This window comes from Microbacterium sp. (assembly GCF_047972865.1).
Lineage (GTDB): Bacteria > Actinomycetota > Actinomycetes > Actinomycetales > Microbacteriaceae > Microbacterium.
The window spans coordinates 1-56,672 of record NZ_JBKEAY010000215.1 but is presented as its reverse complement, the minus strand read 5'-3'; the positions used below and the strand labels follow the sequence as shown (position 1 = coordinate 56,672).

Sequence of the window (56,672 nt, the reverse complement as noted above, 5' to 3'; positions counted from 1 at the left end):
ACGTCATCGACCCGGTCGCCGAGGATCAGGCTGCCCGCACCGCCGAGATCACCGGCGGCCGAGGGTACGACGTCGTGATCGATGCGTCCGGATCCCCGCGGGCCGTGGGCGGGCTGCTCGAGATCGCCGCCCAGGGTGCGACCGTCGTCTACGGCGCGATGTACCCGGCCGACTACGAGATGCCGCTGAACCTGTCGGACTACCTGTATCTGAAAGAGCTCACGATCACCGGGGTGTTCGTCTCGCCCTACGCGTTCCCGCGGGCCCTGCAGCTGCTGCCCCACCTCGACCTCGACGAGTTCACGCAGTCGGTCTTCGCCCTGGGTGATGCAGCGGAGGCGTTCGACGTGCACGTCAGCGGGGCGCATCCGAAGGTGATCATCCGCTGCAACGACCTGCCAGATCGGGCGGTGCACCATGGATGAGGACGTACGCCCCGACCAGCCGCTCGCCCTGGAGGCGATCGGCATCGTCAAGCGATTCGAGGGGGTCCACGCGCTGGAGGATGCTCGCCTCGATGTGCGCGCGGGGGAGATCCACGCCTTGCTCGGGGAGAACGGCGCCGGCAAGTCCACGCTGATCAAGGTGCTCACCGGCATTCATCAGCCCGACTCGGGCACCATCCGGGTGCGCGACGAGGACGTCGAGTTCGAGAACGTGCGCGTGGCCAACCGGGCCGGTGTTGTCGCGCTCTATCAGGAGCTGTCGATCATCCCTACCATCAGCGTCGCCGAGAACATCCTGTTGGGGGAGCAGACCCCGAGTCGGAACGGCATCGTGCAGTGGGGGGCGTTGCACCGTCGCGCACAGGAGCAGCTCGACGTGCTGAACAAGCAGATCCCGCTGAACAGGCTCGGCGCCGACCTGTCGCCGGTCCAGCAGACCATGGTCGCATTCGCGCGGGCGCTGGCCACCGATGCCCGGGTGCTCATCCTCGACGAGCCGACGGCATCGCTGACGGACACCGAGATCGTCGACCTGTTCGCGGTGCTGCGCTCGCTGCGGGACCGGGGCGTGGCGATCGTCTACGTCTCGCACCGGCTCGAAGAAGTGTTCGAGTTGTGCGACCGGCTCACGATCATGCGCAACGGCAAGACCATCGTGACCAAGGACGTCGCCGACTCCCACGTCGACGAGGTGATCTCCACGATGGTGGGTCGGGCCGCGGCCGAACTGTTCCCCGAGCGGGGAACGGCGACCGCCGAGGTCGCGATGAGCGTCGACGGGCTGTGGGGTCGAAAGGTGAGCGACGTGTCGCTCCAGGTTCGCGCGGGGGAGGTCCTCGGGATCGGGGGCCTCGCCGGCGCTGGACGCAGCGAACTTCTGCGCATCCTGTCGGGCGCGCAGAAGCACGTGCACGGCACGATTGCCGTCGGCGACCAGACGCTGCCGCACTCCCCGGGAGTCGAGGTCACCCTGGAGGCGGGGGTGGCGCTGGTGCCCGAGGAGCGCCGCAGCCAGGGCGTCATGCTGACTGCCTCCATCCAGGACAACATCGCCATCGCCAACCTGGGCGCGGTCAGTTCCGGGGGCGTGGTCGCCGCCGGAAAGGTCACCGCGCTCGCCGAACGCGGCATGGAAGAGCTGCGGATCAAGGCCCGCAGTCCCCGCCAGGACGTCGGGGAGCTCTCCGGCGGCAACCAGCAGAAGGTCGTCCTGGCGAAGATGCTCGCGCGACAGCCGCGGGTGCTGCTGATGGACGAACCGACGCGCGGCATCGATGTCGGCACAAAAGCCGAAATCTACCGCCTGATCCGGCGGCTGGCTGCCCAGGGGACGGCGATCATCGCCGTCAGTTCGGAGCTGCCCGAGCTCATCGGTATGAGCGACCGGATCATCATCATGCACGAAGGCTGCGTCGCCGGGGAGGTCGCAGCCGCGACCGCGGACGAAGAAGTTCTCCTCGCCTACTGCTACGGAAAGTCGGAGTCGACCCATGACTGACACCCCCACCCGCACCGACCGCGTGCGCTCGTACGGAACGATGCTGCTGCACGGCGGCACCGTGGTCGCCCTGATCGCGCTGATCCTGTTCTTCTTCCTGATGCGGCCCGAGGTGTTCCTCACCTTCGTGAACATCCGCAACATCCTGTACCAGGTCTCCATCCTGGCGATCATCGCGGCGGCGCAGACCTGCGTGATGGTCGTCGGCGACTTCGACCTCTCGGTGGGGGCGAACTCCAGCCTCGCCGGTGCCGTCACCGCCAGTCTCATGCTCGGCGCGGTGCCGATTCCGGTGGCGATCCTCGCAGGCCTGGTGGTCGGCACCCTCATCGGGCTGTTCAACGGCTACCTCGTGGCGTATCTGAAGGTGTCCGCGTTCGTCGCGACCCTCGCGTCGATGACCTCGGTCATCGGGCTCGCCTATCTCGTCACTGAGGGGACCACCCTGTTCAACCTGCCGCCGGCGTTCAACGATCTCGGTCAGGGCCGATTGCTGGGCATTCCGCTGCCGGTGTACTTCGCGATCGTCATCGCGGTGATCACCTGGTTCGTGCTGCGCTACACCACGATCGGTCGGCGCTGGTACGCCGTCGGCGGCAACCACGAGGTGTCGCGGCTGTCGGGCGTGAACGTGCGCCGCGTCCGGATGATCGCGTTCGTTGCGGCGGGTCTGGTCTCGGCGATCGGCGGCATCCTGCTGGCGGCACGCCTGGGCAGCGCGAGCGCGGTGCAGGACGGAAACAACATGATGTTCGCCGTCGCGGCCGTCTTCCTCGGCATGACCGTGGTGCGCTCGGGGGCCGCGAACCTCGGCGGCACCATGATCGGTGTCGCCATCATCGGTGTGCTCTCCAACGGTCTGAACATCCTCGGCGTCAACGCCTACGTCCAGCAGGTGCTCACCGGCCTCATCATCGTGGCCGCGGTGACACTGTCCTCGTTGCGCAGCAAAGAACGGTAGTGACCCGCGCGCCGGGACCGTCCGGCGCGTTCCTCAAGAGAAACCACGCATCACCAACAAAGGAGTAGACATGCGTACGTCGTTCAAACCCCTCACGGCGGTTGCCGCCGCAGCGGCGCTGGCTCTGGCCGGATGCTCGTCGGGAGGCGACACCGGTGGCGGAGGATCCGCCGACGCCGGCGGAGATGATCCGTTCCGGGTGGTCGCGTTCACCTCCGGCAACCAGACCCCGGTGGGGGCGTGGTGGGTGAAGGCCGTCGAGGCCAAGGCCGACGAGCTCGGCTGGGACCTCACCATGATCCAGGGAGACTTCGACTTCCAGAAGATGAACCCCGCCGTGGAGAGCGCGATCGGGCAGGGGGTGGATGCCGTGCTCGACGGCTACACCGACTACGCCTCGATCGGGTCCATCATCACCGCCGCCCGCGACGCCGAGGTTCCGATCTTCGCGATCGACGCCGGCACCGAAGCCACCGACGGGTTCGTGCTGAACATCACCTCGAACCAGGAGGGCATCGTCGATCAGACCGTCGGTGCGATCGAGGCGCAGCTGGGGGGTCTGGAAGGCAAGACCGTCATGGTCGTCGGGCATGACCCGCACCCCGGCATCCGCATGCGCTCGGGTATCGCCGAAGAGAAGCTCGCCGCCGCCGGTGCGACGATCGCCGGCGGCGACATCCAGCAGGTCACCTCGCCGGCCAGCGGACGGACCGAGGCGCTCGCGCTGGTGGCCGACTACCTGAGCGCTCACCCCGGTGAGCTGGACGCCGTCTGGGTCGGATGGGACGACGCCGCCCTCGGCGCGACCCAGGCCATTCAGGAGGCCGGCTCCGACGCCGTCGTCACCGGCGTGGACGCCGTCAGTGAGTCGATCGCGGCGATCCAGGCCGACGGACCCATGATCGCCACGATCGAGCAGCCTTGGCCGTCGATCCTGGACGACGTTCTCGAGGCCATGGTCGCCTACCGCGACAGCGGCGCGCTGCCGTCGAGCAACTTCGAAACGGTCGACACCACTCTCGTCGACTCGTCGAACGCGGCTGACATCACGCCGTCGGACAAGCTCGGCTGATCATCCGCCGGTGGGAGGGGCGCACGCTCCTCCCACCCGCTCCGAGCGACATCGCAGAAGGAAAGAGGAAGAAATGCGTTTGCAGGGAAAGGTCGCCCTCATCACGGGCGGTGCCAGCGGTATCGGACTGGCGACGGTGGAGAAGTTCGTGGCCGAGGGGGCGCGGGTGTCCATCGCCGACCGCGACGTCGCCCGGGCGGAGGCGGTCTCGGCCGAGATCAACCAGCGCGTGCCCGGGGCAACGGCGGCGGTCGGCGTCGATGTGTCGGTGTTCACCGAGGTGGAAGCGGCCGTGAAGTCCGCGGTGGATGCCTTCGGCAAACTCGATGTCATCTTCAACAACGCAGGCATTGCCGGGGGCAAGCCGCTCATGGACCACGACCCCGCTGTCGACTACGACCCGATGATCCGCATCGATCAGGACGGCGTCTACTACGGCATCCTCGCGGCCGGGCGGCAGTTCAAGGCGCAGGGGACGCCGGGGGTCATCATCAGCACGTCGTCGGTCTACGGCGAACAGGCCGCCGAGCTGTCGTTCACCTACAGTGCCGCCAAGGCCGCCGTCATCTCGTTCACCCGGTCGGCGGCGTACGAGTTCGCTGAGTACGGTATCCGCGCGGTCGCCATCACGCCGGGTCGGGTGGCGACACCGATCATCAACCAGTTCAGCGAGGACCTGCGCGCGGTCTTCGCCTCCGAACAGCTGCGCAACGCCATGACCCAGCCGCACGAGATCGCCGACGTCGTCGCGTTCCTCGCATCCGACGAGGCCAACGTCATCAACGGCACGGTCGTGCACGTCGACGACGGGTACTCGGCGTTCAAGCAGCGTCTCGACCTGCCGGTGTTCTGAGCCGATGGGCACGGCACTCGATCTCGACCTGGCCTGTCACGTCAACGTGCTGGTGCCGGATGCCGCGCCGGAACGGCTCGACCCCGCGCTGGCGGTGTTGGCGCGACTCGGCTTCCGGCGAGCCGTGCTCCCGCCGATCGATCCTTCCGGCACCGATCTGGCCGCGATCGCCGCGGTGTTCCGGAGCCACGGCCTGGCGCCTATCACGATCGCCGGTCAAGCCCCGGGGGCGGACATCTCTTCGGACGATCCCGGCGAGGCGGCGGCCGGCGCGGTGGCGCTGAGGGCCACGCTGGCGGCCACCGTGGCCCTCGGCGGCGACCAGATGAACGGGGTGCCGTACGGGTTGTTCGGGTCGCCGGGCGCGGCCACGTCGACCCGTCGGATCGAACGCGCCGCGAAGACGATGGGCGAGATCGCCGACGAGGCGCACGAGTGTGGTGTGATGATGACGTTCGAGGTGCTGAACCGCTACGAGACGTCGGTGGTGAACACGGCCGAGCAGGCCATGGCGCTCGCCGAGCTCAGCGGCTCACCGCGGCTGAAGATCCATCTCGACACGTTTCACATGGCGGTCGAGGAGGCGGACCTGTCGGCGGCGATCCGCACGGCGTTGCCGCGGCTGGGCTTTCTCGAGCTCGGTCAGTCCGGACGCGGGATGCTGGCGACCGGCGCCGTCGACGTGCCGACGCTGATCGCCCAGGCGCTCGCCGACGGCTACGAGGGGCGGTGGGGCGTCGAGGCGTTCAGCCGCAGCATCCTGACCCCCGAGGCCGCTGACATGCTCGCCATCTGGCGCCGCCCCTACACCGGCGGGGAGGCGTTGGCCGCCGATGCGGTGGATGTCGTGCGGTTCGCTCTCACGCGGGCACGGTAGCGTCCAGTGCTCGCCTTCGGGGGAGGGAGGGGCTAGGTTCAGTACCTATGGGCGAAGGTGTCGGGCGGTCGCGGCGCGAGGCCGTGATGCTCGTGGTCGCCGTGTGCCTGGCGGCGATGAACATGCGCCCCACGGTCACCGCGCTCGGGCCGGTGCTGGACCAGATCGGCGCCGACACCGGCCTGTCGATCTCGGCGCTCGGGGTGCTCGCCGCCGTGCCGCTGGTGACCTGGGCGGTGCTGTCGCCGCTCACCCACACGCTGGGGCGGCGGTTCGGCGTCGACCGGCTGATGCTGTGGTCGCTGTTGCTGCTCGCGCTGGGCACCGGTGTGCGCTCGATCTCGGGGCCGCAGGCGACGCTGTGGCTTGGGACGGTGTTGATCGGCGCGGCGCTCGCGGTCGTCAACGTGCTCATGCCCGCCGTCGTCAAGCGCGACTTCCCGGGGCGGGTGGCGGCGATGACCGCGGTGTACTCGGCCCTGCTGGGCGGGTTCGGCGCGATCGCCTCGGGGGTCGTCGTGCCGATCTCGCTGGCGGTGGGCGGATCGTCCGCCGGGGACTGGCGCGCCGCCTTGCTGATCAGCGGTGGTGTGCTGCTGCTGCCGGGCATCGTGGTGTGGGTGTGGCCGGCGCTGCGCTCACCGAAGCCGTCGCGCCCCGGCCGGGTGAAGCACCCCCGGACCGGCATCTGGGGCGACCGCACCGCGTGGGCGGTGGCGGGATACATGGGATTGCAGGCGGCCACCTTCTACATGATCGTCACCTGGCTCGCCGCGATCGCCGTCGCGGCCGGGCATTCGCCGGTCGCGGCGGGGGTCGACGTGATGCTGTACCAGGCCGGCTCGGTCATCGGCGCCATCACCCTCCCGCTCGCGCTGCGTGGCCGCCGGGACGAACGATTCGTGGCGATGGGCCTGCCGGCGGTGGCCATCGCGGCCCTCGTCGGCATGCTCCTCGTCCCGACGGGCGTCGCCTGGTGGGCGGTGCTGCTGGGCCTGGGCTCGGGGGCGATGCTGGCCATGTCGCTCACGCTCATCTCCCAGCGTGCCCGCACCGCGGAGGACGCCTCCGCCCTGTCGGGCATGTCGCAGGGCGTCGGTTACGCGATCGCGGCCGGCGGTCCGATCGTCTTCGGCTGGTTGCACACCGTGACGGCGGGATGGACGGCATCCATCCTGCTGACGGTCGTGCTGCTGTGTGTCACCGGCGTCGTCGGGCTGATCGCCGGGCGCCCCGTCTTCGTCCTCGATCACCGGGTGCCCGTGCGCGAGGCGGGACCGGACCCGGTGCGGAGAAATCCCTTGCGGTGACCGGCCGGATCGTGCTGGCATGGCACCGGGGGCATGCGATTTCCGCCTTACCTCTTGTCTTTACCTATGCCCATAGGTATCGTGGACCACGAACGCAGTGCTGCGTTCCCCAGTCGGAAGGACCTAGACGTGTCAACCAATGCTGCCGCTCTCGCGCTGATCGATGACTACTCCCTGGAGATGACGGGGAAGGACGTGCCCGGCTTGTTGGAGGCCGCGCACGCGATCCCGCCGGGGACGAAGATCAATGTGACGTTCCTCGGCAACGAGGACCTCGAGATGCGGGTGTCCGCCTCGAAGGCGGTGAAGGATGCCGGGTTCGTTCCGGTGCCGCACATCTCCGCGCGCCGCCTCGGCTCGCAGGCGCAGCTGGAGGAGTTCCTGGCTGCGCTGCAGGAGGTCGGCGCGACCGACAGCGTGTTCGCCGTGGGCGGCGACCCGGCTGAGCCGGAGGGCCCCTACCCCGACTCGTTCAGCGTCATCGAGTCGGGTCTGCTGCAGAAGTACGGGGTGAAAGAGGTGTCGATCGCGGGGTACCCCGAGGGACACCCCGACATCTCGAACGACGTGCTGTGGGATCACCTGGAGCGCAAGTCGGCGTCGCTGAAGGATCAGGGGCTGGATGCGGTGATTCTGACGCAGTTCGCGTTCGACACCGACCCGGTCATGGCATGGATCGACGGGGTGCGTGCCCGCGGCATCCAGACGCAGATCCGCATCGGCACGCCCGGTCCGGCGGGGATCAAGCGGCTGATCTCGTTCGCGCGCCGGTTCGGCGTGGGCGCCAACGCGATGATCGTGAAGAAGTACGGGTTCAGTCTGACGAACCTCATGGGCACGGCCGGCCCCGACCGGTTCGTGACCGATCTGTCCGGGTTGTTGTCAGCGGACGAGGCCAGCGGCGACGTGAAGCTGCACATGTACACGTTCGGTGGGCTGCTCGCCACCGCCGAGTGGGCCGGCAAGTTCGTCGCCACGCGCTCCTGAGAGGAATTCGATGTCTGTTCGCAATGAAGCGCTGGTCGATCACGCCTGTCTGATCGTGCACGGTCCGGATCAGCAGGGGGTGGTCGCGGCGATCACCGATCTGGTGTCCCGTCATCAGGGGAACATCGTGTCGCTGGACCAGTATTCGTCGAACCCCGAGGGCGGCGACTTCTTCCAGCGGGTCGTCTTCCACCGGGACGATCTGACCGCGGTGATGCCCGAGATCGAGTCCGATCTGGAGAAGACGCTCGCGCCGTACGGGATGCAGTGGCAGCTCAGCGACCAGTCCGCACCCAAGCGGATGGCGATCCTCGCGTCAACGAGCGACCACTGTCTGCTGGAGCTGTTGTGGCGGCACCGGCGCGGTGAGTTGCCGGTCACGATTCCGATGGTGATCAGCAACCACACCAACGTCGCCGAGGACGTCCGCACGTTCGGGGTGCCGTTCTTCCACGTCCACTCGCAGGGACCGGATAAGACCGCCGCCGAAGCGAAGATCCTGGAACTGCTCGCCGGGAACGTGGACTTCGTCGTGCTGGCTCGCTACATGCAGATCATCAGTGAGGACTTCCTCGACAAGGTCGGGGTCCCGGTGATCAACATCCACCACTCGTTCCTGCCGGCGTTCATCGGTGCGGCGCCGTACCGCAAGGCCGCCGAACGCGGCGTGAAACTGATCGGTGCGACCAGTCACTATGTCACGAAGGATCTCGACGAGGGGCCGATCATCAAACAGGACGTCGCCCGTGTCGACCACTCGATGACCGCCGCCGACCTGCAAGCCCGAGGCGCGTACGTCGAACGTGCCGTCCTCAGCCGCGCCGTGCAATGGCACGCCGAAGACCGCGTCATCCGGCACGGCAACCACACCATCGTCTTCTAACAACCACCCACCGAAAGGAACAGAGAGGTTCACCTCATGGCAGACAACCTTCAGCAGCTGCTCGATGCGACCAACCCCGTCGAGCTTCTGCGCAACTCGCAGATCGGCTCGTACATCTATCCGGTCGTGCCGGCGGACTTCCACAACTGGATCAAGGAGCAGAAGGCGTGGCGTGACACGGCCGTGCTCTACGACCAGTCGCACCACATGGATAACGTGTTCCTGAAGGGCTCTGACGCGATCAAGCTCATCAGCGACACCGCGATCAACTCGGTGGCGAACTTCCCGGTCGACAAGGCCAAGCAGTACGTGCCCACCACCTCGTCGGGCCACGTCATCGGCGACGGCATCCTCTTCCGCGAGGCGGAGGATGAGTACGTCTACGTGGGCCGCGCGCCCGCGTCGAACTGGCTGATGTTCCACGGCGAGACCGGCGGGTACTCCAACCTGGAGCTCACCGTCGACCGCCGCTCGAACTCGCGTCCCTACGGTGACGCCGTGTCGCGCAAGTACTACCGTTTCCAGATCCAGGGCCCGAACGCGTGGGCCGTCATCGAGAAGCTCAACGGCGGTCCGCTGGAGAAGCTCGGCTTCTTCAACATGTCGACGATGAAGATCGCCGGCCGTGACGTGCGCACGCTCCGTCACGGTATGGCCGGTGCTCCCGGTCTGGAGATCTGGGGCCCCTACGCCGACCACCACGCCATCCGCGACGCCATCGTCGAGGCGGGCGCCGAGTTCGGCCTGCTGCCGGTCGGTTCGCGGGCGTACCCCTCGAACACGCTGGAGTCGGGCTGGATCCCGTCGCCGCTGCCGGCCATCTACACCGGCGGTGACCTGGAGCGTCGCTACCGCGAGTGGCTCCCGGCCGACAGCTACGAGGCGACCGGCACCCTGGCGGGATCGTACGTGTCCGACAACATCGAGGACTACTACATGACCCCGTGGGAGCTCGGCTACGGCACGTTCGTGAAGTTCGACCACGACTTCATCGGTCGCGACGCCCTCGAGAAGATGGACCCGGGCGCGCAGCGCAAGAAGGTCACCCTCGCCTGGGATGCCGAGGACCTCGGCAAGGTGTGGACGTCGCTGCTGAACGTCGACGGCCCGAACTACAAGTTCTTCGACCTGCCGCTGGCCAACTACGGTTCGGCCAACTACGACGCCGTGGTGGACGCCGCCGGCGCCGTCGTGGGCTACTCGATGTTCACCGGTTACAGCTCGAACGAGCGCCGCGGTCTGTCGTTGGCTGTCGTCGACCCGAGCGTGCCGGAGGGCACCGAACTGAAGGTCGTCTGGGGCGAGCCGAACGGCGGCACCAAGAAGGCCTCCGTCGAGCCGCACGAGCAGACCGAGGTCCGCGTCGTGGTCAGCCCGGTTCCGTACTCCACCGTCGCCCGTCAGACCTACCAGGGCGGCTGGCGCACCGGGTACAAGAACGACTGATCGGCCTGAACCATCGTCGGGGCTCCGGGCGTGGCTCGGGGCCCCGACGCGTCGGTTCCGGCATGATCGAACGGTCACCGGAAGGAAGTGACCATGAGTCTTCGCAATGCGCTGCTGGCGATTCTGCGGGTGGGCCCGATGTCGGGCTACGAACTGCAGAAGCAGTTCGCCCAGTCGGTGGGGCATGTGTGGCACGCCCCCGACTCGCAGATCTATCCCGAACTGCGCAAGATGGAGATCGAGGGGCTGGTCGAGGCCGAGGAGCAGACCCGCGGCGAGCGCGGCCGCCGGAGGCTCTACCACGTCACCGAAGCCGGGCACCGCGCGTTCCTGGAGTGGATGGGCGCCCCGTTGGAGTATCAGCGCACGCGAGACCCCGCCCACCTTCGCGCTGCCTACCTCGAGTCGGCGTCGGCGGAGGACGCCCGCGCCTTCCTGCACCGGCACATCGAGCAGTGGCGGGGTGAGTTGGCGCAGTGGCAGGGGGAGCTCGATCACATCGAGGCCCACTCCAATCCCATGCTCGAACGTCGGTTGGAGGTGACGCCGGAGCCGGAGCGGGAGCGAGTGAGTGCATACAAGCGCTTCGCCTACGAGGGGCTGGTGGACCGCGCGAGGGGGGAGATCGAGTGGGCCGAGCGGGGTTTGAAGCTCGTTGACCGTGTCCATGAGGTGGGCGAGTGAGCCCCAGCGGCCGAGGGCCGGTCGGCCACGTCCTGTCGATGCTGAAGGTCGGCGTCATCGGGTTCGGCGGTGGGAGCGCTCTCATCCCGGTGATGGAGAAGGAACTCGTCCGGCGGGACGGATTGAGCGCCGACGAGTTCCTGCAGGACACCGTCATTGCGAACATCACCCCGGGTGCGTTGCCGGTCAAGCTCGCGGCGCTGTCGGGGGCTCGTCTGCGCGGATCGGTGCTCGCGGTGGTCGGTGCGCTCGCAGTCGCTGTGCCCGGGACGCTCGGCACCGTCGCGCTGATCGCGTTGTTCGGTCAGCTGGGTCCGGGTGCGATCCGCATGATCGAGTTCGCCTCGCTCGGTATCACCGCGTTCATCATCTATCTGCTCGGCCACTACGTGATGAAGGTGGTCGCCCCCGGCGGGCATCCGAGGGCCGTGCCGATCGTGATCGCGGTGGTCGCGTTCGTGCTGTGCGGCGCGGGTGAGACGATCGATCTCGGGCATGCACTGTTCGATCGTGAGGCGACGTGGCACCTGCCGGAGCTGTCGGCCCTGGGGCTGGTGCTGATCGCCCTGATCGCGATCAGCGTGTTCACGCTTTGGCAGTATCTGCGGCGGCACACGGCCGACGAGCACGCGGGCGATGCCGGCCGAGACGGCCAGACTCGTCGGGCGCTGCACGGGGCGGGGCTGTTCGCCGCGGTCACGGCGGTGGGTCTGGTGGTGGCGGTCGCGGTTCCGCCGGTGGGTGCGACGCTGGGGTTTCTCGCTCTGACGCTCGCGTCGACGGTGACGTCTTTCGGTGGCGGCGAAGCGTACGTCGGGGTCGCCGACGGGTTTTTCGTGGCGTCCGGGCTCGTGGACCAGGGCGTCTTCTACGGGCAGATCGTGCCGGTCGCGAACGCGCTGCCGGGGCCGATCCTGGTGAAGATCGCCGCGGCGGTGGCGTTCGTCGCCGGGGGGACGGCCGGATGGCTGCTGGCCGGGGCGGCGTTCCTCGTCGCGGTCGGCTCGTGCAGCGCGATCGCCGTGGGCGTGCTCGCCGGGTACGATCGTGCCCGCAACTCGCTGCTGATCCGCAACATCTCCACCTACATCCTCCCCGTGATCTGTGGGCTGCTGGCGTCGACGGCGGTCGCGATGCTGCACTCGAACGTGCGGATCGCGGGGGAGGCGGGCGTCCCCGGGTGGCTGACGGTGCTCGCCTCGATCGGGCTCGCCGTGTCAGTCGTCTTCATCCACCGTCTGATCCGGATGCCCGACATCCTGCTCATCGTGCTGTTCGGCGCGCTGAGCTTCGCTGTGCTCGCCGCTTTGTGAGCGGCGGCCGACCGGACCGGTCGGGGTGTCAGGTGGTGTCGCCATCGCACGGCCAACAACACATGCGTGGCCCCGCAACCGTCACGCGCCTCTTAGAGGTTCCCGGCGCGGTGGAACACGGATCCGGCTCAGGCCGGCACCGCGAGTTGGGACAGCCGGATCCAGGTCTCTACGACCGTGTCGGGGTTGAGTGACATGGACTCGACGCCTTGACCGACCAGCCAGTCGGCGAGCTCGGGATGGTCCGACGGGCCTTGGCCGCAGATTCCGACGTACTTGCCATGACGCTTGCAGGCGTCGATGGCCATCGACAGCATCCGTTGCACCGCCGGGTCTCGCTCGTCGAAGGTCGCCGCGACGAGCGATGAGTCGCGATCCAGACCCAGTGTCAGCTGGGTCATGTCGTTCGAGCCGATCGAGAAGCCGTCGAAGTGCTCCAGGAACTCGTCGGCGAGCAGAGCGTTGCTGGGCAGCTCACACATCATGATGACGCGGAGCCCGTTCTCTCCCCTCCGGAGCCCGTTCTCCGCGAGCAGCTCGATGACGGACTCCGCTTCCGCAACCGTGCGAACGAACGGCACCATGACGGCGACATTGGTCAGACCCATCCGATCTCGGACCCACCTGATCGCCTCGCACTCCATGTCGAAGCAGGCGCGGAAGTCCTCGGAAATGTACCTGGACGCCCCTCGGTACCCGAGCATGGGGTTCTCCTCGTGGGGTTCGTACCTGTCGCCCCCGACGAGGTTCGCGTACTCGTTCGACTTGAAGTCGGACAGGCGCACGATCACGGGTTCGGGAGCGAACGCGGCCGCGATCATCGACACCCCCTCGGCGACCCGCTGGACGAAGTAGTCCCGAGGGGAATCGTAGGCGGCTATCTTTCGTGCGATTTCGCCATGGAGATCCTCGGGGAGGCTCTCGAACTCGAGAAGCGCGCGCGGGTGGATGCCGATCTGCCGGTTGATGATGAACTCGAGTCGCGCGAGACCGACGCCGCGATGCGGAAGCTTGCTGAACGAGAACGCCTGATCCGGTGTGCCGACGTTCATCATGATCTTGACCGGCGCCTCCGGCATCCGGTCAAGCGCCGTCTCTTCCTCCGTGAACGACAACGCCCCCGAGTACACGAAGCCCTCGTCGCCCTCCGCGCACGACACCGTGACCTCGCCACCGTCCGAAAGGACATCCGTCGCGTTCCCCGTTCCGACGACCGCCGGGATTCCGAGCTCGCGCGCGATGATCGCGGCGTGACAGGTGCGCCCACCACGGTTGGTCACGATCGCCGCCGCCCGCTTCATGATCGGCTCCCAGTCGGGGTCCGTCATATCGGCGACCAGCACGTCGCCAACGCGGAACTGGTCCATCTGATCGATGCTGCGCAGCACACGGACGGGCCCGGCGCCGATGCGCTGCCCGATCGCGCGACCGGTCGTGACGACGGGGCCGCGCTCGGACAGCACGAAGCGGCGCATGACGTTGCCGTCGGCGCGAGACACCACCGTCTCTGGCCGGGCCTGCACGATGTAGAGCTTGCCGTCGACGCCATCCTTGGCCCACTCGATGTCCATGGGCCGGCCGTAGTGGTTCTCGATGACCAGCGCATGGCGACCAAGCTCTTCGATCTCCGCGTTTGTGATCGAGAACGTGGCACGGTCCGCCTCATCCACGTTCGTGAAGACCGTGCTCCCGCCGACGTGCACGCCGCTGTCGTAGCGCATCGCGACGGCCTTCTCGCCGACCGAGCGCTTGAGGATAGCGGGGCGTCCCTCCCGCAGCGCCGGCTTGTAGACGTAGAACTCGTCGGGGTTCACCGCCCCCTGGACGACGGCCTCGCCCAGTCCGTAGGAACTGGTGATGAAGATCGCGTCGTCGAAGCCCGACTCGGTATCGACGGTGAACAGAACACCGGATGCGCCGACGTCCGATCGCACCATGCGTTGCACACCCGCCGAGAGCGAGACGTCGTGATGGTCGAAGCCGTTGTGGACGCGGTAGGCGATGGCGCGGTCGTTGTACAGGCTCGCGAAGACGCTGCGGACGGCAGCCATGATGTTCTCGATGCCACCGATATTGAGGAACGTCTCCTGTTGACCCGCGAAGGAGGCATCCGGCAGATCCTCGGCGGTCGCGCTCGATCGCACGGCCCACGTGACCGATTCGGGATCCGGGTCCTCGGCCACGATCCGAGCGAACGCCGCGCGGATGTCGGCTTCCAAGCCCGCCGGAAACGGCTGCTCCTCGATCCAGCGCCGCACATCGTCGCCGACCCGCGTGAGCTGGGTGACATCATTCACGTCGAGCGCCTCGACCGATTGCTTGATTCGGTCGTAGAGGCCGTCGGCGGCGAGGAACTCCTGAAACGCCTCCGCCGTGGTTGCGAACCCGCGGGGGACACGGACGCCCAGGTCAGAGAGGTGCGACACCATCTCGCCCAGCGAGGCGTTCTTTCCGCCGACGCGTCCGACGTCACTCATGCCGATCTCGTCGAACCACAGGATGTTGGTCACGGGTACCTCTTTCGTTGGGGAGGGCGTCGTCATGCGCGCAATTTCATCGACTGCATGATCACGGCGGACATCTCCTCGACGCTTTTCGTCGATGAGTTCAGGAACGGAACACGGTTGCGCCGGTAGAGATCCTCTGAGCGGCGCAGCTCCCGCGCGCATTGATCGAGGCTCGCGTACCGCGAGTTCGGTCTGCGCTCGAATCGCACCTGGCTGAGGCGCAGCGGTGTCGTCGTGAGCCCGAAGCAGCGGTTGGCGTATCGGGATACGGTGGCGGGCAGCCCGTCGGTCGGGAAGTCGTCGTCGGTGAGCGGGTAGTTCGCGACCAGCAGTCCGTATTGCAGAGCGAGGTACATCGTGGTGGGCGTCTTGCCGCATCGTGACGGCGCGATGATGATCACGTCGGCGATGTCGAGGGCGCGCCGACTCTGACCGTCGTCGTGTTCGATCGCGTACTCCACCGCTCGCATGCGGGCGAAGTACCGCTCGACATCACCCACCGCGTGGAACTGCCCGAGCTGTTCCGACGCCGTCGTGCCCAGAGCGGTTTCCAGTTCGGTCAGATGCCCGCGAAGGAGGTCGATGATCACGGCGCGAGACTGCCCCAGAACAGTGCGCACCGCCGCGGACTTCACGGTCGTGAAGACGATCGGTACGGTGCCTGCCGCCGCAGCCGCATCGACGTCGCGCACAACGTTCTGCGCGCCGGCCTCGGTGTCCACGAACGGAATCACGTGTCGCTGAAACTCGATGCCGGGAAAGTTCGCGAGCAGCGCGTTCCCGAGAGTCTCGGCCGTCACTCCCGTGCTGTCGGACACGAAATAGGCGGACCGACGAGTCGTGACCGGGGGCGCACCCGGCGGGTGCCCCTGCGAAGGTTCGTTCATCCACGGCTCTCATCGGCGGTCGAAGGTGTGTCTTTGTGCCAGGATTCCTGGAAGACTCGCCGAATGGGCGCCAAAATGAGCGGAAGAAAGGCAGGTTCTTTCCGTATTGCAAAATAACGGGGTCCGGTCCCCGTTCTGAGCGTTGGGTACGGTGCGGCTCAGCCCTCCGGTTCGGGGAGCGGGTCGATCACGATCCAGCCGTCGTCGAGGCCGGGGGCGTTGACGAACTGACCGTCGGTGATCGTGAGCAGCTTGTAGGACAGGTTCGGTGAGTGCGTGTCGCCGTCCCCGAACACGATCGGCACACCCGTGAAGTCGGATTCGACCGGATCCATCTCCCGCAGCGCGGTCAACACCTCGCTCGGTGAGGTCAGGTCGGCGTCGGGGCGTCGCGCCAGCGCATCGAAGTACAGCTTGGCGCTCACCCAGCCGATCTGGCTCCAGAAGTTCGCGTCCACACCGTCTTTGTCCAGCTGGTCGACCATCTCTCGGACCTCCGCGCTCGGGTCGTCCAGCGGCGTCATCTGAGACCCGACGAACACCCCGGCGCTGTCCGGCCCCAGCGCACCGGGCTCGCCCGTCGACCCGAGGGTGCCGGGCAGAGTCGTGTCATAGGCCGACCCGCCGTCGATGAACGTGGCATCCAGCCCCACCGACTCGGCAGAGGCGACCATCGCCGCGAAGTTCGGTGCCACGGTCGAGGTGACGATGACATCGCAACCGGCGCTCTTGGCATTGGTCATCGCCGGCGTCGGATCCTGTGTGGTGTCGTTGGTGTAGGTCGCCAACGCGAATTGCATGCGGTACTGCGCCTCGAATGCTTCGCGCAGCTGCTCGAAGTAGGGGACGCTGGTGGGATCGTTCTGGCCGATGATGCACACCGCCTCCGCCTGCAGCTGTTCCACCGCGTAGGTCCACATGATCCACGCGCCCACGAAGGGGCCGCCGGTGATCGGCATCCAGTTCGGCTGCTGGTAGCAGTCGGTCTGCGCGCCACCGCCCATGACGGCGATGTCGTTGGCCTCGTAGATCGCCCGGTTCGCCTGGCAGTCGACGATGCTGGTGTTGCCCACCATCCCGACAACGCCATCCTGCTGGATGAACTTCCGGGCCAGCTGCGCAGCTTCGGCCGCGTCGCCCTTGTCGTCGCCGGAGACGAACTCCACGCGATAGCCGTTCAGTCCGCCGTTGTCGTTGAGCAGGTTGATGTACGACTGCGTTCCTTTCACGGTGTCGCCGAACGGGAACCCGCCCGAGACGGTCGTGATCTGCGCGAAGGTGACGGCCTGGCCGCCGCCCTCGCTGCCGTCTCTGTCGCTGGAGGCAGCGCAGCCGGACAGGACGAGGACGCCCACAGCGACCGTGAACGCGGATGCGGTGAGGGTCCGGTGTCGGTTCCTCATCGCGCTACGACCGCTCGGGGACGGGCAGGCCCCACTGCCGGTGCCAGCCCTCGAACGCGGCGATGTCGCACAGTTCGATCCGGTACCCGGTGACGCGGCTGGACAGGTACGCCCACCACCCGCCGAACGGGCTCGACCCTTCCACATCGAGGGTGAGCCCGGCATCGAGGAGTCGCTGCTTGTCGGCGGCGAAATCGGCCGTCCAATACGCGAGGTGGTCCACGTGCGGGCCGTTCGACGTGTCACGCGACGTGCCGGGGCTCCCCTCGATCAGCTCGATGTAGGGCTCCGAGGCGGAGAACGTCAGCCGTAGCGTGGTGTCGTCGTTGGGCCGTTCCTGCACCGGCAGCCAGCGGATGCCCTGGGTCGCCGTCATCTCCGCCATGGCGGCATCGAGGTCTTCCACGATGATGCCGACGTGGGCGTACGAGCCGACGAGGCTGCCGGCCGGAGTCATGGTCGTGTCCGTCATCTCTTCATCCCCTCATCTGGGCAGGCGCGGTCACGCCGCGAGAACGGCGAGCGGGTTGATGGGGGAACCGGTGGCGCCGGCGATCCGCAATGGCGCCGCGATGAAAAGGAACTCGCGCGCGCCGCTGGCGGCCAGCTCGCGCAGATCCATCATCTCGAAGATGAAGATCCCGGCCTTGGGCAGCAGCTCGACGTGAACCTCCAGCGGGGTGGCGCCCGGCGCGTTCTCGTACGGCATGGTGTCGGCACCGGTCGCCACGATGCGGGCATCCACCAACCGCCGGGCGGTGTCGCCGTCGGGCCCGGGGATCGGCATCCGGTTGTATTCGTCGTTGTCGTGCGCGATCGTGTCCCACCCGGTGCGGATCAGCACGGTGTCGCCGGGCCGGATCTGCAGGTCCAGGGCGCTGAGGGCCCGATCCAGTTCGGTCGGGGTGATCACGTAGTCCTGCGGGACCCGCTCCACCTCCAGCACGGTGGGAAAGTCGAGCAGGATGCCGCGCGACACGATCGGCGAGAAGTTCTCGCGGGTGCGCAGCCGCACACCGCGGGTCACCTCCTGCACGCCGGGCTCGTCGATGCGGGTGCCGTCGAACAGACGACCGTTGTGCGCGATGTGTGCGAGGGAGTCCATGTGCGTGCCGGAGTGGGTCGACATGAAGATCGTGTCGCTGGCGCCGGTCACCCCCGGGTAGGCACCGGGCATCTCCTCGGCGGCGGGATCGTGCGTGGCATACAGGCGCTGCTCGAAGTCGGGAACCGGCGGGTTCTTCGTCGGCTGACCGTCGATCAGTTGTCCCAGCTGGATGACACGCCCGGTGGTGGCGAAGTCGAGGATCGTTGTCATGGCAGCACCTTCACTTCCTAGTCGGCAGCCGTCCCGCCCACGAGGGCGAGCGGATTGATGGGGGAGCCGGTGGCGCCGGCGATGCGCAGCGGCGCGGCGACGAAGAGGAACTCGCGGATGCCGGTGGCGGCCAGAGCGCGGAGGTCCATCATCTCGAAGATGAACACGCCGGCCTTCGGGATGAGTGTGACGTGTCCGATCTGCCGCGGGGTCCCCGGCGCGCGCTCGTACGTCATGGTGTCGGCGCCGGTGGCGACCACCCCCGCCTCGACCAGCAGGCGTGCGGTGGCGCCGTCGGGCCCGGGGATCGGCATCCGGTTGTACTCGGTGTTGTCGGCGGTCTTGGTGTCCCACCCGCTGCGGAACAGCACCGTGTCGCCGGGGCGGATCTCCAGCCCGTCCGCGGCGAGGGCGCGCCGCACCTCGTCGGGGGTCATGACATACTCCTGCGGCACGATCGGCACCCCCAGCAGGCCGGGGAAGTCGAGCAGGATGCCGCGTGAGACGATCGGCGAGAAGTTCTCCCGGGTGCGCAGCCGCACACCGCGGGTCACCTCCTGCACGCCCGGCTCGTCGACGCGGGTGCCGTCGAACAGGCGGCCGTTCAGCGCGACGTGGCTCAGCGAATCCATGTGGGTGCCCGAGTGCGTGGACAGGAAGATCGTCTCGGTGGCGCTGGTGACCCCGGCGACCTGGCCCGGGATGATCTCCCGAGCCGGATCGTGGGTCTCGTAGAGCCGCTGCTCGAAGTCCGGCAGCGGCGGGTTCTTCGTCGGCTGACCGTCGATCAGTTGCCCCAGCTCGATCACGGTGACCTCGTCGAGGCCCGGCACGGCGAGCATCAGGAGGATCCTCGACCGGGCTCGGCTGCGGGGGTGACGGTCTCCGGTGTGCTGGACGCGCCCGACAGGTACGCGCGGCGCACGTCGTCCATGCGGTCGCGCAGTTGCGCGCAGCTGCCCTCCAGCACGATCTGCCCGACGCTGAGCACGGCGGCGGAGGTGCCGATCGACAGGGCGAGGGCGGCGAACTGCTCCACCAGGAGCACGGCGATGCCGCTGGCGGCGGCCTGCTCCACGAACGGCAGCAGCCGCCGCACGATGACGGGGGCCAGCCCCTGCGACATCTCGTCGATCATCAGCACGGACGGCTGCGAGAGCAGTGCGCGGGCGAGCACCAGCATCTGCTGTTCGCCGCCCGACAGCATCTGCGCGGCGATCGCGCGGCGCTGCACCAGCTCGGGGAAAAGGTCGTAGGCGCGCTGAATCGGGTTTCCCCGCGCGGCGACGGCGAGGTTCTCGTCGACGGTCAGTTCGCCGAAGATCGTGCGGCCCTGCTCCACGTAGGCCAGACCGTCGCGGGACCGTTTGTCCCGCCGCATCCCGCCGATGTTGCGCCCGTCCAACTCGATCGCACCCGACTTCGCGGGGATGACCCCCGCGATCGCGTCGAGCAGCGTGGTCTTGCCGGCGCCGTTCGCGCCCAGCAGCACGGTGACCTCGCCCGGCGGGACGGCGAGGGTCACGCCGCGCACGATGGGCAGTTCGCCGCGGTACACCGTGACGTCGTCCAGTCGCAGCCCGTCGCTCATCGCCGGCCCCCCTTCTTCGGTGCGGCGGTGGGAAAGGTCGCGGTGGCGGCCGAATCCTGCAGCGCGGTGCGCACCGTGTCGGTGGTGACGTCGACCTCTTCGACATCTTCGCCCAGGTACGCCTTCGCGACGGCGGGGTCGTCGAGCACCTCCGCCGTCGGCCCGGCGGCGAGCACCTTGCCGAAGTCGAGCACGGTCACCTCGGTGCACACCTCCCGGACCAGGTCCATGTCGTGCTCGATGAGCAGGACACCGCAGCCGAATCGTTCCGGGATCTCCCGCAGTCGCGCGGCGAGGTCGGCGGACTCATCGGCATCCAGGCCCGCGGCCGGCTCATCCAGGAGCGCGACCGACGGGGCGCTGATCAGGGCGCCGCCGATCATCAGCAGCCGGCGGGCGCGGACGTCGAGGTGGCGCAGGCTGGTGTCGGGGGTGCGCAGCCCGATGTAGTCGATGATGTCGGCGAGGCGGGCGGGATCGACGCGGCCGTCGGCGGCCAGACGCAGGTAGTCGCGCGCGGTGAGATCGTCCATCGTGCGTTCGGTCTGGAAGGTGCGGCGGACGATGCGGGCGCGCCGGTGCACCGGCATCCCGGCCACGTCCATGCCGTCGATCGTGACGGTTCCTGTCGAGGGCGCGGTGTATCCGGTGATCGCGTCGATCATCGTCGACTTGCCGGCACCGTTGGGGCCCACCAGGCCCACGATCGTGCGGTGCGGCACCCGCAGCGACACATCGCGCAGCGCGACGACGGCGCCGTACTTCACGGTCACGTCGCGGGCGACGAGGCCGTCGCCGGGAAGCACCGGCGCCGGTGTCGCGATCGGTCGCGGCGCGTCGATCAGCTCCACCGCGGCGTCGGGGCCTCGGTGGGAGCGGCGTCGCCGGATCTTGCCGATGAGGTTGCGGATATCGCCACTGAACCCGCGTTTGGTCCCGGTGCTGAGGATCTGCACCGCCCCGAGGCCGAAGATGATGGAGCCGATGTCGGGCGGCAGCCCCCACTCGCGGAACAGGGCGGCGATCAGAGTGTTGAAGATGCCGAGGGCGAGCGCCCCCTCCCAGTACCCGGCACCGAACAGCACCGCGAGCACGAAGAACAGCAGCGCCTGGATGGGGGAGAAGGTCCCCTCGTCGGGGCTGCCGTACACGGTCACCAGGATGCCGCCGGCCCACCCGGCCAGGAACGCGCTCACCCCGAACGCCGCCAGCTTCGCCCGCACGATGCTGACCCCCAGGGAGGCGGCGGCGCGTTCGCTGCGGGCCAGCGCCAGCCACGACAGCCCCCAGCGGCTGCGGCGGAGCACGATGACTCCGGCGGCGAGCGCGACGAAGCTCCCCCACGCCACGATGAACAGCGCGTAGTCACTGGCGATCCATCCCTCACGTGCCACGTACAGCGTGTTCTGACTTCCGGGGACCTGTTGGCCCCGCGCGACGGTGTAGATCACGATCACGAACCCGAGGGTCACCACCGCGAGATTCACCCCCCGCAGGCGCATCGCCGGCAGCGCCACCAGCAGACCGATCGGCACGGCGACCACGGCACCGAGCACGATCGCCCACGGCGTCGGCACGATGCCGAGGTCGGCGGCGACGTAGGCGACGGTCCAGGAGCCGATCACCGCGAGCGAGAGCTGTGCGAGCGACAGCATCCCGGCGGTGCCGTAGACGACGCCGACGCTGAGCCCGACGATCGCCTGGGCGGCGCCGATCGTGGCGATGTACTGCCAGTAGCCGGTCGCGGCCGAGACCACGGCGAACAGGATGAGCAGAACGATGCCCATCGTGATCAGCTGCGGCGTGCTACCGCGCTTCAGACCAGACATCTTTTCTTCTCCAGTAGACCATGATCACCATGATGATCAGGAAGGGGACGGCGTCGGTGTAGTTGCCGAACGGCGTCGGGATGATGAGCGACTGCACGACCCCGATGAGCAGCCCGCCGATCGCGACGAGCAGCAGGTGGCGCAGCAGCCCCAGCAGCGCGGCGGCGAGAGCCCCGAGGATCATGTAGGCCAGCGTCGGGAACGAGGTCGTGCTGGTGGGCAGCACGAACAGCAGCGCGAGGGTGGCGATACCCGACGCGAACGACCAGACCGCGACGGTCAGCCGCCCCACCGGAATGCCCAGCAGCTGCGCGGTGGTCGGCCGCTGCGACATCGCCCGCAACTGCGACCCGGCGCGCGTGCGGGTCAGGAACAGCCCGATTCCCAGCGCGAGGGCGATCGCCAGAACCGTCTCGACGACGCTCGCGACGGGGAGGCCGATGCCGCCGACACGGATCGTGGCGCCGCTGAACATGTCGGGGAAGCGGTAGGTCTTCCCATCGAGGATACGGTTGCCGATCGCCATGATCGTCACCAGCAGTCCGATGGTGACGGTGGAGCGGGTCTCGATGCTGGCGTCGATGAAGAACCGCGCCATGATCCAGCCGATGAGGGCACCGATCAGCATGCCGGCCGCGATGCCGCCGAGGATGGCGGGCACCGTCGACCAGCCGAATTGGTTTTGCAGCAGCAGGGCGGCGCAGGCGCCGAGCCCGCCGATGCCGGCTTGGGCGAAGCTCAGCACGCCGACGATCTGGTACATCACGACGAGGCACACGCCCAGGAGGGCGAAGACTCCTCCCGAGACCAGCCCCGCCAGGATCTGATCGATCATCGATGGTCACCTCCGTGGTGCGCCGGTGCCGCCCGGGTGGGCTCTGCAGGTCGCGGGAACTCACCCGAGCGGCGCACGATCAGCCTTCCGGCGCCGGCAGCGGCTCGATGACCGTCCAGCCGCCGTCCTGGCCGGGGGCGTCGGAGAACCCGCCGTCCTGCACCACCAGCACGCGGCCGCCGAGGTTCGGTGCGTGCGTCTCGCCGTCGCCGAAGCCCAGGGGCGTGGCGGCGAAGCCCGTGTCGATGAACTCCATTCCGCGCAACTGGTCGAGCACGCCCTCCGCGGTGGTGACGTCGGCGTCGGGGTTCTGGGCGAGCCCCTCGAAGAACACCTTGGCGCTCAGCCAGCCGATCTGACTCCAGAAGTTCGCGTCCACCCCGTCGGCCTCGAACTGGTCGAGCATGGCCTGGATGTTCTCGTTCGGGTCGTCGATCGGTGCCAGCTCGGCGGCCACATAGACACCCTTGCTGTTCGGTCCGAGCGCCCCGGGCTCACCGTTGGCGCCGAGGGTCTCCGGAAGACCGGCGTCGTAGCACGAGCCGCCGCAGATGAAAGTGGCGTCGAGGCCGACCGACTTGGCGGTGTTCACGAACGCGGCGAAGTTCGGCGCCACCGTGGTCATGATGACCACATCACAGCCCTCGGACTTCGCGTTGGTCACCGCGGGGGTGGGGTCCTGGGATGCGTCATTGGTGTGCGTCAACACGATGTTCATCCCGTACTCGGCCCTGAAGTCCGCCGCGAGCTGCTCGAAGTAGGGCACCGAGGTGGGGTCGTTCTGGCCGACGAAGCACGCTTTGTCGGGCTGGAACTGTTCGTAGACATAGGTCCACACCGTCCAGACGCCGACGAACGGCCCCGAGTTCACCGGTGCCCAGTTCGGTTGCTGGAAGCAGTCGGTGACGGCGCCGCCGCCGATGACGGCGACGTTGTTGCCCTCGTACATGGCACGGTTGGCCTGGCAGTCGACGAGGCTGGTGTTGCCGACCATGCCGACGACGCCGTCCTGCTGCACCATCTTGCGGGCCAGCTGCGCAGCCTCCGCCGCGTCGCCCTTGTCGTCGCCGGAGACGAACTCGACCGGGTGGCCGTTCACGCCGCCGTTGTCGTTGAGCCAGTTGACGTACGACTGGGTGCCCGGCACGGTGTCGCCGAACGGGTAGCCGCCCGAGATCGTGGTGATCTGACCGACTTTGATGGGACTGGCGTCGCCGCCCCCTCCTCCGCTACCGCCGCCGTCGCCGGCGCAGCCGGTGGCGACCAGCGCGGCGACGGCGAGCGTGGCGAGTGCCGCGCCGATCCGTGTGCGCGAGTTCTGGAACACGGGAACTCCTTCGTTCGGGTTGTCTGATATTTCGTATATCAGTATGTGATGTCAGATTTCTGTCTAGCGGACGCCCTGGGCGGTGTCAACCGAAAGCCGAGTCACGAGCGTGCAACGATGCCGGGTCACGCCGGATCCGGTGCCGGCTCGGCCATCAGTTGCGCCAGCAGTGGCGCGCCGACCGTCACGGCGTGGATGCCCGCGCCGCAGGTCTGGATGACGACGTCGAGCAGCTCTCGCGGACTGACCCCCGCGGCCTTCGCGGCGCGAATGTCGCGGCGCAGGGCGGCCTCGTCGCGGTGGGTCACGAACGCGTCGGTGGCGAAGGTGATCAGGGCGACCAGCTTCGGATCGAGCACCCCGGAGTGCCGGGGGATCTCGGACAGATCGATGACGGTGCGGTAGAAGCCGGCCGCGGCCCGCAGGACGTCTTCGACTTCGTCGTCCCACGCGCCGTAGACGCTCCGGAACTGCTCCGACAGGGTGGCCACCTCGGCATCCGTCGTCCCGTCCTGCGCCGCGAGGCCCGCGACGGTGCCCGGCGCGTCGGCTTCGAGCTCGCGGACGGCGAGGTGGAGTCCGGCCACCCCCAGCGTGGAGACGAGCTCCATGACGGCGAGCACCTCCTGTGGTGTCGCCCCGGCGGCGATCGCGTTGCGTCCGTGACCGAGGATGCCCGGCGGATGGGGATGCGTGAGCTGCGCGCACAGGGCGACGTAGATCAGTTCACGGCTTTTGCGGTCGAGTCCGCCGTCGGCGACCGCTGTGGCGTGCTCGCCGGCGTACGCCGACACCTCGGTGTACCGCGCCAAGAACTCGGGGTCCAGTTCCAGGATGAGCTGCCAGTCGTCGGCCCAGTAGCCGCGCCGCGCGATGAAGGCCTCGCGGATCTCGGTCTGCCGCGCGGTCAGGGAGACCTTTCCCACGTTCGCCTTCCAGTCGTCGGTGGGTTCGTTGGTGACCATGTGCAGGTGTCCTTCCGATCAGGTGTGGCGGAGCCTCCGCAGGTGGGTGGCCGTCTGGGTGCCGCTTACGGCAGTCACGGCGCCGTGATCTCGCTGCGCAGCGGCTCGGACCGCAACGCCCGTTCCGCCTCTTCGGCGGCGAGCCGCTCCAGTCGCTCCAGCGACTGCCGGGAGTAGAACGCGACGTGCGGCGTCATCAGCAGGTTGGGTGCGTCCCACAGCCGGGAGTCCGGCGGCAGCGGCTCGGGGTCGACGACATCGAGGGCGGCGCCGCCGAGGCGCCCGTCCACGAGCGCGTCGGCGAGCGCCTCGGTGTCGACCAGGGAACCGCGGGCGGTGTTGACGAGCACCGCGTCCGGTTTCATCCGGGCCAGCGTCTCGGCCCGGATGAGATGGTGGGTCTCGGCTGTGGCGGGGGCGTGCAGACTGAGGATGTCCACCGCCGCGAGCACGTCGTCCAACGGCAGCAGCTCTGCCGGTGTGACAGCCGGATCGGCGTAGGGGTCGTACGCGATCAGGCGCACACCGGATGCCGCGAGGCGGTGCGCGATGGCGCGCCCGATCCGCCCCGTGCCCACCAGTCCCACGGTGGTGGCGGCGAACTCGTCGAACACGCCCGCGGCATCGGGGCCGACGGCCCCTCGGGAAGCGCGCAGCAGCCGGTCGTACTGCACGATCCGCCGGCCGGCCGCGTAGATCAGCGCGACGGCGTGGTCGGCGACGGTGTCGACGCCGTAGTCGGGCACCGTGGCGACCCGGATGCCGCGCGCGTGCGCGGCGGTCACATCGATGTTGTCGTAACCGATGCCGTAGCGGATGACGCACCCGCCGGGATTGATCGCGTCCAGCACCGCCGCCGTCACCGGCGCGTACTGCACGAGCACGACGTCGGCTCCGCGCACGGCCGCGACCGTCTCCGCCTCTGCGCGCACCTGATGCGAGCGCAACGCGGCGCCGTTGCGCACCGCGATCGCCGCGGCGTGCGGTGTGCCGCCGAAGCTCTGGTCGGTGACCACGATGACCGGGGTCGTGGCGGGCGCGCTCACGTCGTCGTCCCGGACCAGGCCGCGGGCACATGCACGTCGTCCGTCGTCAGCGTCTCCGCGTGCGGGGTGCCGAGCAGGCAGAGCGTTTCGGTGACCTCGTCGCGGAAGATCTCCAACGCCCGGGCGACGCCGCGCTCGCCGCCGGCGCCGAGCCCCCAGGCCCAGGGGCGGCCGACGCCGACCGCGGCGGCGCCCATGGCCCGCAGTTTCACGACGTCGGTGCCGCTGCGCACGCCCCCGTCGACGAGGACTGGCATCGCGTCTCCGACGGCATCGAGGATGCGGGGGAGCGTCCGCGCGGAACTGGCGAGCGAGTCCAGTTGGCGCCCGCCGTGGTTGCTGACGACGACCGCATCGGCGCCGACGGCGCTAGCCTGGGCGGCATCCGCGGTCGACATGACGCCCTTGAGGATGAGCGGTCCGTCCCACTCGCGACGCAACCACGACACGTCCTCCCAGGACGCGCGCGGATTGACCAGCTGGGTGTTGACGAACTCCTGGTGGGACATCGCGCTCGACCCGGTGGCGATACCCTCCAGGTTGCGGAAGCCGATGGCGGGGCCGCGGAGCAGATCGAGGAACCAGCGGGGGCGGCGGGCCACCTGCAGCGCGTTGCGCGGCGTCACCTTCGGCGGAATCGACATGCCGTTGCGGTGATCGCGGGGGCGCTTGCCGTTGACGGGCACGTCGAGGGTGACCACGAGGGCGGCGCAGCCGGCGGCGCGGGCGCGATCGACCAGGGTGCGCACCACCTCGCGGGAACGCCACAGGTAGAGCTGGAACCACAGCGGACCGCTCGCCTGGGCGGCGATCTCCTCGATCGACCAGCTGGAGGCGGTGCTGATCGTGTAGGTCACCCCGGCCTGTCCGGCCGCGCGGACGGCGGCCAGTTCGCCCTCGCCGCCGGCGATGCGCATGAGCCCGCACGGCGACATCACCAGCGGCATCGGCAGACGCTGCCCGAACAGCTCCACCGAGGTGTCCACATCGCTGATGTCCACGAGCGACCGCGGCCGCAGGGTCACCTGCGCGAGGTCGGCGACGTTGGCCCGCAGCGTGATCTCGGCGCCGGCACCGCCGTCGATGAAGTCGAACGCCAACTGGGGCAGCCGGCGGCGGGCGAGCCGGCGGATGTCGCCGATCGTCGGCGCCGTCTCCCATCGATCGGTGCGGATGCCTCCCTCGCGCAGCATCCGGTACATCTCCCGCGGGGCATCCAGCGGGCTGCGCCGCTCCTTCGTCACCGTCACGTCGACCCTTTCGGCTTGTCGTCCTCCGTTGCTGCGGGCACCCTCAGTCGATGATGAGACCGCCGTTGACGTTGTAGGTCGCCCCGGTGATGTAACCGCTGTCTGGCCCGAGCAGGAACTCGATCACCGCGGCCACGTCGTCGACGGTGCCGACGCGGTCGACGACGAGGTCGGCGACCATGTCGGCCTTGCGCTCCTCGCTGAGCGCGCCGCCCATGATGTCTGTGTCGATCGGGCCGGGCGAGACGGCGTTGACGGTCACCCCGTTCTTGCCCACTTCGCGGGCCAGGGCGCGGGTCATACCCAGGAGCGCGGCCTTGGCCGCCGAGTAGGGCACCTTGCTGTAGACCCCGCCACCGCGCTGCGCCGAGGCTGACGAGACCGACACGACCCGGCCGATGCCGCGGTCGACCATGCCCTGCATGAAGCGGCGGGTCACGAAGAACTGCCCGCGGATGTTGACGTCGAAGACGCGGTCCCACTCCTGCGTGGTCAGTTCCAGGAAGGGAACCGGTGAGCTGACGCCGGCGACGTTCGCGATCCCCACGACGGGCGCGAGTTCGGCTTCGACCCGCGCGGCGGCGTCGTCGACGCTGTGCTCGTCCGCGATATCGGCGGCGACGCCGAGCGCGGGCACGCCGAACCGCTCGCCGACTTCGCGCGCGGTGCGTTGCGCGGCGGCCTCGTCGATGTCGAGCGCGGCGACGGACCACCCGGAGCGGGCCAGGCGCAAGGCGACCGCACGGCCGATGCCGCGCTCGCTGCCCGCTCCGGTCACGACGACGGTGCGCTCGGTGGGGAATGACGTGGTTGCCATGGGTCTTCCTTGTCCTGAAGGCGTTGGCGCGAGACCGATCCCACGATTCTCTGAGATATCGGAACTCACTCTTGTATGTTGGACAGAGTAGCCGGAGAGGGGCGGCGGATGTCAAGCCGTCGCCGCCGTTGACAAGGAGGAGACGGGTATGTCCAGGACAGCGGTGGTCACGGCGGGCGCGGGCGGCATCGGGCTCGAGATCGCGCGCCGATTGCAGCACGACGGTTTCGATGTGGTCGCCATGGACGTCGACCTCGACGCGGGGGCGCGCAGCGTGGCCGAGGGGAGGCGATTCCTGCCGTGCGACTTCGCCGACGAGCAGGCGGTGCGCGGCGCGTTCGCCGCCGTGGGCGCCGTGCACACACTCGTCAACAATGTCGGCATCCGCGGTGCGACCGGCGCCGTGTGGGACATCCCGATCGGCGACTTCCGCCAGACCCTCGACGTCAACACCGTGTCGCACGTGCTGGCCGCGCAACAGGTGATCCCGGGCATGCGGGAGCGGGGCGAGGGGTGCATCGTCCAGATCGCCTCCGGTGCGGCGCGTACCGGGGCCGTCGGGCGCGCCCCGTACGGACTGTCCAAGTGGGCGCTGCTCGGTCTGACCAAGTCCCTCGCCAACGAACTCGCGCCGTGGGGAATCCGCGCCAACGCCGTGCTGCCCGGGATCATCAAGGGCGAGCGGTTCGAGGGCAGCATCGCCTTGCACGCCCAGGAGGAGGGCATCACCCGCGAGGAGGCGCTGGAGCGGATCATGTCCCGCACCCGCCTGAAGCGGTTCATCGAACCCGCCGAGATCGCCGCGGCCGTCGCCTATCTGGTCAGTGACGACGCGGTCGGTGTCACCGGCGCTTTTCTGGACGTGACCGGCGGATTCGAATGACCGGATTCGCAACGACATATCGGAATCTTCGATGGTTTCGGGGGTCCGATCCGTATAGTGGTCCCTCATGAGAGAAGTCCCCGCACTGGCGCGAGGCCTGCGCATTCTGGACCTTGTCGCGGCCACTCCGGGCCTGAAGATCGCGGAGGTCTCCATGCAGTTGGGTATCCCGCGCAGTGCGACCTACGAGCTGATCAGCACCCTTCGTGCACACCGGGTGATCGAGCAGGCGGCGGACGGCGGTATCGTTCTCGGCGCCAAGCTCTTCATGCTCGGATCCCGGTTCGCCGACAGCGTCGACTCTGATCGCCTCACCAGCGACGCGGCCGCGGCGCTGCGCGACACCGTCGACGAGACCGTGCAGGTGGCCGTCCTGGACGGACGCAACGTGCTGTACACGGCCAAGGCCGAGTCCTCCCGTCAGCTGCGCCTGGTCTCGACCGTGGGACGGATGCTGCCCGCGCATGTCACCGGGATCGGCAAGGCGATGCTCGCCGAGTTGCCCGAGGGCAAGTTCGAGGCGCTCTTCGACGGCGTCGAGTTGGAGACGTTCACCCCGACCTCGATCGGAACGGTGCCGGCGCTGCGCCGCGAGCTGGCCGCGACGCGCAAGCGCGGCTACGCCATCGACAATTCCGAGTCGACGCCCGACGTCTCCTGCGTCGCCGCACCGATCCGGGGGAGCGCGGGCGACGTCGTCGCCGCCATGAGCATCAGCGTGCCGCTGTCGCGGATGAGCGACGGGTTGCGCGAGGAGTACGCCGAACTGGTCGTGGCCGCCGCGGCGGATCTGTCCGGCCAGCTCGGCTACTTCCCCCACGACTGAACGGCCGCGCCGGTTACGCGCCCGAGCGCTGCAGATTCGCGATGGCGCGGGCGCGGGGGTGGTCGACGAGGCTGGCCCCTTCCACGGGGATGACGACGCCGCTGACGTACGAGGAGTCGTCGCTGAGGAGGAACGCGACGACGCTGGCGACCTCTTCCGGGCTGCCCGCGCGGCCCATCGGGACGGTCGCGACCTGCGCGGCCCGGGCGCGGGCGGCGTCTTCGATGACCGACTCGTTGATGTCGGTGAGGCGGGTCACGACCAGTCCGGGGGCGACGCAGTTCACGCGCACGCCGAGCGGCCCGCCGTTGACGGCCCCGGACTTGGTGAGGCCGACGACCCCGTGCTTGGCGCCGACGTAGGGGCTCACCCACTCGCCGCCGACGATGCCCGCCGTCGAGGCGGTCGTCACGATCGCGCCACCGTGCCCGGCGTCGCGGAAATCGCGCAGCGCCTGCCGCATGCCGAGGTACACGCCGCGCAGGTCGATCGCCAGCACACGGTCGTAGTCCTCCATCGTGGTGTCGGCGAGGCCGACGCCCCAGTCGCCGCCGATGCCCGCGTTCAGATGGACGCCGTCGATGCGACCGAATCGGTCCAATGCGGCGCGGTGGTAGGCGGCGACATCCGTTTCCTGTGAGACATCCGCGGCCACCCCGATGGCCTCCGTAGGCAGGGCGTCGGCCGTGGCCTGCGCCTCGTCCCCGTCGATGTCGACGAGCACGAGGCGCGCCCCCTCCTCGGACAGGCGCTGCGCCGTGGCGGCGCCGATCCCCCGCGCTCCTCCCGTGACGATGACGACCTTGTCCCGTAGTCCGCGCATGATGCCCTCTCAAATCCGATATATCAAACTTATGACTGCTATTTCGGATAGTAATCGGCGCATTGCGGGCTCGCAACAGTCCGATATCACGGATAATAATCTGTGATATCGGAATGGCGTGCTACGCTGACCGAGTGCGCAGGGGTGCGCATCGCCGAACGAGGAGGTTTCCCATGGCAGGTTTCGGAGATCGGTCCGACGTGTCCGCGACGAGCTTCGTCAACCGTCCGCCCGACCAGGTGGCCTATGTCGTACCCGACATGGAGAAGACGCTGGCCGAGTACTCTCGGCTCTTCGGCATCTCGGACTGGGTGGGCTGGGACTACACCGGTGACTACCTGCCGAACCGGTTCTACAAGGGGCAGCCGGCCGAGTACCGTTCCCTCGCGGCCGTCCCCGCCTACGGACCCCGGTTGGAGGTCATCCAGCCCATCGACGGACCCAGCGTGTTCACCACCTTCCTCGAGGAGCGGGGTGCCGGACTGCACCACCTGGGATGGTTCGTGCCGTCGATGACCGAGGTGCGGGAGTGGTTCGCCGCGCGCGGGATCGAAGAAGTCATGAGCGGGAGTGGTCAGGGCGTCGACGGGGATGGTGAGTTCACGTATTTCGACACGGTCGGGCTCTGGGGCAGCTACGCCGAGTTCATCGAGGTGCCGGCCCGGCGCTTCGACCCCCATCTCACCTGGCACTTCGACGTCTGAGGTCGTCGCCGGTTGACACCTTCCGGACGTGGCGACAGGATGGAATCCGAAATACAAGATCTATTCTGAAATATCAGAGTACCGAGTGTGAGGACGCACCGATGGCAGAACTCACCGCGCGACAGCGGGAGATCAAGGCGGAGTTCCAACGGCGCCGCGGATACTGGGCGCCGGACTGGGAGCTCATCCTGGGACTCGACCCGGAGTTCCTCGCCGCCTACACGGATCTGTCGGCGTACGCCGTCGAACACGGCGGTCTGGATCTGCGCACCCGCGAGCTGATCTATGTCGCCACGTGTGCCTCGGTCACCCACCAGCATCCGATCGGCATCCGCGTGCACGGACGCAACGCACTGCGTGCCGGCGCGACCCCGCAGGAGCTACTTGCGGTCATGGAACTGGTGAGCACACTGGGCGTGGCCACCGTGCACCTGGCGGTCGAGGAGCTCGAACGGGCCACGCCGGGAACAGTCGACGAGCTGCAGCGCGCCTCCGGGACGACCGGAGAGAGGGTCCGCCAGTTGGTCGAACGGTTCGAAGAGGTGTACGCGGCCCCCGGTGACGACGTCGAGTCCGTCATCCGCGCCGTTCCGGAGTTCTACTCCGCCGTGATCGAGATGGCCGCGATTCCGCGCAGCCGGACCAGCCCGCTCAGCGCGAGGGACGTGGCGCTGATCAGCTTCGCGGTCAACGCGCTGGTCACCCACTTGGACGAGCGGGCGCTGCGGCGCGACATCGCGAACGCGAAGGCCGCCGGGGTGACCGCCTACGAGTTGCTGGACGTGTGCATGCAGATTGCGGGCATCGGCGTCCACGCGATCACGGTGGGGGTCCCCATTCTCGCCGAACTGATCGCCGAGCAGGAGGGCGCACAGGCGTGAGCGACGGCATCGAGCGAGCCCTGCGGGGCATGGGCCTGCCCGTCGCCGACCTGCACGACCTTCCCACGTCGGAGCGTCGATTCCCCGACGGCGGGCAGTACCGCATCGAGATCCCCAGCACCGAGGGGCCGGAGGGACTGGACACGGTCCTCGCGGAGGCCCGGGACCTCGACGTGCCCCTCCACCGGGTGTCCCAGGGGTCAGGTGTCCTCATGCTCACCGACGCGGAACTGGCCGCGATGGCGCGCGCCGCGCAGGCGGCGCAGATCGAGCTCTCCCTCTTCGCGCGCCCGACCGCGGGGTGGGGGGTGTCGGCGGCCAGCATGAGCGAGGTGGGCGCCAGCGTGGCGGCGGCCGTCCGCGGGGCCGATCAGCTGCGCGACTGCCTCTCCGACGTCGCCCGCGCCGCGGCGGCCGGGGTGCGCGGCGTGCTGCTCAGCGACATCGGCGGGCTGCGTGTGTTCGACCGCATGCGCGCCGACGGCGCTGTGCCCGCCGACATGACCGCGAAGGTCTCCGTCATGCTCCCGGCGGCCAACCCCGCCACGGCGCAGGCGCTGGAAGAGATGGGCGCGGGCAGCCTCAACCTCCCCACCGATCTCGATCTCTCTCAGATCGCCGCCATCCGTGCGGCCGTGAGCATTCCCCTGGACATCTACGTCGAGGTGCCGTCCAATCTCGGCGGCTTCGTGCGGCTCACCCAGATCCCCGAGTTGATCCGCATCGCGGCACCGGTCTACATCAAGTTCGGTTTGCGCAACGGACCCGACATCTACCCCACCGGGCGGCACCTGGAGTCCGCGGCGCTCGCGATGAGTCGTGAGCGCGTCCGCCGCGCCCGGCTCGGACTCGAGGTGATCCAGCGCAGCGGTACCGACCTTCGGGCCTCGCCAGTGGCGGCGGCCGACCTCCGCATTCCGGTTCCGCCGTCGGCAGAACCGTCCCTGTCCTTCAACCCGCAGAGAGGAAACTCATGAAATTCGGACTCTTCTTCCTGACCGAGGTCCCGCGTCCGTGGGACGACAAGTCGGACCACAAGATCATCCAGGAGCAGCTCGAGCAGATCGAGCTCGCCGACAAGCTCGGCTTCCACTCGGCCTGGAGCGCCGAGCACCACTTCCTCGACGAGTACTCGCACGCGAGCTCGCCCGATCTGATCTTCTCGGCGGCGTCGCAGCGCACGACGAACATCCGGTTCGGCCACGGCATCGTGCAGCTGCCCACCAACAGTCCCTACCGCGTGGCGGAGCGGCTCAACTCGCTCGACAACATCTCCGGCGGCCGCGTCGAGTTCGGCACCGGAGAGGGCGGTCCGATCGAGCTGGCCGCGTTCGACACGAACGTCGAGACCAAGCGCGAGGTGTGGCGGGAGGACCTGGAGGCGATCCTGCGGATGCTGAAGGAGGACCCCTTCCGCGGCTACGACGGCGAGCACGTCCATCTGCTGCCGCGCAACGTGCTGCCCAAGCCCTACCAGCGTCCCCATCCGCCGCTGTGGGTCGCCTGCCCGCGCCCCGAAACGCTCTACCTCGCCGGCCGCAACGGTCTCGGAGCGCTCAGCTTCACCCTGACGATGGAGCCCGAACGTGCCTGGGAGAAGTGGGTCAAGCCCTACTACGACATCATCGAGTCCGACGAGTGCGTTCCGATGGGCGACACTGTCAACGCGAACATCATCGCCGTGGCACCGACCATGGTCGCCCGCGACGAGCAGACGGCGATCGACCGCGGCCTCGATGGCGCGCAGTTCATGGGCTTCGGTATCACCAACTCCTACGGCCTCGACGGCTGGGACTATGACTTCCAGCGTGACCTGTACAACCAGTTCCTGCGGGAGCGGGACGAGCGCGGGTTCAGCCGCGAGCTGGCCGCCCGGGCGATGACCGCGCTGTCGGCCCGCCCCGCCGACGGCGACAAGAAGTCGCTGCGCGGTGCGGTCGGCTCCGTCGAGCAGGTGCGCGAGTACATGGAGCGCTACGAGGAAGGCGGCATCGACCTGCTGCTGCTGCAGAGCCAGCTCGGCCGCAACTCGCACGAGGACATCTGCGAGTCGATGGAGCTGTTCGCCAAAGAGATCATGCCGGCGTTCCAGGACCGGCACGAGAAGCGCGAGAAGGAGAAGGCCAAGCGCCTGGGCCCCGCGATCGACCGCGCGCTGGAGCGCAAGGCGAAGCTCCCCGTGGCGGGTTTGCCGGAGGGGGTGCCGGCCTGATGCAGGTCACCGGACTGCGCGTGCTCCGCGACCTGCTCGCGGAGCACGCCGCCCAGACGCCCGATGCGCCGGCGCTGGTGTTCGAGCGGGAATCCGGTGAGGTCACCGAGTTCACCTATGCGCAGCTCGAGGCGCAGACCGACCGGCTGGCGGCCGGGTTCGAGTCCCTGGGGGTGACGAAGGGCCAGAAGGTCGCGCTGCGGTTGACCAACCGGTGGGAGTTCGTCCTGTCCTGGTTCGCGCTGGCCAAGCTCGGGGCGGTTGCCGTGCCGATCATCGCGACCATCACGCAGAGCGAGACCGACTTCACCCTGGAGCGCGCCGACATCGAGGTGGTCGTCACCGACCCCACCTGGGTGCCGCTGTATCAGCAGGGGGCATCGCCGCTGCTGCGGCACATCGTCGCGGTGGACAACCCCGACATTCCCCGCCAGGCAGGGACGGTGCCGTTCGAGCAGTTGCTCGAAGCTGGCTCGGACTACACCCGGCACGACATCGCGCCGCGAGACGTGCAGCAGATGATGTTCACGTCCGGGTCCACCAGTGCGCCCAAGTGCGTCATGCTCACGCAGGCCAACGCCATGAACGTCGGCGACCGGCTGGCGCGCAGTCTCGGGCTGCGCCCGGGGGACCGCAACCTCTCGCCGCTGCCGTTCTTCCACGCCAACTGTCAGGGCAACGCGGTGCTGTCCAGCATCACCGCGGGGGCGACCGCCGTGATCCTGGAACGCTTCAGTGTGCGCCACTACTGGGAACAGGTGCGGCGTCATGGTGCCACGATCGGCACCCTCGCCCTCCCCGGGGCGATGCTCGCCCTGGAGCCGACCGAGCTCGACGCGCAGAACGACATGCGGATGGCGTTCGCCGGCACACCGTTGCCGCCGGACCGTACCGCTGAATTCGAGAAGCGATTCGGGATCACGCTGATTCTCGGGTACGGCCTCACCGAGGCGTCGACGGACGTCGTGATCACCCCGCTGTTCGCGCCCCGACGTTCCCCCTCGGTGGGGCTGCCGACGCCGGGTCGCATCGTCCGGATCCTCGACGACGACGGAGTCGAGGTGCCGCAGGGCGAACGCGGCGAGGTCGTGCTGCAGGCCGAGCCCGGTGACACCGTCATGCTCGGCTACTACAAGGACGATGTCGCCACGGCCGAAGCGCTCCACGACGGGTACCTGTTCACCGGCGACCTGGGCCACTTCGACGACCACGGCTACCTGTACTTCGACGGGCGCAAGAAGGACATCATCAAGCGCGCCGGAGAGAACGTGGCCGCCCTCGAGGTCGAGAACGCACTGGTCACGCACGAGCAGGTGCTGGAAGCCGCCGTCTTCGGGGTCCCCGACGAGGTGCTCGGTGAGCGCGTGATGGCCGTGGTCATCCTGCGCGAGGAGGACTCGGTCGACGAGGAAGCACTGCTGGCGCACCTCACACCGATCCTGGCGCCGTTCAAAGTGCCCAGTGAGATCGAGATCCGCACCGAGCTGCCGCGCACCGGAATCGGCAAGATCGTGAAGCCGCAGCTGCGCGCCGAAGCGCTCGAACGACTGGGGATCCGGCTGTGAGCGCCGCGTGGGAGCAGGCGGGGCTCAGGTTCGAGGAGGTCGGCGTCGTCGGCATCCTCACCATCGACCGCCAGGAACGCCTGAACGCGATCGATCCCGGCATCTCGCTGGCCATCCGCGAGGCGGCGCAGCACATCGAGGCGTCGGAGCGCCTGCGGGTCGGCGTGTTCACCGGCGCCGGCGAACGTGCGTTCTGTGTGGGGGCCGATCTCAAGGCGGGCGGCTCGCAGGTCGATGAGATCGGCGGATGGGGCGGCTTCGTCCGCTTCGAACGCAAGAAGCCCTTCATCGCGGCGGTCAACGGGATGGCCGTCGGCGGCGGGCTCGAGATCGCGCTGGCGTGCGACTTCATCTACGCGGCCGACCACGCGCGCTTCGGCTTTCCCGAAGTGGCGATCGGCGTGGCCGCCGGCGCCGGCGGCATGATCCGCTTCCCTCGCATCGTCGGTCTGTCGAGGGCCAAGGAGCACCTGCTCACCGGGCAGCTGTTCGATGCCGCGACGGCGAGCGAGATGGGCCTGATCAACAAGGTCGTCCCGGCGGACCGGTTGCGCGAGAGCGTGCTGTCGGTCGCCGAGAAGATCGGCGCGAACGCCCCGCTGTCGGTGGAGCTCTCGCGCTGGGTCGCGGATACCTCGTGGGGTAAGGACGATGCGCAGTCGTGGGAGATCTCCGACCGCGCCTCCGACATCCTGCTCACCTCGGCGGATGCCGACGAGGGGCGTGCGGCGTTCCTCGAGAAGCGTCCGCCGCGCTGGATGGGGCGATGACGCCCCGCTGCATCGGAAAGGAAACACACATGGCACAACCAAGAGGCAAGCGAGCGATGATGCTCGCGGCCGCCGTCGCCTCCCTGGCGTTGGTGGTTGCGGGGTGCGCGAGCGGCGACGGAGCCGGCTCCGGGGACTCTGGCGGATCGGGCGGATCCGGTGGGTCCGGCGACGGCGGCGGGCAGGAGGTGTTCCAGATCTACGGCATGGACGTGCCGGAGGTCGCGGAACTGGTCGACCAGTTGCCGCAGGACGTCGTAGACAAGGGCACGTTGGTGTTCACAACCGATGCGGCCGGACCGCCGCGGACGATGATCGATGAGAACGGCGACATCGTCGGGGTGATCCCCGATCTCATCCACGCGGTGGGGGCCACGCTGGGCCTGGACACCGAGATCGAGAAGAACACCTTCGACGCTGAGGTGCCGGGCGTCGAGTCGGGACGGTTCGACTTCACGACCGGCACCGGTGACTTCCCCACCCGCCGCGAGATCCTCGACATGATCGACTACTACAAGGCCGGGTACCTGTACCTGGTGCAGGCGGGCAACCCGCACGGGGTCAGCAACGACCCGCTCGATCAGTGCGGTCTGCGCATCGGCGTGCTGAAGGGCACGACGCAGGAGAGTCTCGTCCCCGAACTGTCCGACCGCTGTGTCGCCGAGGGCAAGGAACCCATCGACCTGCAGACGTTCAGCAACGTGCTGCTGCCGGTGCCGCTGGATGCTGGCCGTGTCGACGTGGTGTGGGAGAACGAGTCCACCGGATTCATGGTGAGCAACGACGATCCCGACAAGTTCGAGGTGGCCGGCGACCCCATCTTCGCGGCATACCTGGCCTTCGGGGTGAGTAAGGACCGCCCCGAGCTGCGTGATGCGATGCAGGAGACGCTGCAGTACCTCATGGACGAGGGGATCTATCAGGCCATCCTCGACGAGTGGGGCGTGGGTGAGCTGGCGATGGACTACATCTCGCTCAACTCGGACGTGAGAGCGGACGGATGAGTCCGGCGGAGGGCGCACCTGTCGCGCTGATCACCGGTGCCGGCAGCGGGATCGGCCGCGCGTGCGCCCTCCGCTTCGCCCGAGATGGGCACACGGTCGTGCTCGCCGCCCGGTCTGCGGACCGGATCGACGCCGTCGCGGCGGAGATCCGCGGGGCCGGCGGGCGCGCCGAGACGTTCCCGGTCGATGTCGCCGACGTGTCGCGCTCGGGTGAACTCATCGACGGGGTGGAGCGCGAGTTCGGGCGGCTGGACGTGCTGGTCAACGCCGCCGGTGTGATGACGGTGGGGCCGTCGCTGGAGGTGCCGATCGAGCAGTGGCAGGCGATGATCGACACGAACATCACCGGCCTGATCATGCTCTGCCGGCTCGCGATGCCGTTGCTGGTGAAGACTGCCGAACACAGCGCCCGCGGCGTGTGTGACATCGTGAACATCAGTTCGCTGGCGGGGCGGTCCTCAAAGGCGCACCACAACGTCTACAACGCGACGAAGTGGGCCGTGATCGGGTTCTCGGGGGCGTTGCGGCAGGAGTTCGCCGGTCAGCGGGTTCGGGTCTCGGTCATCGAGCCCGGACTGACGGCGACCGAGATCTTCTCCAAGCAGCCGCCCGCGGCCCGGGACTACTTTGCGGGCATCACCGCCGACAAGGACATCCTCGGGGCGGACGATGTCGCCGAGTCGATCGAGTTCATCGTGACCCGCCCGCGCCATGTGGCGCTGAGCGAGGTGGTGATCCACCCGGCCGGTCAGGCCTGACCTTCCCCCGGCGGCCGACCTCCGCTAGCCTGAGGTTCTTCCTAACCAGATAGCTATCTGACGGGCTGGACGCACTCGTCGGACAGAGAGGACGGACGATGATGTCTCTGAAACACCGGGCGCAGCCGATCGCCCTGGCCCTCGCCGGCGCGGCGCTTCTCGCGGTCGCAGGATGCGCGAGTACGGACGGAACCGGCGCCGGCGGCGACACCCCGCAGGGCACCGAGATCTACGGCGTCGAGGTGCCGTTCGATCAAGACCTGCGCGACATGCTCCCTGCCGACATCCTCGAGAAGAACACGCTGGTCTTCTCGACCGATGCCGCCGCCCCGCCGCGCGTGTTCGTGGACGAGAACGGTGAGATCGCCGGTGTGATCCCCGACATGCTGACGGCACTGGGGGCGACGCTCGGGGTCGAGATCGACCTGCAGAAGAACTCCTTCGACGCGGAGGTTCCCGGGGTCGAGTCGGGGCGTTTCGATTCCACCACCGGCACCGGCGACTTCGAGTCACGCCGCGAGATCCTCGACATGGTGGACTGGTTCGGCGGTGGCTACCTCTACCTCGTGCAGGCAGGGAACCCGCAGAACATCGGCAACGAACCCACCGACCAGTGCGGAGTGCGTATCGGGGTGCTGAAGGGCACCACGCAGGAGGTCCTCGTCGAGGAGCTGAACGCCGCGTGCGAGGCCGAGGGGCTCCCGCCCGCGCAGATGCAGGCGTTCACCAACGTCCTGCTGAGCGTGCCGCTGTACGCCGACCGGGTCGACGTCGTGTGGGAGAGTGCGGCGGCCGGTCTGCAAGCGGCCAAGGACGAGCCGGAGAAGTTCGAGGTCGCGGGGGACGTGAAGATGAACGCGTACCTGGCCTTCGGGGTCAAAAAGGACCGCCCCGAACTGCGCGACACACTGCAACAGACGCTGCAGAAGCTCCTCGACGACGGACCGTACATGGCGATCGCCGAGCACTGGGGCCAAGAAGAGCTCGCGATCGACTACATCTCGATCAATTCGGACGTGCGGCCGTAGGGGGGCCGGGAGTGGACAACGAACAGGAGACCTTGCGGCGACAGGTCCTTGCCGGGATCGGCGGTGCCAGGGTGGTGCAACTCGGACAGCTGATCGACCGTTTCGCCACGAAATGGTCGGCCGTGCCCAACTTTGAGCAGCGGCTCTACGGGTTCCACGACCCCGAGGCGCCGCAGCCGGAGGGACAGTATCCGGGCGTGACGGGGGCCAGCGACACCATCTTCATGTCCACCCACAGCGGCAGCCACATGGACTCGCTGTCGCACGTGGCCGTCGACGGCGTGCTGTTCGACGGGACACGCGTGACCGAGCCGGGCGTGCAGGACGAGCGCACCGGCGTCAGACTGCGCACGAGGGAGAACCTCGCCCCGATCGTCTCGCGGGGAGTACTGCTGGATATCGCGGCATTCCTGGGGGTCGACCTCGTGCCGCGCGACTACGTGCTCGGCCGGGAGGAGTTCGACGCGTGCTGCCGGGAGCGCGGCGTCGAGGTCAGAGCGGGCGACACCGTCTTGTTCCGCACCGGGTATGACACGCTCGCGCACGACAACGACGAGTATGTGCGCCTTCCGCTGCCTGGCCCGGACGGGGAGGTGTGCCGCCTCCTCGTCGAGCGGGGGGTCGTGTCGACGGGGTCGGACACGATGCCCTTCGAGGCCGCGCCGGGCCCGCTGAACATGGCCGGACATGTCGAGCTCCTCGTGCGCGGCGGCGTGTTCATCTACGAGATGCTCGACCTTCGCGAACTCGCGCAACAGGATGCACGCGAGTTCGTGTTCGTCGCCGCGCCGCTGCGCCTGCGCGGGGGGACGGGTTCGCCGGTCAATCCCCTCGCGGTGCTCTTGTGATCGATCTGAAATATCAGATCTATATCGTCAGGATCAGATTCATGTTAGCCTGCGGGAAGACGCGCAGAGAGGAGTCGTCGTGACCGACGTCGAGGAACTCACCACGGAGGCCTTCCGCAACTACATGGGCCATTTCGCCAGCGGGGTGACCGTGATCACGGCCGTCGAGGACGGGACGCCGGTCGGGACCACCGCCAGCGCGTTCTCATCGCTGTCGCTCGAACCGCCCATGCTGCTGGTGTGTTTGAACCGTACGTCGCACACCGGCGACGTCATCCACCGCACCGGACGATTCGCCGTCAACATCCTCGGCGAGGAGGGGCCCGACATCGCGATGCGATTCGCGCGCAAGGGGGAGGCGAAGTTCGACGGCGTCGGCTGGCGCCCCGGCCCCGAGGGCATGCCGATGCTCACCGACGCGCTCGCCTCGATCGAGTGCTCCGTGACCGAAGAGACCCAGGGCGGCACCCATTCCGTCTTCATCGCCGACGCCCGCGCCGGCATCCTTCGCGACGGGAACCCGCTGGCCTACTACCGGGGCAAGTTCGGGCGGATCGAGACGGAGGCCGACATCCACGCGGCCCGGCTGATCCAGGAGTACATCGTCGGGCGCGACGTGCCCAAGGACACCGTGCTGGCCGTCGACGATCTCGCCGCCGAGCTGAGCGTGCCGCGCAACGTGATCTATCACGCGCTCGGTACGCTGCGCGACCAGGGTGTGGTCTACCGGGATGACGACGGGGGCTTCCGTGTGGCCACCCTCAGCCTGCGGATGGTCGCCGAGGCGATCGAGGCGCGCCGCACGATCGAACTCGGTGTGGTCACCAGCGCCGCGGGCAAGGTCCCGCCCGAGCAGATGGCCGCGCTGCGCGCAGCGGCGCAGCGGACGCTCCCCGACTCCGACGCCGCGCGCTCCGAATCGGCGTGGGCGGAGGCCAACCGCGACTTCCACGATCGCGTCATCGACCTGGCCGAGAACTCCTCTCTGGCGAATGTGTACCGCCAGTTCAACATCACCGCGATCGTGGGTCGTATCCAGCACGACGCGGGCGAACGCGATCGGCGCGAACTGAACGCGGGCGACGAGCACATGCGCCTGGTCGATGCCCTCGCCACCGGCGACCAGGATGCGGCGGCCGCCGCGGTCACCGAACACGCCGAGCACTCGCTGTCGGACATTCGCGTCCTGCTGCAATCCGAGGGCGCGATGGGGTGGCAGGCATGAGAGTCGTCCTCTCCGGCGATGGCACGCACCCGCGCATCGTGCTGGTCCACCCGGATGATCTCACCTCGTTCTCGGTCGCGTTCGCGGGCGGCGCCGCCGAAGCGGGCCGCGCCCTGGCGGCAGCGGGCGCGGGTGGCGAGGCGCCACAGGAAGGTCACGTCGCCGTCGCGGTCGACGCCGTCCGACGCCTCGCCGCGGGGAACGTCGGCGCCGACTGGGAAGAACGGTTCCAGCAGATGCTGGGCTACGCGGCGAGCAAAGGGTGGATGATCGACGACGGCGCGGGAGTTCTTGCCCACGTCGTCGACGATCCGGCCGCCACCGTGCCGACGGTGTCGCTGAACTCCGGCCGGTCGATCCCGCAGTTGGGCTTCGGGGTGTTCCGGGTGCCGCCGGAAGACACCGAACGCCTCGTCTCGGAGGCGCTTGAGGCCGGTTACCGGCACATCGACACCGCCGCGATCTACCGCAACGAGGTCGGGGTCGGCCGCGCGATAGCCGCATCCGGCATCCCTCGCGACGAGCTGTTCGTGACCACCAAGCTCTTCAACGACGCCCAGGGGGAGCAGCGCGCGCCCGCCGCGTTCGAGGGGAGTCTCGACGCGCTGGGTATGGACTACGTCGACCTCTACCTGATCCACTGGCCGGCGCCCCAGTTCGACCTGTACGTCGAGACCTGGCGCGTGCTGGAGCAGTTCGCGGCAGACGGCCGCGCCCGCAGCATCGGGGTGTCGAACTTCCTGCCGCACCACCTCGAACGCCTGCTGGCGCGCGCCGACGTGGTGCCCGCGGTGAACCAGATCGAGATGCACCCGATCCTGCAGCAGCAGGCGGCGGCGGAGTTCTGTCACGCCCACGGCATCGCGGTGGAGGCGTGGAGTCCGCTCGGTGCCGGTCAGCTGCCGCTGTTCGGACTGCCGCCGATCGCTCGCATCGCCGAAGAGGTCGGGCGCACGCCCGCGCAGGTGGTGCTGCGCTGGCACGTGCAGCGGGACACCATCGTGATCCCCAAATCGAGCGCTCCCGAGCGGATGCGGGAGAACGCGCGCATCTTCGACTTCTCGCTCACGGCCGAGCAGATGGCCGCGATCACGGCGCTGGAGCGCGGCGGACGCACCGGCTTCCACCCGGACGAATGGCACTGAGGGCGCCCCGATGACGCGCCTGTGGAACGATCCGACTCGCTTCCGTGACGAGATGGCCGCGGGACTCGTGGCCGCGCACGCCGGAGAGGTGCAATCGGTGACCGGGGGAGTGATTCGCTCGACCCAGGATGCCGAGCCCACCGTCGCCGTCGTCATCGGGGGCGGCTCCGGGCACTACCCGGCCTTCGCGGGACTCGTGGGGCCAGGACTGGCGCACGGTGCCGTCATGGGCAACATCTTCGCGTCACCGTCCGCCCACCACGTCGCCGCCGTCGCCGCCGCCGTCGAGGAGGGGCGTGGCGTGCTGCTCAGCTACGGGAACTACGCCGGCGACGTGCTCAACTTCGACGCCGCCCAAACAGACCTGCGCGCGCGGGGACTCGACGTGCGCACGGTGCGGGTCACCGATGACATCTGCAGCGCGCCGGCCGGACGCGAACACGAGCGGCGCGGCATCGCCGGAGATCTCGCCGTGTTCAAGATCGCGGGCGCTGCCGCCGCTCGCGGAGCCGACCTCGACGAGGTGGAGCGGGTCGCCCGGCTCGCCAACGAGCGCACCCGCTCGCTCGGGGTCGCCTTCGGCGGCTGCACGTTGCCGGGCGCGGATGCCCCGCTGTTCGACGTGCCCGCGGGAACCATGGCGGTGGGGCTCGGCATCCACGGTGAACCGGGGCTGGAAGACCGCCCCCTGCCGACGGCCGCCGAGCTCGCCGAGATGTTCGTCGAGCGGCTGCTGGCCGAGATCCCGCCCGGTGCGGACGCGGTATCGGCGCGGGTCGTTCCGCTGCTGAACGGCCTCGGCGGCATCGGCGACGAGGAACTGTATGTCGTCTACGGCACGGTGGACGCGCTCCTGCGAGAGCGCGGCATCGAGCCGGTCGCTCCCGAGGTGGGGCAGCTGTGCACGAGCTTCGACATGCCCGGCGTCTCGCTCACCCTGCTCTGGCTCGACGACGAGCTGGAACGGCTGTGGCGTGCCCCGGCATCGTCCCCGGCCTTCCGCGTGGGCGCGCCGGCTCCCGCACGGCCCCGGGTGCGCCGCGATGTGGCCGTGGAGAGTGTGGCCGTCGTCGTCGACGACGTCGATGCCGCCCCCGTCGTGGTCGCACTCGAGACGATCCGCGACACCGTGGCCGCCCACGCCGACGACCTCGGACGACTGGACGCGATCGCCGGCGACGGCGATCACGGCATCGGCATGTCGCACGGAGCCACGGCCGCCGCGGTGGCGGCGCGTCACGCCGCGGGAGAGGGACGTGGTGGCACCGCCGTGCTGCACGCGGCCGCAGATGCCTGGAGCGATGCGGCCGGCGGCACCTCCGGCGCGCTGTGGAGTCTCATGCTGCACACCGTCGCCGACCGCCTCGCCGCCGGTGACGCCGTCGCCGCGGTGTCGGCGGCCCGTGACGCCGTGATGGCCAGCGGGGGCGCACAGCCCGGTGACAAGACGATGGTCGACGCACTGGTCCCGTTCGTGGACACGCTGCGCGCGCACGCGGACGATCCGCTTCCGGTGGCGTGGCGGGCGGCTGCAGCAGCGGCACGGTCGGCGGCCGAGGGCACGGCAGAGCTGGTTCCCCGGCGGGGCCGGGCACGCACGCACGGCGAACGGTCCCGGGGAACGCCCGACCCGGGTGCGGTGTCGTTGGCGTTGATCGTCGAGGCGCTGGGCCGACCGGCAGGGACGGATGAGGGAGAGCGGGAATGAGCGGATATCGGTTGGTCGTCGGCAGTGACGACGCGGGGTTCGAGTACAAGGAGCGCATCAAAGCCGACCTGGCGGCCGACCCGCGCGTTTCCCGGGTCGACGATGTCGGTGTGGACGCGTCGGGCGGCACGAACTATCCAACGGTCGCGATCGAGGCTGCCGAGCGCATCGCCCGCGGCGAAGCCGACCGCGCCATCCTCTTGTGCGGCACGGGGCTGGGAGTCGCCATCGCGGCCAACAAGGTCCACGGCGTACGCGCCGTGACGGCGCACGACTCGTTCTCGGTGGAGAGGTCGATCCTCTCCAACGACGCCCAGATCCTCTGCATGGGGCAGCGTGTGGTGGGTGTGGAACTGGCCCGCCGGCTCGCGCGGGAGTGGTTGGGCTACGTGTTCGACCCGACCAGCCCCTCGCAGGACAAGGTGCTCGAGATCAACCGCTACGAAGGTGACTGACACCGAGGGGGTGTGGTCGGCGCCCTGGCTCATCGGCGTCAGTCACAAGACGTACTTCACCTCGGCACGGGCGAGGGAGTGGACCGAGGCGGTGGCGCGGATCGCCGCCGGTCACCTCGCCGTCCGCTCCGGCGAGGTCACGCTGTTCGCGGTGCCGGGCCTGCTCGACACCGCCGCGACTGCAGCGACGTTGGCCGGACCGGTCCAGGTGGGGGTGCAGGACGTGTCCGAGCATCCGCCCGGCGCGTGGACCGGGGAGGTCCCGGCGGAGGCGGCCGCGGAGGTCGGGTGCACCCTCGCCGAGATCGGCCACGCCGAACGACGCCGCTGGTTCGGGGAGACCGACGAGGTCGTCGCCCAAAAGACCGCCCGGGCGCTCGCAGCCGGCCTCACCCCCTTGGTGTGCGTGGGCGAGACGCAACAGGGCGAGCCGGAAACGGCGGTCGAGGAGACCCGACGCCAGATCGACGCCGCGCTCGTTCGCGCGCGCACCGACGGCCGGGACGTCCCGGTGGTGTTCGCGTACGAGCCGGTCTGGGCCATCGGGGCGCCCGAACCTGCCGGGGACGATCACATCCGCGTCGTCGCCGGAGCGCTCCGTGACTACGTGCACGCCCTGCCAGGATTCGCCGGGTCACGGCTGATCTACGGCGGCGCCGCCGGGCCGGGGCTCTTGAGTCGCGTCGGCGACAGCGTCGACGGTCTCTTCCTCGGGCGTTTCGCCCACGACCCTGCTGCCCTCGCGGCCATCGTCGACGAGGCATCCGCACTGCTCGCCGCCCGGCGAGGAAGGAGCACCCCATGACCACGATCGCCAGCTGCGTGCTGGGGCTTTCGCCCCGCACCGCCGACGGAACGCCCGCGCAAGACGCCGAGCCGGAGTTCTGGCGCGACCAGTTCGCCGCCATCGCCGGTGAGGGCTTCGATGCCGTCGAGGTCAACGACAGCTGGCTGAAACCGGCGCAGTTGACAGGCCCGCGCCGCGCCGATCTCGTCGCCGCTGCCGGGGACGCGGGCCTGCGGATCGCCGCGCTGCACATCCAGCGGGTGAGCCCTATTGCCCCCGAGGTGGGCGAGCAGAACCTCGCGTACGGGCACGCGTCGATCGATGCCGCCGCCGAACTGGGGGTCGGGACCTATTCGACGGGACTGCACCAGCCTCTGACGGCGGCCCAGCAGCGAGCGTTGTGGTTCTGGACGGTCGACGGTCCCCGCGACCCGATCGACGATGCCGACACCTGGCGCACCGCCGTGGAGCGGGTGCGAGACTGGGGCCGTCACGCCGCGCAACTCGGCATGCGGCTCGCGCTGGAGCTCTACGAAGACACCTACCTCGGCACGGCCGACTCGGCGGTGCGATTCGTGCAGGATGTCGCGCTCGACAACGTCGGACTCAACCCCGACGTCGGAAACCTGATCCGGCTGCACCGGCCCGTCGAGGACTGGCGCGAGCTATACGCGAAGACGCTGCCGTACGCCAACTACTGGCACCTGAAGAACTATCAGCGCGACGAGCGCGGCGACGGCTCGTTCCCGGTCGCCTTCCCCTCGACGCTGCGCGACGGCATCATCAACTATCGGGGTGTCGTCGCTCAGGCCGTCGCGCTCGGCTACGACGGCATCTACACGTGCGAGCACTATGGCGGCGACTCCATCGGGGTGTGCGGCGAGAACCGCCGTTACCTGCAGACGCTGTTGCGCTGACCGGCTCGCCTGTACCGGTGGGTCGGCGGCCTCACTCCAGCGGCGCCGGTCCAAGCTCGTCGATGAGCTGCGACATCCGGACATAGGCGCGGTTGCGGTAGGCGACCAGGTCGGGGATACGTTCGGCCGGCGTCCGCAGGAAGCCACCGCCGGCCTTCGTGCCGATCCGTCCCTCGTCGACGAGGTCGCGGAGCACCGCCGGGGTCGCGAACCGCTCCGGGAAGGAGGTCTGCAGCGAGGTGTAGCAGTTCGCGTAGACGTCGAGGCCGGCCATGTCGGCAACGGCGAACGGACCGAAGAACGGCAGCCGGAAGCCGAAGGTGGTGCGCACCAGGGTATCGATGTCGTCCGCCGACGCGACGCCTTCTTCCACCAGCTGCGTGGCCTCGTGGAACAGGGCGTACTGCAGCCGGTTGAGCACGAACCCGGTGACGTCGGCGACGACAGCCGACTCCCGCCCCACCGACGCCACGAGCTCGCGGGCCCGCTCGACGGCATCCGGTGCGGTGCCCGCGTGCGGGATGAGCTCGACACCGGGGATGAACGGCGCCGGGTTGGAGAAATGGATGCCGAGGAACCGCTCCGGGCGGGCGACGGCTTCGGCCAGCACGCCGATCGCGATCGTGGACGTGTTGGATCCGATCAGGGCGTCCGGTTCGGCGGTCGCGCCGATCTCACGCAACGTCGGGAGCTTGACGTCGGGGACCTCCGGCACCGCCTCCTCGATGACGGCGGCACCGGCGACGGCGTCGGCGATGCTGTCGGCGGCGGAGAGCCGCTCGGCGATCACGGCATCCGCGTCGGGCGGGAACAGGTCGTCGGCGGCGAACGCGGCGGCCTCGCGGATGAGGCGCTCGCGGGCGTCGCGGGCCGCGTCGGCGCTGACGTCGGAGATGCGCACGTCGTGACCGGCCAGCGCGAAGACCTGGGCGATCCCGCCCCCCATGTAACCACCCCCGATGACGGCGTACGGGCGCGCGGCAGTCACGCGGGGTCCAGCTCGTGCTCGGGCACCGACAGCGCCCAGTGCCCGGCGACCTCCTGACCGGAGTCGACGTGCAGGGTGTGGCCGGTGACGGCGGACGAGTCCGGTCCCAGCAGGAACCAGGCCGCTGCGGCGATCTCGCTCGGCTGAGTGATGCGCCCCAGTGCGCTCAAACGCAGGATCCACTTCGGGTTGCGCACGCCCTGGTCGATCATCGAGCGCAGCGCTTCGGTCTCGGTGTACCCCGGGGCGATCGCGTTGACGCGGACGCCGTCGCGTCCCCATTCCCGGGCGAGCTGACCGGTGAGCGCCACGACACCGGCTTTGGCGGGTCCGTACGCGTGTAGCCGCACCAGCGCCGTGTAGGACATCGACGCGATGTTCACGATCGCTCCGCCGCCGTGGGCGACCATGTGGGCGCCGACGAACTTGTCGACGAGGAACGTGCCGAGCAAGTCTATGTCGACGACGCGGCGGAACAGATCGGCGTCGATGTCGTCGGGCCCGACCATCGGCTGGGTGATGCCGGCGCCGTGCAGAAGGCCGCCAAGGCGGGTGCCGTCGGCGGTGAGGCCTGCCACCGCGTCGGCCACCTGCTGTTCTTCGGTCACGTCGAACGTGACGTGGGGAGCGCCGAGTGCTGCCGCCGTGTCGGCGACGACCGAGCCGGGGAGGTCGGCGAGCACCACCCGGGCTCCGCGCTCGACGAAGAGGCGTGCGCACGCCGCTCCGATCCCCGTTGCCGCCCCCGTGACCAGAATCGCCCCGTCTTCACCCATGCGTGTATCTCCTTCGCCGTCCCTCCCAACGTAGCGCGTGTCCGAGATAGAGGCCAGCTATCCGATATCTCAGATAATTCGAGGAGGCGTCCCGAACGGCCGGTGACCGCGACGGCCGGGGAACGGCCGCCCGCATCGGCCACGGGCCGGCGGGTCAGGACGTGAAACGCGCGCGGAGGTCGGCTTTGCGCACCTTGCCGGACGCGGTGCGCGGGAGGTCGTCGACGACCTCGACGTTCTTGGGCAGCTTGTACCGGGCGATCTTGCCGTCGAGGAACGAGCGGACCGTCTCGGTGTCGACGGTGGTCCCCACGCGGAGGGTCAGCACCGCCCAGGGCACCTCGCCCCACTTCTCATCGGGCACCCCGATCACCGCGACGCCGGTGACGCCGTCGATGTCGCTGATCAGGTTCTCGATCTCGGCGGGGTAGATGTTCTCGCCCCCGGAGATGATCATGTCCTTCAGCCGGTCGGCGATGAACAGGTAGCCGTCGGGGTCGAGGTAGCCGAGGTCGCCGGAGCGGAACCAGCCGTCCGGGGTGAAGGCATCCGCCGTCGCCTCGGGGAGGTTGTGGTACCCGCTGAACACATTGGGCCCGGTGATCTGTACTTCGCCGACCTCGCCGGTGGCCAGGCGGTTGCCGTGCTCGTCGGCGACGCGCACATCGAGGAAGAACTGCGGCAGTCCGACGCTGCCCAGCTTCTCGCGTGACATCGCCGGCGGCAGGCTCGTGCCGCCGGGGGCGGTCTCGGTCATCCCGTAGCCCTGCGCGAACGCCAGCCCGCGGTCCTCGTAGGCGTTGAGGATGCGGGTGGGCACCGCCTACCCGCCGCAGGTCAGCTTGCGCAGCGACGACAGGTCGGTGCCGGCCCAGTCCGGGTGGTCGGCCATCATCTGATACGTCGTCGGCACACCGCTGAGCATCGTGATGTGGTGGCGCTCTACGAGGGCGAGCGCGCGGCCCGGCTCGAAGCCGCGCTCCAGCACGAGGGTTCCACCCTGCATCAGGATCGGGAGCGCCCCCATGCCGAGCGAGGCCACGTGGAACAGCGGCGAAATGAGCAGCGCCACCTCTTCGGAGGTGAGGTCGTAGTCGATGATGCAGTTCAGCGACACGAACGTGAGGTTCTGGTGCGAGAGCACGGCGCCCTTGGGACGGCCGGTGGTGCCCGAGGTGTAGATGATCGCGGCGGGGTCCTGCTGGCTCAAGCCGCCGACGGCGGCGATCGGCTCCGCGACGCGCATGAGCGCGGACAGCCCGCGCGAGTCGGCGGTGCCCTCGCCGGTGACGATCCGGACGGCGACGGTGTGCTCGCGCTCGACCTCATCGAGGCGCTCGGCGAACTCGGGGTCGTGGATGAGCACGGTCGCCCCGCTGTCGCGCAGCACGTGGGCGATCTCGGGCGGCGCGAGCCGGGTGTTGACCGGCACGAACACCGCACCGCGCTGCACCGTGCCGAACAGCGCGATCAGGAAGTCAGGACTGTTCTCCCCGAGATAGGCGACCCGGTCGCCCGTACCGACACCGTGGTCGGCCAGCACCGCCGCGAGGCGTTCGGTCTCGCCGGCGAGCTCGCGGTAGGTGTACTCGCGGCCGTCGTCGAAGATCAGCGCCTTGTTGTTCGGCGACCGCAGGCGCCGGCGCGCGAGCCAGCCGCCCAGACCCTTGTCGTACATCGATGGACTCCTTCGTCGGGGGAGGGCTCGGGGGCCGGATGCTCCGGCCCCCGAGCGGGGTGGCGCCGAACCGGCGCCGGGGAATCAGGCGTAGAAGCGCTGTAGTGAGCGCGCGACGACGGCGGGCTTGGTGCCGCCCTCGATCTCGATCGTGGCATCGACCACCAGCTGGTACCCGCCGGAGACCTCGACGACCTCGGCGATCGTGCCGACCAGGCGGATGCGCGCGCCGGCCTTGACGGGCGAGACGAACCGCACCTTGTCGAGCCCGTAGTTGACTTTCGTGGTCACGCCTTCCACATCGAAGACGGCCGACTGCAGCGGCACCAGAAGGGCGAGGGTGAGGAAGCCGTGCGCGATGGGGGCGCCGAACGGCCCGGCTGCGGCGCGCTCGGGGTCGACGTGAATCCACTGGTGGTCGTCGGTGGCGTCGGCGAACGTGTTGATCGCCTCCTGGGTGACGTCCATCCAGTCCGAGGGGCCGATCTCGGTACCGGCGAGGTTCGGCAGGTCGCTGTACTGGGCGATGGTGGCCATGGTGTTCCTTTCGGTGGTGGGATCAGACGAACGCCGACGTACCGGTCAGCGCGCGCCCGACGATGAGGGAGTTGATCTCGTGGGTGCCTTCGTAGGAGTAGACGGCCTCGGCATCGGCGAAGAACCGGGCGGCGCCGTGTTCGAGCAGGATGCCGTTGCCACCGAGCACCTCGCGCCCGAGCCCCACGGTCTCGCGAGCGCGAAGCGACGTCCACATCTTGGCCAGCGCGGAGTTCTCGTCGGCGAACAGCGGCTCCGGTGACGGGTCGTCGAGCTGCGCGGTGCGCCCGTCCTGGCGCATCGACAACTGCACGACCATCCCGAGCGACGCGGTGAGGTTCCCGAGCATGCGCGCCAGCTTCTCCTGCACGAGCTGGAACCCGCCGACGGGCCGCCCGAACTGCTGGCGCTCGCGCACGTACCGCAGCGTGGCATCGAGCACGCCGGCCTGCAGGCCGGTCGCGATCCAGCCGACGTCCGAGCGCATGTTGCGGAGGATGCGGGACACGTCCCGCCACGTGTCGACCCCCTGCAGCCGTGCCGACTCGGGCACGCGCACGTCGGCGAGCGTGATGTGCGAGTTCTGCATGGGCCGCAGCGCGATCTTGCCGCCGATCGTCTGCAGGCCCACACCCGGCGCCGAGGTCGGCACCAGGAAGACCTTCACCTGGCCGTCGTCGGTGTCGCGGGCGAAGACGGCGAGGACGTCGGCGGTCACCGCCCCGCCGATCCAGCGCTTGGCGCCGTCGATGATCCAGTCGCCGCCGTCCCGCCGCGCGGTCGTCGCCATGCCGCCGGCCACATCCGACCCGTGCTCGGGCTCGGTGAGCGCGAACGTGCCCTTCAGGTCGAATGCCGCGATGCGCGGGTCGAGCTCGGCGACCTGTTCCGGTGAGCCGCCCAGGCGCACGGTGGTACGGAACAGCCCCGACTGGGCGTTGTAGAGCGTCGCGACGGAGGTGTCGGTGCGGGCCAGGACGAAGTTGCGGAACCCGGTGAACATCGATGAGTCGGCCTCGGCGGCATCCATCCCGTCCGGCCGCATGAGATCGAGTGGGATGAGCGCGTCGAGGATCGCCGCCGGCATGGTCGCCGTCTCCCACGCGTCGTCCAGCAGCGGAGCCACGTCGCGCTCGAGCGTCGCCTGCAGCCGTTCCAGTGTCGCGCGCGCCGTCGCACTCAGGTGCGTGGCCGCGAACCCGTAGGGGTCGAACCCGAAAACGGGATCGGAATCGAGCGGGGCCATGTCAGCCGCCCAGGCCCAGCAGGCGCACGGCGTTGTCCTTCATGATGCCCGGCATGACCTCCGGCTTGAGCGCGATCTTCTCGACGTCGTCGCGCCACCGGTCGGGGGTGAGGAGCGGGAAGTCCGATCCGAAGAGGATGCGGCGCTTCAGGTACGAGTTGGCCGCGCGCACCAGGGACTCGGGGAAGTATTTCGGGCTCCACCCGGACAGGTCGATCCAGGTGTTGTGCTTATGGGTCGCCACGCTCAGCGCCTCGTCCTGCCACGGCACCGACGGGTGGGCCATGATGATCTGCAGTGTGGGGAAATCGGCGGCGACACCGTCGAGCAGGATGGGGTTGGACAGTCCCAGTTTGAACCCCCGGCCCCCGGGCATACCTGCGCCGATTCCGGTCTGCCCGGTGTGGAACAGGGCGATCAACCCGGCATCCTCGATCACGGAGTACAGCGGGTAATACCGTTCGTCGCTCGGGTCGAAGCCCTGCACCGTGGGGTGGAACTTGAATCCGCGCACCCCGTAGTCCTCGATCAGGCGCCGGGCGGTCTCGACCGCGTCGGTGCCGGTGCGGGGGTCGACCGAGCCGAACGGGATCAGCACGTCGTTGTTGCGGGCCGCGCCCTCGGCGATCTCGAACGACGAGTTCGGGATGTGCCCGAGTTGCGTGCGTGAGTCGACGGTGAACACGACCGCGGCCATGTTCCGTTCACGGTAGTACCCTGCGACGGAGTCCAGGTCGGGTCGTTCGACATCGGTCGTGAAGTACTTCGATGCCGCCTCGACCAGATCCGGCGGCAGCGACGGGCGGCCACTGTCGTCGATCTCGATGTGGACGTGAATGTCGATCGCTTCGATCGCATCGAGGTCGATCGCCGGTTCGTAACGGGTCATGGTGAGCGCCGGGATCCGGTCAGGCCTTGGGCTGGAGTTCGTCGGGCAGCGGCGGGAAGGTCTCGCCCGAGGCTTGCAGCGCGTCGGAGACGAGGCCCGTGAACTCATCGGTCAGCGCGTCGTACGACCAGCCGCCGTCGTGGTAGGCGGTCAGGACCGGCTCCGGGTACGACCACACCTGCAGGCGGTCTCCGCCCACGCCGATGGACTGCCCGGTGATGCCCGACGCGTCATCCGAGGCCAGGTAGGCGATCAGACCGGCGACGTCGTCGCTGGTGCCGAAGCCCAGGTCGTGGCGGAAGAACGGCGGCATCGCCTCGCCCGCTTCGTCGGCGGCGACGGCGGCGGCGAAGTAGGGGATGGTGGCGGTCATCGCGGTCGCGGCGACGGGGATGACGGCGTTGGCGGTGATGCCTGCCTTCTTCAGCTCCATCGACCACGTGCGCACCATGGCGACGATGCCGGCCTTGGCGGCGGTGTAGTTGGTCTGGCCGAAGTTGCCGCGCTGACCGGCGGGCGAACCGATGCAGATGATGCGGCCGGCGATCTCGTTCTCGCGCATGTAGGTGGCGGCCTCGCGCACGCACGTGAAGGTGCCGCGCAAGTGCACGTTGATGACGGTGTCGAAGTCGTCGTCGCTCATCTTCCACAGCGTGCGGTCCCGCAAGACCCCGGCGTTCGTGACGAGCACGTCGAGGCGGCCGTAGGTGTCGACGGCGGTCTTGACCAGCTGCTGCGCGGTCTCGGTGGATCCCACCGGTGCGACGACGGCGACGGCCTTGCCGCCGGCCGACTCGATGCTCGCGACCGCGTCGGCCGCGGTGGCGGCATCCACGTCGTTGACGACGACGGATGCGCCCTGCCGGGCCAGTTCTTGCGCGTACGCGAGCCCGAGGCCGCGGCCCGATCCGGTGACGATGGCGACTTTGCCTTCCAGCGACATGTATGACTCCTTTGTGTGTGGTCTCATAACAGCACACAATCGTTGAGAATGTCAATGATTGCGTCGAGCACCATGTTGGGTAGGCTGACGGAATGGGTGCCGATGCCGGGAGCGATGCCGCGGCGGAGACCGCGGCGGTGACGGCGCCGCTGTCCGCCGATGTCGCCTTCCTGCTGGCCCGCGCGAACGCGGTCTCGCTCGCCGCGGGAAACGCCGCCGTCACGCCGTTCGGGCTGAAGGTGCGGTCCTACTCCGTGCTCGCGCTCATCGTGACCGGTTCGCGCCCCTCGCAGCGTGAGCTCGCCGCGTATCTGCGCCTGGACCCCAGCCGCGTCGTCTCACTCGTGGACGAGCTGGAGCGCGCCGGTCTGGTACGCCGCGACCCCGACCCCGCCGACCGCCGCGCGAACGTGGTCGTGCCCACCGATCAGGGGCGGGCGGTGTACGCCCAGGCCGAAGCGGCCGCCCACGCCGCCGAACGCGCCGTGCTGGCCCGACTGACCGACGCGCAGCGGGCGCAACTGGCCGAGCTGCTCTCGGCGGTGGCCTTCCCCACCGCGTGACCGGCCTCGCATGCATCACCTTCCCGCCCGCATGATCATCCCGAAGGCGCAGACTGAGACCCAGGCCGGATGACCGGGGCGGGCACAATGACTCGAACACAACGAGCAGCGGGAGGTCCGATGGAGGGCATCACAGACTGGAACGGCCGCGTCGCCGTCGTCACCGGCGGCGCGAGCGGCATCGGCAAGGGGATCGTCGACGCTTTCCGCGAGGCGGGCGCGACCGTCGTGGTCGCCGACCGCGATCAGGCGGCGCTGGCGCGGCTGCGCGAGGAGGGATACGAGGCGATCGAGACCGACGTCACGGATGCCGGCAGTGTCTCGCGCCTGGCTGAGGCCGTCGTCGCCGCGCACGGCAAGGTCGACCTCGTGGTCAACAACGCCGGCGTGGGGCCGAAGGCACCGGCGGCCGAGCTCACGCTGGACGACTGGCGATGGGTGATCGACGTGAACCTGATGGGGGTCATCCACGGCATCCACCACTTCCTTCCGCACCTGATCGCCAACCCGGATGGGGCGTGGATCGTCAACACGGCCTCGATGGCGCGCTACTTCACGCCCGCCGGCTACACGCCGTACGTGGCGAGCAAGGCCGCCGTCGAAGGCCTGAGCCTGACGCTCGCGGGCGAGCTGGCCGCGGCGGGCGAGCGCGTCGGCGTCACCGTGCTGCACCCCGGTGCCGTGCGAACCAACATCAAAGACAGCCTCCGCAACCGCCCGGCGGGGAACGCGGGCGCGCTGGTCGACTTCGACATCGCGCAGAAGGTGCTCGACGACGACCTGTGGATCGAACCGGCCCAGGCCGGCCAGATCGTGCTGCGCGCTGTGCGCAGCGGCGACCCGTACGCGTTCACGCACCCGAACATGCTCGACGACGTGGAGCGCAACTTCGCGCTCGTGCGCGAGCAGATGAGCAAATACGCCTGAGCTGTGGCAACGGCGCGGCCGGGCGACGGGGGCCGCTCAAAATGAGACGTTCCCTGCGGGTTTCGCGCCGCGACACTGGGGGCGTATCGCGCTCTCCAAAGGAGGTTTGAGCCATGACCGAGCACCCGATCCCCGGCGATGCCCGTCTCGCCCCCGTCGATGACGCCGTGTTCCGCAACGTCGTCGGGCATTTCGCCAGCGGCGTCACCGTCATCACGACCGTGGACGACGGGGTGCTGTACGGCACCACCGCCTCGGCGGTGTCGAGCCTGTCGATGGACCCGCCGATGATGCTCATGTGCCTCAACCGCAGCAGCACCACCCACGACGCGGTGCAGCGTTCCGGGGCGTACGGGATCAGCATCCTCACCGCCGAGCAGGGGCAGCTCGCCCGGCAGTTCGGGCGCAAGGGTGGGGACAAGTTCGCCGGCGTCGACTACCACCTCTCCGAGTACGGCGTGCCGCTGCTAGACGGTGCGCTCGCGACGATCGTGTGCGCGGTCGACGAGACCGCCGTCGGGGGCACGCACACCGTCTTCCTCGGCAAGGTGGTCGAGGCTGATGCGACCGGCGGGGAACCGCTCGCGTACTACCGGGGCACTTTCGGGCGGCTCGTGCGCGGGCAGGAGAAGGCCGCATACGATGCGACCCGCGACTGGGTGCTGCGCCGCCGGACGCCGTTGGGCGAGACGCTCGATGCCGCCGACCTCGCCGCCGAGCTCGGCATGGATCCGGTGCTCATCAACACCGCCCTCATCTCGTTGACGGCGGAGGCGCTGGTGACCCGCACCGACGACGGCTCGCTCACCCCCACCCCCATCACGCCCGCCTTCATCGACAACCTGTACGACGCGCGGTCGGCGATCGAGACCGGTGTCATCGAGACGTATCTCGACCGGATCTCCGACGACGACCTCGCGGCGCTACGCGAGATGGCGGACCGGATCGTCGGGACGACGGCGGTGTCGGCCGACGACCTCGACGCGTTCCTCGACCTGAACATGGACTACCACGTCAAGCTCATCGACCTGGCCGGGTCGGACCAGCTGACCGAGTCGTACCGCCGCCTCAACGTGACCACCGTGTGGGAGCAGACCTTCGACCCCGCGGACTGGTCGCGTCAGCTCGGCGACGGCTCGATCGAGCAGGTCACCGCGGCCGTCGAGAGCAAGGACGTCACCGCGGTCAAGGACGCGCTGCGCGCTGAGACGACACGCGTGAAGGAAGGTGCCAAGCGCGTCGTCGCCGCCTACGGCGGCGCCGTCTGACTCACCCCGCCCCGCCTCGCCTCGTTTCGCCCGCGAGACTACAGCCGTGGTGTCGAGACCGTGCGGATTCCGCCAGGTTTCGATACCGCGCGTGTAGTCTCGCGGCTTGGGTGGGGACGGGGACGGGGGTTAGAAGACGCGGATCGCGATGTCGGCGGGGGCTGCCAGCAGACGCTCGATCTCGTCGGTCAGGCGCACGAGTGTCACCGAGAG

55 protein-coding genes and 1 pseudogene (1 of these 56 running past the window's edge) are annotated in these 56,672 nt (G+C 69.0%); 33 read left to right on the top strand and 23 right to left on the bottom strand.

The window, feature by feature from the left end; translation table 11 throughout:
• The 12 genes from ACK5KK_RS13310 to ACK5KK_RS13255 all read left to right on the top strand — a co-directional run.
• Positions 1-425, top strand: the end of a protein-coding gene (locus tag ACK5KK_RS13310) for a zinc-dependent alcohol dehydrogenase (RefSeq protein WP_416890565.1). 649 nt of this gene lie to the left of the window's left edge; 425 of the gene's 1,074 nt are visible here — the last part of the coding sequence; its start codon lies off the left edge, out of view; its stop codon occupies positions 423-425.
• Positions 418-1,944: a sugar ABC transporter ATP-binding protein gene (locus tag ACK5KK_RS13305; protein ID WP_416890564.1), complete on the top strand. Its 1,527-nt coding sequence runs from the start codon at positions 418-420 to the stop codon at positions 1,942-1,944. The genes ACK5KK_RS13310 and ACK5KK_RS13305 overlap by 8 nt, the downstream gene beginning before the upstream one ends.
• Positions 1,937-2,905, top strand: a complete 969-nt coding sequence (locus ACK5KK_RS13300) for an ABC transporter permease (RefSeq protein WP_416890563.1) — start codon at positions 1,937-1,939, stop codon at positions 2,903-2,905. The genes ACK5KK_RS13305 and ACK5KK_RS13300 overlap by 8 nt, the downstream gene beginning before the upstream one ends.
• 70 nt (positions 2,906-2,975) lie before the next feature.
• Entirely contained in the window at positions 2,976-3,977 is a 1,002-nt protein-coding gene (locus ACK5KK_RS13295; protein WP_416890562.1) for a sugar ABC transporter substrate-binding protein, read from the top strand.
• A 73-nt stretch (positions 3,978-4,050) separates the two neighbouring features.
• A complete protein-coding gene (locus tag ACK5KK_RS13290) occupies positions 4,051-4,830 on the top strand; it encodes an SDR family NAD(P)-dependent oxidoreductase (RefSeq protein ID WP_416890561.1) in 780 nt (259 codons plus the stop codon).
• Positions 4,831-4,834: 4 nt separating this feature from the next.
• Positions 4,835-5,707: a sugar phosphate isomerase/epimerase family protein gene (locus tag ACK5KK_RS13285; RefSeq protein ID WP_416890560.1), complete on the top strand. Its 873-nt coding sequence runs from the start codon at positions 4,835-4,837 to the stop codon at positions 5,705-5,707.
• Between the two features lie 47 nt (positions 5,708-5,754).
• Positions 5,755-7,017 carry an MFS transporter gene (locus ACK5KK_RS13280; RefSeq protein ID WP_416890559.1) on the top strand — a complete coding sequence of 421 codons (1,263 nt, stop codon included), beginning with the start codon at positions 5,755-5,757 and terminating at the stop codon, positions 7,015-7,017.
• Between the two features lie 180 nt (positions 7,018-7,197).
• Positions 7,198-8,004 carry a methylenetetrahydrofolate reductase gene (locus ACK5KK_RS13275; RefSeq protein ID WP_416890571.1) on the top strand — a complete coding sequence of 269 codons (807 nt, stop codon included), beginning with the start codon at positions 7,198-7,200 and terminating at the stop codon, positions 8,002-8,004.
• 10 nt (positions 8,005-8,014) lie between these two features.
• A complete protein-coding gene (purU, locus tag ACK5KK_RS13270; protein WP_416890558.1) occupies positions 8,015-8,887 on the top strand; it encodes a formyltetrahydrofolate deformylase in 873 nt (290 codons plus the stop codon).
• 36 nt (positions 8,888-8,923) lie between these two features.
• Complete coding sequence (ligM, locus tag ACK5KK_RS13265; protein ID WP_416890557.1) at positions 8,924-10,333, top strand: vanillate/3-O-methylgallate O-demethylase; 1,410 nt, start codon at positions 8,924-8,926, stop codon at positions 10,331-10,333.
• A 93-nt stretch (positions 10,334-10,426) separates the two neighbouring features.
• The gene (locus ACK5KK_RS13260) at positions 10,427-11,017 is read left to right on the top strand and encodes a PadR family transcriptional regulator (protein ID WP_416890556.1); all 591 of its coding nucleotides are present in this window, start codon (positions 10,427-10,429) and stop codon (positions 11,015-11,017) included.
• Positions 11,014-12,330 (top strand): chromate transporter, encoded by a 1,317-nt coding sequence (locus tag ACK5KK_RS13255; protein ID WP_416890555.1) that lies wholly within the window; start codon positions 11,014-11,016, stop codon positions 12,328-12,330. Before ACK5KK_RS13260 ends, ACK5KK_RS13255 begins: the two co-directional genes overlap by 4 nt.
• A 128-nt stretch (positions 12,331-12,458) precedes the next feature.
• Here the strand turns inward: ACK5KK_RS13255 and ppsA are convergent, their stop codons facing one another.
• The 14 genes from ppsA to ACK5KK_RS13185 form a co-directional block, all read right to left on the bottom strand.
• Positions 12,459-14,840, bottom strand: coding sequence for a phosphoenolpyruvate synthase (gene ppsA / locus ACK5KK_RS13250; protein ID WP_416890554.1), 2,382 nt, complete (start codon positions 14,838-14,840; stop codon positions 12,459-12,461).
• A 29-nt stretch (positions 14,841-14,869) separates the two neighbouring features.
• The gene (locus tag ACK5KK_RS13245) at positions 14,870-15,724 is read right to left on the bottom strand and encodes a pyruvate, water dikinase regulatory protein (protein ID WP_416890553.1); all 855 of its coding nucleotides are present in this window, start codon (positions 15,722-15,724) and stop codon (positions 14,870-14,872) included.
• A 158-nt stretch (positions 15,725-15,882) separates the two neighbouring features.
• Positions 15,883-17,127, bottom strand: coding sequence for an ABC transporter substrate-binding protein (locus tag ACK5KK_RS13240; protein WP_416890552.1), 1,245 nt, complete (start codon positions 17,125-17,127; stop codon positions 15,883-15,885).
• Positions 17,128-17,131: 4 nt separating this feature from the next.
• Positions 17,132-17,599 (bottom strand): VOC family protein, encoded by a 468-nt coding sequence (locus tag ACK5KK_RS13235; protein ID WP_416890551.1) that lies wholly within the window; start codon positions 17,597-17,599, stop codon positions 17,132-17,134.
• Positions 17,600-17,629: 30 nt separating this feature from the next.
• Positions 17,630-18,445 carry a cyclase family protein gene (locus ACK5KK_RS13230; protein WP_416890550.1) on the bottom strand — a complete coding sequence of 272 codons (816 nt, stop codon included), beginning with the start codon at positions 18,443-18,445 and terminating at the stop codon, positions 17,630-17,632.
• A gap of 17 nt (positions 18,446-18,462) precedes the next feature.
• Entirely contained in the window at positions 18,463-19,287 is an 825-nt protein-coding gene (locus ACK5KK_RS13225; protein WP_416890549.1) for a cyclase family protein, read from the bottom strand.
• Positions 19,287-20,036 carry an ABC transporter ATP-binding protein gene (locus tag ACK5KK_RS13220; RefSeq protein ID WP_416890548.1) on the bottom strand — a complete coding sequence of 250 codons (750 nt, stop codon included), beginning with the start codon at positions 20,034-20,036 and terminating at the stop codon, positions 19,287-19,289. Before ACK5KK_RS13220 ends, ACK5KK_RS13225 begins: the two co-directional genes overlap by 1 nt.
• On the bottom strand, positions 20,033-21,865 hold the full coding sequence (locus ACK5KK_RS13215; protein ID WP_416890547.1) for an ABC transporter permease subunit: 1,833 nt from the start codon (positions 21,863-21,865) through the stop codon (positions 20,033-20,035). Before ACK5KK_RS13215 ends, ACK5KK_RS13220 begins: the two co-directional genes overlap by 4 nt.
• Positions 21,843-22,700, bottom strand: coding sequence for a branched-chain amino acid ABC transporter permease (locus ACK5KK_RS13210; protein ID WP_416890546.1), 858 nt, complete (start codon positions 22,698-22,700; stop codon positions 21,843-21,845). The genes ACK5KK_RS13215 and ACK5KK_RS13210 overlap by 23 nt, the downstream gene beginning before the upstream one ends.
• 79 nt (positions 22,701-22,779) lie before the next feature.
• On the bottom strand, positions 22,780-24,027 hold the full coding sequence (locus ACK5KK_RS13205; protein WP_416890545.1) for an ABC transporter substrate-binding protein: 1,248 nt from the start codon (positions 24,025-24,027) through the stop codon (positions 22,780-22,782).
• Positions 24,028-24,152: 125 nt separating this feature from the next.
• A complete protein-coding gene (locus ACK5KK_RS13200; RefSeq protein ID WP_416890544.1) occupies positions 24,153-24,992 on the bottom strand; it encodes a carboxymuconolactone decarboxylase family protein in 840 nt (279 codons plus the stop codon).
• A 74-nt stretch (positions 24,993-25,066) separates the two neighbouring features.
• A complete protein-coding gene (locus tag ACK5KK_RS13195) occupies positions 25,067-26,038 on the bottom strand; it encodes a C-terminal binding protein (RefSeq protein WP_416890543.1) in 972 nt (323 codons plus the stop codon).
• On the bottom strand, positions 26,035-27,288 hold the full coding sequence (locus ACK5KK_RS13190; RefSeq protein WP_416890542.1) for an alpha-hydroxy acid oxidase: 1,254 nt from the start codon (positions 27,286-27,288) through the stop codon (positions 26,035-26,037). The genes ACK5KK_RS13195 and ACK5KK_RS13190 overlap by 4 nt, the downstream gene beginning before the upstream one ends.
• Positions 27,289-27,331: 43 nt before the next feature.
• Complete coding sequence (locus ACK5KK_RS13185; RefSeq protein ID WP_416890541.1) at positions 27,332-28,105, bottom strand: SDR family NAD(P)-dependent oxidoreductase; 774 nt, start codon at positions 28,103-28,105, stop codon at positions 27,332-27,334.
• 148 nt (positions 28,106-28,253) lie between these two features.
• Here ACK5KK_RS13185 and ACK5KK_RS13180 point away from each other — a divergent pair, with 148 nt between their 5' ends.
• Together ACK5KK_RS13180 and ACK5KK_RS13175 are read left to right on the top strand one after the other, a co-directional pair.
• Positions 28,254-28,988, top strand: a complete 735-nt coding sequence (locus ACK5KK_RS13180) for an SDR family NAD(P)-dependent oxidoreductase (RefSeq protein WP_416890540.1) — start codon at positions 28,254-28,256, stop codon at positions 28,986-28,988.
• A gap of 67 nt (positions 28,989-29,055) precedes the next feature.
• A complete protein-coding gene (locus ACK5KK_RS13175) occupies positions 29,056-29,814 on the top strand; it encodes an IclR family transcriptional regulator (RefSeq protein WP_416890539.1) in 759 nt (252 codons plus the stop codon).
• A 13-nt stretch (positions 29,815-29,827) separates the two neighbouring features.
• On the opposite strand, the gene ACK5KK_RS13170 is transcribed toward ACK5KK_RS13175, so the two are convergent.
• Positions 29,828-30,637 carry an SDR family NAD(P)-dependent oxidoreductase gene (locus ACK5KK_RS13170; protein WP_416890538.1) on the bottom strand — a complete coding sequence of 270 codons (810 nt, stop codon included), beginning with the start codon at positions 30,635-30,637 and terminating at the stop codon, positions 29,828-29,830.
• 173 nt (positions 30,638-30,810) lie between these two features.
• On the opposite strand from ACK5KK_RS13170, the gene ACK5KK_RS13165 reads away from it, so the two are divergent.
• From ACK5KK_RS13165 to ACK5KK_RS13090, 16 genes are all read left to right on the top strand, one after another.
• Positions 30,811-31,341 carry a VOC family protein gene (locus ACK5KK_RS13165; protein WP_416890537.1) on the top strand — a complete coding sequence of 177 codons (531 nt, stop codon included), beginning with the start codon at positions 30,811-30,813 and terminating at the stop codon, positions 31,339-31,341.
• A gap of 101 nt (positions 31,342-31,442) precedes the next feature.
• Entirely contained in the window at positions 31,443-32,222 is a 780-nt protein-coding gene (locus tag ACK5KK_RS13160) for a carboxymuconolactone decarboxylase family protein (protein WP_416890536.1), read from the top strand.
• Entirely contained in the window at positions 32,219-33,199 is a 981-nt protein-coding gene (locus ACK5KK_RS13155; RefSeq protein ID WP_416890535.1) for a U32 family peptidase, read from the top strand. Before ACK5KK_RS13160 ends, ACK5KK_RS13155 begins: the two co-directional genes overlap by 4 nt.
• Complete coding sequence (locus ACK5KK_RS13150) at positions 33,196-34,434, top strand: LLM class flavin-dependent oxidoreductase (RefSeq protein ID WP_416890534.1); 1,239 nt, start codon at positions 33,196-33,198, stop codon at positions 34,432-34,434. Before ACK5KK_RS13155 ends, ACK5KK_RS13150 begins: the two co-directional genes overlap by 4 nt.
• A complete protein-coding gene (locus ACK5KK_RS13145; protein WP_416890533.1) occupies positions 34,434-35,999 on the top strand; it encodes a class I adenylate-forming enzyme family protein in 1,566 nt (521 codons plus the stop codon). The genes ACK5KK_RS13150 and ACK5KK_RS13145 overlap by 1 nt, the downstream gene beginning before the upstream one ends.
• Entirely contained in the window at positions 35,996-36,769 is a 774-nt protein-coding gene (locus ACK5KK_RS13140) for an enoyl-CoA hydratase/isomerase family protein (RefSeq protein ID WP_416890532.1), read from the top strand. The genes ACK5KK_RS13145 and ACK5KK_RS13140 overlap by 4 nt, the downstream gene beginning before the upstream one ends.
• A gap of 29 nt (positions 36,770-36,798) precedes the next feature.
• Positions 36,799-37,773, top strand: a complete 975-nt coding sequence (locus ACK5KK_RS13135; RefSeq protein WP_416890531.1) for an ABC transporter substrate-binding protein — start codon at positions 36,799-36,801, stop codon at positions 37,771-37,773.
• The gene (locus ACK5KK_RS13130; protein ID WP_416890530.1) at positions 37,770-38,531 is read left to right on the top strand and encodes an SDR family oxidoreductase; all 762 of its coding nucleotides are present in this window, start codon (positions 37,770-37,772) and stop codon (positions 38,529-38,531) included. The genes ACK5KK_RS13135 and ACK5KK_RS13130 overlap by 4 nt, the downstream gene beginning before the upstream one ends.
• Before the next feature lie 98 nt (positions 38,532-38,629).
• Positions 38,630-39,559, top strand: coding sequence for a transporter substrate-binding domain-containing protein (locus ACK5KK_RS13125; RefSeq protein WP_416890529.1), 930 nt, complete (start codon positions 38,630-38,632; stop codon positions 39,557-39,559).
• 71 nt (positions 39,560-39,630) lie between these two features.
• Positions 39,631-40,407 (top strand): cyclase family protein, encoded by a 777-nt coding sequence (locus tag ACK5KK_RS13120; RefSeq protein ID WP_416890528.1) that lies wholly within the window; start codon positions 39,631-39,633, stop codon positions 40,405-40,407.
• 79 nt (positions 40,408-40,486) lie between these two features.
• Positions 40,487-41,632: a flavin reductase gene (locus ACK5KK_RS13115; protein ID WP_416890527.1), complete on the top strand. Its 1,146-nt coding sequence runs from the start codon at positions 40,487-40,489 to the stop codon at positions 41,630-41,632.
• Positions 41,633-41,898: 266 nt separating this feature from the next.
• Entirely contained in the window at positions 41,899-42,777 is an 879-nt protein-coding gene (locus tag ACK5KK_RS13110; RefSeq protein ID WP_416890570.1) for an aldo/keto reductase, read from the top strand.
• 10 nt (positions 42,778-42,787) lie between these two features.
• The gene (locus ACK5KK_RS13105) at positions 42,788-44,485 is read left to right on the top strand and encodes a dihydroxyacetone kinase family protein (RefSeq protein WP_416890526.1); all 1,698 of its coding nucleotides are present in this window, start codon (positions 42,788-42,790) and stop codon (positions 44,483-44,485) included.
• Positions 44,482-44,940: a ribose-5-phosphate isomerase gene (locus ACK5KK_RS13100; RefSeq protein ID WP_416890525.1), complete on the top strand. Its 459-nt coding sequence runs from the start codon at positions 44,482-44,484 to the stop codon at positions 44,938-44,940. Before ACK5KK_RS13105 ends, ACK5KK_RS13100 begins: the two co-directional genes overlap by 4 nt.
• Positions 44,933-45,745, top strand: coding sequence for a triose-phosphate isomerase family protein (locus tag ACK5KK_RS13095; protein WP_416890524.1), 813 nt, complete (start codon positions 44,933-44,935; stop codon positions 45,743-45,745). Before ACK5KK_RS13100 ends, ACK5KK_RS13095 begins: the two co-directional genes overlap by 8 nt.
• Positions 45,742-46,644, top strand: a complete 903-nt coding sequence (locus ACK5KK_RS13090) for a sugar phosphate isomerase/epimerase family protein (RefSeq protein WP_416890523.1) — start codon at positions 45,742-45,744, stop codon at positions 46,642-46,644. Before ACK5KK_RS13095 ends, ACK5KK_RS13090 begins: the two co-directional genes overlap by 4 nt.
• A gap of 31 nt (positions 46,645-46,675) precedes the next feature.
• On the opposite strand, the gene ACK5KK_RS13085 is transcribed toward ACK5KK_RS13090, so the two are convergent.
• The 8 genes and pseudogenes from ACK5KK_RS13085 to ACK5KK_RS13050 all read right to left on the bottom strand — a co-directional run bounded on the left by ACK5KK_RS13085 (position 46,676) and on the right by ACK5KK_RS13050 (position 53,701).
• The gene (locus ACK5KK_RS13085; RefSeq protein WP_416890522.1) at positions 46,676-47,632 is read right to left on the bottom strand and encodes a 3-hydroxyacyl-CoA dehydrogenase family protein; all 957 of its coding nucleotides are present in this window, start codon (positions 47,630-47,632) and stop codon (positions 46,676-46,678) included.
• On the bottom strand, positions 47,629-48,408 hold the full coding sequence (locus ACK5KK_RS13080; protein ID WP_416890521.1) for an SDR family NAD(P)-dependent oxidoreductase: 780 nt from the start codon (positions 48,406-48,408) through the stop codon (positions 47,629-47,631). Before ACK5KK_RS13080 ends, ACK5KK_RS13085 begins: the two co-directional genes overlap by 4 nt.
• Positions 48,409-48,562: 154 nt before the next feature.
• Entirely contained in the window at positions 48,563-48,865 is a 303-nt protein-coding gene (locus tag ACK5KK_RS13075; RefSeq protein ID WP_416890569.1) for an AMP-binding enzyme, read from the bottom strand.
• Between the two features lie 174 nt (positions 48,866-49,039).
• Positions 49,040-50,086, bottom strand: a pseudogene (locus ACK5KK_RS13070) (AMP-binding protein); the annotation flags it as partial.
• An 84-nt stretch (positions 50,087-50,170) separates the two neighbouring features.
• On the bottom strand, positions 50,171-50,623 hold the full coding sequence (locus tag ACK5KK_RS13065; protein ID WP_416890520.1) for a MaoC family dehydratase: 453 nt from the start codon (positions 50,621-50,623) through the stop codon (positions 50,171-50,173).
• 22 nt (positions 50,624-50,645) lie between these two features.
• Positions 50,646-51,869: an acyl-CoA dehydrogenase family protein gene (locus tag ACK5KK_RS13060; protein WP_416890519.1), complete on the bottom strand. Its 1,224-nt coding sequence runs from the start codon at positions 51,867-51,869 to the stop codon at positions 50,646-50,648.
• Between the two features lies 1 nt (position 51,870).
• On the bottom strand, positions 51,871-52,758 hold the full coding sequence (locus tag ACK5KK_RS13055) for an amidohydrolase family protein (protein WP_416890518.1): 888 nt from the start codon (positions 52,756-52,758) through the stop codon (positions 51,871-51,873).
• 19 nt (positions 52,759-52,777) lie between these two features.
• Positions 52,778-53,701, bottom strand: a complete 924-nt coding sequence (locus ACK5KK_RS13050) for an SDR family NAD(P)-dependent oxidoreductase (protein ID WP_416890517.1) — start codon at positions 53,699-53,701, stop codon at positions 52,778-52,780.
• Positions 53,702-53,793: 92 nt separating this feature from the next.
• Here ACK5KK_RS13050 and ACK5KK_RS13045 point away from each other — a divergent pair, with 92 nt between their 5' ends.
• From ACK5KK_RS13045 to ACK5KK_RS13035, 3 genes are all read left to right on the top strand, one after another.
• The gene (locus ACK5KK_RS13045; RefSeq protein ID WP_416890516.1) at positions 53,794-54,264 is read left to right on the top strand and encodes a MarR family winged helix-turn-helix transcriptional regulator; all 471 of its coding nucleotides are present in this window, start codon (positions 53,794-53,796) and stop codon (positions 54,262-54,264) included.
• A 120-nt stretch (positions 54,265-54,384) separates the two neighbouring features.
• Positions 54,385-55,191: an SDR family oxidoreductase gene (locus ACK5KK_RS13040; protein WP_416890515.1), complete on the top strand. Its 807-nt coding sequence runs from the start codon at positions 54,385-54,387 to the stop codon at positions 55,189-55,191.
• A gap of 113 nt (positions 55,192-55,304) precedes the next feature.
• Positions 55,305-56,459 (top strand): flavin reductase, encoded by a 1,155-nt coding sequence (locus ACK5KK_RS13035; protein WP_416890514.1) that lies wholly within the window; start codon positions 55,305-55,307, stop codon positions 56,457-56,459.
• Positions 56,460-56,672 lie beyond the last annotated feature (213 nt).

Coding starts and splice junctions, on each gene's coding strand:
- ACK5KK_RS13305 (WP_416890564.1), top strand. CDS start 418: ATGGATGAGGACGTACGCCCCGACCAGCCGCTCGCCCTGGAGGCGATC.
- ACK5KK_RS13300 (WP_416890563.1), top strand. CDS start 1,937: ATGACTGACACCCCCACCCGCACCGACCGCGTGCGCTCGTACGGAACG.
- ACK5KK_RS13295 (WP_416890562.1), top strand. CDS start 2,976: ATGCGTACGTCGTTCAAACCCCTCACGGCGGTTGCCGCCGCAGCGGCG.
- ACK5KK_RS13290 (WP_416890561.1), top strand. CDS start 4,051: ATGCGTTTGCAGGGAAAGGTCGCCCTCATCACGGGCGGTGCCAGCGGT.
- ACK5KK_RS13285 (WP_416890560.1), top strand. CDS start 4,835: ATGGGCACGGCACTCGATCTCGACCTGGCCTGTCACGTCAACGTGCTG.
- ACK5KK_RS13280 (WP_416890559.1), top strand. CDS start 5,755: ATGGGCGAAGGTGTCGGGCGGTCGCGGCGCGAGGCCGTGATGCTCGTG.
- ACK5KK_RS13275 (WP_416890571.1), top strand. CDS start 7,198: ATGACGGGGAAGGACGTGCCCGGCTTGTTGGAGGCCGCGCACGCGATC.
- purU (WP_416890558.1), top strand. CDS start 8,015: ATGTCTGTTCGCAATGAAGCGCTGGTCGATCACGCCTGTCTGATCGTG.
- ligM (WP_416890557.1), top strand. CDS start 8,924: ATGGCAGACAACCTTCAGCAGCTGCTCGATGCGACCAACCCCGTCGAG.
- ACK5KK_RS13260 (WP_416890556.1), top strand. CDS start 10,427: ATGAGTCTTCGCAATGCGCTGCTGGCGATTCTGCGGGTGGGCCCGATG.
- ACK5KK_RS13245 (WP_416890553.1), bottom strand. CDS start 15,724: ATGAACGAACCTTCGCAGGGGCACCCGCCGGGTGCGCCCCCGGTCACG.
- ACK5KK_RS13240 (WP_416890552.1), bottom strand. CDS start 17,127: ATGAGGAACCGACACCGGACCCTCACCGCATCCGCGTTCACGGTCGCT.
- ACK5KK_RS13235 (WP_416890551.1), bottom strand. CDS start 17,599: ATGACGGACACGACCATGACTCCGGCCGGCAGCCTCGTCGGCTCGTAC.
- ACK5KK_RS13230 (WP_416890550.1), bottom strand. CDS start 18,445: ATGACAACGATCCTCGACTTCGCCACCACCGGGCGTGTCATCCAGCTG.
- ACK5KK_RS13225 (WP_416890549.1), bottom strand. CDS start 19,287: ATGCTCGCCGTGCCGGGCCTCGACGAGGTCACCGTGATCGAGCTGGGG.
- ACK5KK_RS13220 (WP_416890548.1), bottom strand. CDS start 20,036: ATGAGCGACGGGCTGCGACTGGACGACGTCACGGTGTACCGCGGCGAA.
- ACK5KK_RS13215 (WP_416890547.1), bottom strand. CDS start 21,865: ATGTCTGGTCTGAAGCGCGGTAGCACGCCGCAGCTGATCACGATGGGC.
- ACK5KK_RS13210 (WP_416890546.1), bottom strand. CDS start 22,700: ATGATCGATCAGATCCTGGCGGGGCTGGTCTCGGGAGGAGTCTTCGCC.
- ACK5KK_RS13200 (WP_416890544.1), bottom strand. CDS start 24,992: ATGGTCACCAACGAACCCACCGACGACTGGAAGGCGAACGTGGGAAAG.
- ACK5KK_RS13185 (WP_416890541.1), bottom strand. CDS start 28,105: ATGGCAACCACGTCATTCCCCACCGAGCGCACCGTCGTCGTGACCGGA.
- ACK5KK_RS13180 (WP_416890540.1), top strand. CDS start 28,254: ATGTCCAGGACAGCGGTGGTCACGGCGGGCGCGGGCGGCATCGGGCTC.
- ACK5KK_RS13175 (WP_416890539.1), top strand. CDS start 29,056: ATGAGAGAAGTCCCCGCACTGGCGCGAGGCCTGCGCATTCTGGACCTT.
- ACK5KK_RS13170 (WP_416890538.1), bottom strand. CDS start 30,637: ATGCGCGGACTACGGGACAAGGTCGTCATCGTCACGGGAGGAGCGCGG.
- ACK5KK_RS13165 (WP_416890537.1), top strand. CDS start 30,811: ATGGCAGGTTTCGGAGATCGGTCCGACGTGTCCGCGACGAGCTTCGTC.
- ACK5KK_RS13160 (WP_416890536.1), top strand. CDS start 31,443: ATGGCAGAACTCACCGCGCGACAGCGGGAGATCAAGGCGGAGTTCCAA.
- ACK5KK_RS13150 (WP_416890534.1), top strand. CDS start 33,196: ATGAAATTCGGACTCTTCTTCCTGACCGAGGTCCCGCGTCCGTGGGAC.
- ACK5KK_RS13145 (WP_416890533.1), top strand. CDS start 34,434: ATGCAGGTCACCGGACTGCGCGTGCTCCGCGACCTGCTCGCGGAGCAC.
- ACK5KK_RS13135 (WP_416890531.1), top strand. CDS start 36,799: ATGGCACAACCAAGAGGCAAGCGAGCGATGATGCTCGCGGCCGCCGTC.
- ACK5KK_RS13130 (WP_416890530.1), top strand. CDS start 37,770: ATGAGTCCGGCGGAGGGCGCACCTGTCGCGCTGATCACCGGTGCCGGC.
- ACK5KK_RS13125 (WP_416890529.1), top strand. CDS start 38,630: ATGATGTCTCTGAAACACCGGGCGCAGCCGATCGCCCTGGCCCTCGCC.
- ACK5KK_RS13110 (WP_416890570.1), top strand. CDS start 41,899: ATGATCGACGACGGCGCGGGAGTTCTTGCCCACGTCGTCGACGATCCG.
- ACK5KK_RS13105 (WP_416890526.1), top strand. CDS start 42,788: ATGACGCGCCTGTGGAACGATCCGACTCGCTTCCGTGACGAGATGGCC.
- ACK5KK_RS13100 (WP_416890525.1), top strand. CDS start 44,482: ATGAGCGGATATCGGTTGGTCGTCGGCAGTGACGACGCGGGGTTCGAG.
- ACK5KK_RS13090 (WP_416890523.1), top strand. CDS start 45,742: ATGACCACGATCGCCAGCTGCGTGCTGGGGCTTTCGCCCCGCACCGCC.
- ACK5KK_RS13080 (WP_416890521.1), bottom strand. CDS start 48,408: ATGGGTGAAGACGGGGCGATTCTGGTCACGGGGGCGGCAACGGGGATC.
- ACK5KK_RS13075 (WP_416890569.1), bottom strand. CDS start 48,865: ATGATCATCTCCGGGGGCGAGAACATCTACCCCGCCGAGATCGAGAAC.
- ACK5KK_RS13065 (WP_416890520.1), bottom strand. CDS start 50,623: ATGGCCACCATCGCCCAGTACAGCGACCTGCCGAACCTCGCCGGTACC.
- ACK5KK_RS13060 (WP_416890519.1), bottom strand. CDS start 51,869: ATGGCCCCGCTCGATTCCGATCCCGTTTTCGGGTTCGACCCCTACGGG.
- ACK5KK_RS13055 (WP_416890518.1), bottom strand. CDS start 52,758: ATGACCCGTTACGAACCGGCGATCGACCTCGATGCGATCGAAGCGATC.
- ACK5KK_RS13050 (WP_416890517.1), bottom strand. CDS start 53,701: ATGTCGCTGGAAGGCAAAGTCGCCATCGTCACCGGATCGGGCCGCGGC.
- ACK5KK_RS13045 (WP_416890516.1), top strand. CDS start 53,794: ATGGGTGCCGATGCCGGGAGCGATGCCGCGGCGGAGACCGCGGCGGTG.
- ACK5KK_RS13040 (WP_416890515.1), top strand. CDS start 54,385: ATGGAGGGCATCACAGACTGGAACGGCCGCGTCGCCGTCGTCACCGGC.
- ACK5KK_RS13035 (WP_416890514.1), top strand. CDS start 55,305: ATGACCGAGCACCCGATCCCCGGCGATGCCCGTCTCGCCCCCGTCGAT.